General features: G+C 63.7%; 53 protein-coding genes and 2 pseudogenes (2 of these 55 cut by a window edge). 14 read left to right on the top strand and 41 right to left on the bottom strand.

Annotated features, from left to right (window positions below; translation table 11 throughout):
- Positions 1-327 (bottom strand): annotated as a pseudogene (locus ToN1_RS25035) (methyl-accepting chemotaxis protein); its annotated part reaches 225 nt to the left of the window's first position; the annotation flags it as partial.
- Between the two features lie 463 nt (positions 328-790).
- On the opposite strand from ToN1_RS25035, the gene ToN1_RS14765 reads away from it, so the two are divergent.
- Both ToN1_RS14765 and ToN1_RS14760 read left to right on the top strand, forming a co-directional pair.
- A complete protein-coding gene (locus ToN1_RS14765; RefSeq protein ID WP_169205761.1) occupies positions 791-1,393 on the top strand; it encodes a DUF1326 domain-containing protein in 603 nt (200 codons plus the stop codon).
- A 29-nt stretch (positions 1,394-1,422) separates the two neighbouring features.
- Positions 1,423-2,220, top strand: a complete 798-nt coding sequence (locus ToN1_RS14760) for a DUF2182 domain-containing protein (protein ID WP_210147825.1) — start codon at positions 1,423-1,425, stop codon at positions 2,218-2,220.
- 15 nt (positions 2,221-2,235) lie between these two features.
- Here ToN1_RS14760 and ToN1_RS14755 read toward each other — a convergent pair whose 3' ends face one another.
- The 3 genes and pseudogenes from ToN1_RS14755 to ToN1_RS24795 form a co-directional block, all read right to left on the bottom strand.
- Positions 2,236-2,532 carry a hypothetical protein gene (locus tag ToN1_RS14755; RefSeq protein ID WP_169129523.1) on the bottom strand — a complete coding sequence of 99 codons (297 nt, stop codon included), beginning with the start codon at positions 2,530-2,532 and terminating at the stop codon, positions 2,236-2,238.
- 67 nt (positions 2,533-2,599) lie between these two features.
- Positions 2,600-2,965 (bottom strand): EamA family transporter, encoded by a 366-nt coding sequence (locus ToN1_RS24800; protein WP_244860788.1) that lies wholly within the window; start codon positions 2,963-2,965, stop codon positions 2,600-2,602.
- Positions 2,966-3,119: 154 nt separating this feature from the next.
- Positions 3,120-3,356, bottom strand: a pseudogene (locus ToN1_RS24795) (EamA/RhaT family transporter); the annotation flags it as partial.
- 92 nt (positions 3,357-3,448) lie between these two features.
- Here ToN1_RS24795 and ToN1_RS14745 point away from each other — a divergent pair.
- Positions 3,449-3,793 carry a recombinase family protein gene (locus ToN1_RS14745; RefSeq protein ID WP_169205760.1) on the top strand — a complete coding sequence of 115 codons (345 nt, stop codon included), beginning with the start codon at positions 3,449-3,451 and terminating at the stop codon, positions 3,791-3,793.
- Positions 3,794-3,826: 33 nt separating this feature from the next.
- Here ToN1_RS14745 and ToN1_RS14740 read toward each other — a convergent pair whose 3' ends face one another.
- From ToN1_RS14740 to ToN1_RS14675, 15 genes are all read right to left on the bottom strand, one after another.
- Entirely contained in the window at positions 3,827-5,368 is a 1,542-nt protein-coding gene (locus tag ToN1_RS14740) for an IS3 family transposase (RefSeq protein WP_169208947.1), read from the bottom strand.
- 689 nt (positions 5,369-6,057) lie between these two features.
- Positions 6,058-7,014: a lysylphosphatidylglycerol synthase transmembrane domain-containing protein gene (locus tag ToN1_RS14735; protein WP_210147824.1), complete on the bottom strand. Its 957-nt coding sequence runs from the start codon at positions 7,012-7,014 to the stop codon at positions 6,058-6,060.
- A gap of 23 nt (positions 7,015-7,037) precedes the next feature.
- Positions 7,038-7,427 carry a GtrA family protein gene (locus ToN1_RS14730; RefSeq protein WP_169207951.1) on the bottom strand — a complete coding sequence of 130 codons (390 nt, stop codon included), beginning with the start codon at positions 7,425-7,427 and terminating at the stop codon, positions 7,038-7,040.
- Positions 7,428-7,440: 13 nt separating this feature from the next.
- Positions 7,441-8,742, bottom strand: coding sequence for an NAD(P)/FAD-dependent oxidoreductase (locus ToN1_RS14725; RefSeq protein WP_169207955.1), 1,302 nt, complete (start codon positions 8,740-8,742; stop codon positions 7,441-7,443).
- 1 nt (position 8,743) lies between these two features.
- Entirely contained in the window at positions 8,744-9,682 is a 939-nt protein-coding gene (locus ToN1_RS14720) for an NAD-dependent epimerase/dehydratase family protein (RefSeq protein WP_169207950.1), read from the bottom strand.
- Positions 9,679-11,358: a hypothetical protein gene (locus ToN1_RS14715; RefSeq protein WP_169207949.1), complete on the bottom strand. Its 1,680-nt coding sequence runs from the start codon at positions 11,356-11,358 to the stop codon at positions 9,679-9,681. Before ToN1_RS14715 ends, ToN1_RS14720 begins: the two co-directional genes overlap by 4 nt.
- Before the next feature lie 2 nt (positions 11,359-11,360).
- The gene (locus ToN1_RS14710; protein WP_244860787.1) at positions 11,361-12,107 is read right to left on the bottom strand and encodes an SDR family NAD(P)-dependent oxidoreductase; all 747 of its coding nucleotides are present in this window, start codon (positions 12,105-12,107) and stop codon (positions 11,361-11,363) included.
- A 2-nt stretch (positions 12,108-12,109) separates the two neighbouring features.
- Entirely contained in the window at positions 12,110-13,300 is a 1,191-nt protein-coding gene (locus ToN1_RS14705; protein ID WP_210147823.1) for an FAD-binding oxidoreductase, read from the bottom strand.
- A 104-nt stretch (positions 13,301-13,404) separates the two neighbouring features.
- A complete protein-coding gene (locus tag ToN1_RS14700; RefSeq protein WP_169207947.1) occupies positions 13,405-14,865 on the bottom strand; it encodes a UbiA family prenyltransferase in 1,461 nt (486 codons plus the stop codon).
- Between the two features lie 1,026 nt (positions 14,866-15,891).
- Complete coding sequence (locus ToN1_RS14695) at positions 15,892-16,320, bottom strand: DUF4124 domain-containing protein (protein WP_169207946.1); 429 nt, start codon at positions 16,318-16,320, stop codon at positions 15,892-15,894.
- Positions 16,321-16,606: 286 nt separating this feature from the next.
- Positions 16,607-16,936 (bottom strand): hypothetical protein, encoded by a 330-nt coding sequence (locus tag ToN1_RS24790; RefSeq protein ID WP_244861064.1) that lies wholly within the window; start codon positions 16,934-16,936, stop codon positions 16,607-16,609.
- 424 nt (positions 16,937-17,360) lie between these two features.
- The gene (locus tag ToN1_RS14685; RefSeq protein WP_244861063.1) at positions 17,361-18,200 is read right to left on the bottom strand and encodes a DMT family transporter; all 840 of its coding nucleotides are present in this window, start codon (positions 18,198-18,200) and stop codon (positions 17,361-17,363) included.
- Between the two features lie 61 nt (positions 18,201-18,261).
- The gene (locus ToN1_RS24915) at positions 18,262-18,396 is read right to left on the bottom strand and encodes a hypothetical protein (protein WP_280516642.1); all 135 of its coding nucleotides are present in this window, start codon (positions 18,394-18,396) and stop codon (positions 18,262-18,264) included.
- A gap of 18 nt (positions 18,397-18,414) precedes the next feature.
- Positions 18,415-19,953, bottom strand: a complete 1,539-nt coding sequence (locus ToN1_RS14680; RefSeq protein ID WP_169207944.1) for a helicase HerA-like C-terminal domain-containing protein — start codon at positions 19,951-19,953, stop codon at positions 18,415-18,417.
- 64 nt (positions 19,954-20,017) lie between these two features.
- Positions 20,018-20,653, bottom strand: coding sequence for a hypothetical protein (locus ToN1_RS14675; protein ID WP_169207943.1), 636 nt, complete (start codon positions 20,651-20,653; stop codon positions 20,018-20,020).
- Positions 20,654-20,834: 181 nt separating this feature from the next.
- On the opposite strand from ToN1_RS14675, the gene ToN1_RS14670 reads away from it, so the two are divergent.
- Positions 20,835-21,563 carry a YebC/PmpR family DNA-binding transcriptional regulator gene (locus tag ToN1_RS14670; RefSeq protein ID WP_169207942.1) on the top strand — a complete coding sequence of 243 codons (729 nt, stop codon included), beginning with the start codon at positions 20,835-20,837 and terminating at the stop codon, positions 21,561-21,563.
- A 71-nt stretch (positions 21,564-21,634) separates the two neighbouring features.
- Here the strand turns inward: ToN1_RS14670 and ToN1_RS14665 are convergent, their stop codons facing one another.
- The 6 genes from ToN1_RS14665 to frdA form a co-directional block, all read right to left on the bottom strand.
- A complete protein-coding gene (locus tag ToN1_RS14665; RefSeq protein ID WP_169207941.1) occupies positions 21,635-23,638 on the bottom strand; it encodes a cytochrome C in 2,004 nt (667 codons plus the stop codon).
- 107 nt (positions 23,639-23,745) lie between these two features.
- Positions 23,746-25,047 (bottom strand): ethylbenzene dehydrogenase-related protein, encoded by a 1,302-nt coding sequence (locus tag ToN1_RS14660; RefSeq protein ID WP_169207940.1) that lies wholly within the window; start codon positions 25,045-25,047, stop codon positions 23,746-23,748.
- A gap of 119 nt (positions 25,048-25,166) precedes the next feature.
- A complete protein-coding gene (frdD, locus tag ToN1_RS14655; RefSeq protein WP_169207939.1) occupies positions 25,167-25,535 on the bottom strand; it encodes a fumarate reductase subunit FrdD in 369 nt (122 codons plus the stop codon).
- Complete coding sequence (locus tag ToN1_RS14650) at positions 25,532-25,939, bottom strand: fumarate reductase subunit C (protein WP_169207938.1); 408 nt, start codon at positions 25,937-25,939, stop codon at positions 25,532-25,534. Before ToN1_RS14650 ends, frdD begins: the two co-directional genes overlap by 4 nt.
- On the bottom strand, positions 25,936-26,700 hold the full coding sequence (locus tag ToN1_RS14645) for a succinate dehydrogenase/fumarate reductase iron-sulfur subunit (protein WP_169207937.1): 765 nt from the start codon (positions 26,698-26,700) through the stop codon (positions 25,936-25,938). The genes ToN1_RS14650 and ToN1_RS14645 overlap by 4 nt, the downstream gene beginning before the upstream one ends.
- Positions 26,693-28,495 (bottom strand): fumarate reductase (quinol) flavoprotein subunit, encoded by a 1,803-nt coding sequence (frdA, locus tag ToN1_RS14640; protein WP_169207936.1) that lies wholly within the window; start codon positions 28,493-28,495, stop codon positions 26,693-26,695. Before frdA ends, ToN1_RS14645 begins: the two co-directional genes overlap by 8 nt.
- Positions 28,496-28,826: 331 nt before the next feature.
- On the opposite strand from frdA, the gene ToN1_RS14635 reads away from it, so the two are divergent.
- Together ToN1_RS14635 and ToN1_RS14630 are read left to right on the top strand one after the other, a co-directional pair.
- Entirely contained in the window at positions 28,827-29,708 is an 882-nt protein-coding gene (locus ToN1_RS14635) for a DMT family transporter (protein WP_169207935.1), read from the top strand.
- 169 nt (positions 29,709-29,877) lie between these two features.
- Complete coding sequence (locus ToN1_RS14630; RefSeq protein ID WP_169207934.1) at positions 29,878-31,263, top strand: dicarboxylate/amino acid:cation symporter; 1,386 nt, start codon at positions 29,878-29,880, stop codon at positions 31,261-31,263.
- A gap of 81 nt (positions 31,264-31,344) precedes the next feature.
- Here ToN1_RS14630 and ToN1_RS14625 read toward each other — a convergent pair whose 3' ends face one another.
- Entirely contained in the window at positions 31,345-32,265 is a 921-nt protein-coding gene (locus ToN1_RS14625; protein ID WP_169207933.1) for a hypothetical protein, read from the bottom strand.
- 265 nt (positions 32,266-32,530) lie between these two features.
- Between ToN1_RS14625 and ToN1_RS14620 the strand changes: the two genes are divergently transcribed.
- Positions 32,531-33,049 carry a hypothetical protein gene (locus tag ToN1_RS14620; protein ID WP_169207932.1) on the top strand — a complete coding sequence of 173 codons (519 nt, stop codon included), beginning with the start codon at positions 32,531-32,533 and terminating at the stop codon, positions 33,047-33,049.
- Between the two features lie 24 nt (positions 33,050-33,073).
- Here ToN1_RS14620 and ToN1_RS14615 read toward each other — a convergent pair whose 3' ends face one another.
- Entirely contained in the window at positions 33,074-34,891 is a 1,818-nt protein-coding gene (locus tag ToN1_RS14615) for an autotransporter domain-containing protein (protein ID WP_169207931.1), read from the bottom strand.
- A 163-nt stretch (positions 34,892-35,054) separates the two neighbouring features.
- Between ToN1_RS14615 and ruvC the strand changes: the two genes are divergently transcribed.
- Positions 35,055-35,609, top strand: coding sequence for a crossover junction endodeoxyribonuclease RuvC (gene ruvC / locus ToN1_RS14610; protein WP_169207930.1), 555 nt, complete (start codon positions 35,055-35,057; stop codon positions 35,607-35,609).
- Here the strand turns inward: ruvC and ToN1_RS14605 are convergent, their stop codons facing one another.
- The 12 genes from ToN1_RS14605 to ToN1_RS14550 form a co-directional block, all read right to left on the bottom strand.
- Entirely contained in the window at positions 35,610-36,137 is a 528-nt protein-coding gene (locus ToN1_RS14605) for a Gx transporter family protein (RefSeq protein ID WP_210147822.1), read from the bottom strand.
- Positions 36,118-36,507, bottom strand: coding sequence for a NusG domain II-containing protein (locus ToN1_RS14600; RefSeq protein ID WP_169207929.1), 390 nt, complete (start codon positions 36,505-36,507; stop codon positions 36,118-36,120). The genes ToN1_RS14605 and ToN1_RS14600 overlap by 20 nt, the downstream gene beginning before the upstream one ends.
- Complete coding sequence (gene rapZ / locus ToN1_RS14595) at positions 36,504-37,382, bottom strand: RNase adapter RapZ (RefSeq protein ID WP_169207928.1); 879 nt, start codon at positions 37,380-37,382, stop codon at positions 36,504-36,506. The genes ToN1_RS14600 and rapZ overlap by 4 nt, the downstream gene beginning before the upstream one ends.
- Before the next feature lie 89 nt (positions 37,383-37,471).
- Positions 37,472-38,392 carry an MBL fold metallo-hydrolase gene (locus tag ToN1_RS14590; protein WP_169207927.1) on the bottom strand — a complete coding sequence of 307 codons (921 nt, stop codon included), beginning with the start codon at positions 38,390-38,392 and terminating at the stop codon, positions 37,472-37,474.
- Positions 38,389-38,571, bottom strand: coding sequence for a DUF1289 domain-containing protein (locus ToN1_RS14585; RefSeq protein ID WP_169207926.1), 183 nt, complete (start codon positions 38,569-38,571; stop codon positions 38,389-38,391). The genes ToN1_RS14590 and ToN1_RS14585 overlap by 4 nt, the downstream gene beginning before the upstream one ends.
- Entirely contained in the window at positions 38,568-38,774 is a 207-nt protein-coding gene (locus tag ToN1_RS14580) for a DUF1289 domain-containing protein (RefSeq protein ID WP_169207925.1), read from the bottom strand. The genes ToN1_RS14585 and ToN1_RS14580 overlap by 4 nt, the downstream gene beginning before the upstream one ends.
- A 91-nt stretch (positions 38,775-38,865) precedes the next feature.
- Positions 38,866-39,789 (bottom strand): hydroxymethylglutaryl-CoA lyase, encoded by a 924-nt coding sequence (locus ToN1_RS14575; RefSeq protein ID WP_169207924.1) that lies wholly within the window; start codon positions 39,787-39,789, stop codon positions 38,866-38,868.
- A gap of 16 nt (positions 39,790-39,805) precedes the next feature.
- The gene (locus ToN1_RS14570) at positions 39,806-40,597 is read right to left on the bottom strand and encodes an enoyl-CoA hydratase/isomerase family protein (RefSeq protein ID WP_169207923.1); all 792 of its coding nucleotides are present in this window, start codon (positions 40,595-40,597) and stop codon (positions 39,806-39,808) included.
- Positions 40,598-40,747: 150 nt separating this feature from the next.
- Positions 40,748-41,881 carry an acyl-CoA dehydrogenase gene (locus tag ToN1_RS14565; protein ID WP_169207922.1) on the bottom strand — a complete coding sequence of 378 codons (1,134 nt, stop codon included), beginning with the start codon at positions 41,879-41,881 and terminating at the stop codon, positions 40,748-40,750.
- Positions 41,882-43,072, bottom strand: a complete 1,191-nt coding sequence (locus ToN1_RS14560) for an acetyl-CoA C-acetyltransferase (protein WP_169207921.1) — start codon at positions 43,070-43,072, stop codon at positions 41,882-41,884.
- Positions 43,073-43,111: 39 nt separating this feature from the next.
- Positions 43,112-44,251 carry a carbonate dehydratase gene (gene can / locus ToN1_RS14555; protein ID WP_169207920.1) on the bottom strand — a complete coding sequence of 380 codons (1,140 nt, stop codon included), beginning with the start codon at positions 44,249-44,251 and terminating at the stop codon, positions 43,112-43,114.
- 250 nt (positions 44,252-44,501) lie between these two features.
- Positions 44,502-44,939, bottom strand: a complete 438-nt coding sequence (locus ToN1_RS14550; protein ID WP_169207919.1) for a MerR family transcriptional regulator — start codon at positions 44,937-44,939, stop codon at positions 44,502-44,504.
- A gap of 136 nt (positions 44,940-45,075) precedes the next feature.
- Here ToN1_RS14550 and ToN1_RS14545 point away from each other — a divergent pair, with 136 nt between their 5' ends.
- From ToN1_RS14545 to ToN1_RS14535, 3 genes are all read left to right on the top strand, one after another.
- On the top strand, positions 45,076-46,104 hold the full coding sequence (locus ToN1_RS14545) for an MBL fold metallo-hydrolase (RefSeq protein ID WP_169207918.1): 1,029 nt from the start codon (positions 45,076-45,078) through the stop codon (positions 46,102-46,104).
- 20 nt (positions 46,105-46,124) lie between these two features.
- A complete protein-coding gene (locus ToN1_RS14540) occupies positions 46,125-47,948 on the top strand; it encodes a PHA/PHB synthase family protein (protein ID WP_169207917.1) in 1,824 nt (607 codons plus the stop codon).
- A 105-nt stretch (positions 47,949-48,053) separates the two neighbouring features.
- Positions 48,054-48,539 (top strand): putative toxin-antitoxin system toxin component, PIN family, encoded by a 486-nt coding sequence (locus ToN1_RS14535; RefSeq protein ID WP_169208883.1) that lies wholly within the window; start codon positions 48,054-48,056, stop codon positions 48,537-48,539.
- A gap of 71 nt (positions 48,540-48,610) precedes the next feature.
- Here ToN1_RS14535 and ToN1_RS14530 read toward each other — a convergent pair whose 3' ends face one another.
- Complete coding sequence (locus tag ToN1_RS14530; protein ID WP_169208881.1) at positions 48,611-49,444, bottom strand: helical backbone metal receptor; 834 nt, start codon at positions 49,442-49,444, stop codon at positions 48,611-48,613.
- Positions 49,445-49,626: 182 nt separating this feature from the next.
- On the opposite strand from ToN1_RS14530, the gene ToN1_RS14525 reads away from it, so the two are divergent.
- Entirely contained in the window at positions 49,627-51,543 is a 1,917-nt protein-coding gene (locus ToN1_RS14525; RefSeq protein ID WP_169208880.1) for a potassium transporter Kup, read from the top strand.
- Positions 51,544-51,613: 70 nt separating this feature from the next.
- Positions 51,614-52,777 (top strand): glycoside hydrolase family 2 TIM barrel-domain containing protein, encoded by a 1,164-nt coding sequence (locus tag ToN1_RS14520; RefSeq protein WP_169208882.1) that lies wholly within the window; start codon positions 51,614-51,616, stop codon positions 52,775-52,777.
- Between the two features lie 10 nt (positions 52,778-52,787).
- Here ToN1_RS14520 and ToN1_RS14515 read toward each other — a convergent pair whose 3' ends face one another.
- The gene (locus ToN1_RS14515) at positions 52,788-54,695 is read right to left on the bottom strand and encodes a peptidase U32 family protein (RefSeq protein WP_169208879.1); all 1,908 of its coding nucleotides are present in this window, start codon (positions 54,693-54,695) and stop codon (positions 52,788-52,790) included.
- A 274-nt stretch (positions 54,696-54,969) separates the two neighbouring features.
- On the opposite strand from ToN1_RS14515, the gene ToN1_RS14510 reads away from it, so the two are divergent.
- A protein-coding gene (locus ToN1_RS14510) for a retention module-containing protein (protein ID WP_210147821.1) crosses the window boundary here: on the top strand, positions 54,970-57,671 show its start. It continues 4,357 nt past the right edge of the window; only the first 2,702 of its 7,059 coding nucleotides appear in the window; the start codon lies at positions 54,970-54,972; its stop codon lies beyond the right edge, outside the window.

Here is a 57,671-nt window from a genome sequence, read left to right as displayed (position 1 = left end):
CGCGAGCAGATTGGTTTGATCGGCGATCTCGCGGATCAGGCGCACGATCCCGTCGATCTGGCCGGCGCGCTGGTTGAGTTGATGCACGGAATCGACCGTACCGCGGGTCTCCTCCGCCAGGCCGTCGAGGCTTGTCGAGATGCGCTCGATGGCCGCTGCGCTGTCGCTCGCGGATTGCGTCGAGCGCAGGGCGACATCATGCTGCTGCTTCAACCCCTCGGCGAGCTGGCTGAACGTACCCTGCACCGAGACCAGCGATTCGCCGTAGCTCTTCAGATTGCCGAACAGCGCGTCGAGCGTTCCCGTGCGCTGCGCACCGGCCTCCATCTCGCCGCGTTGCCGCGCGAGCTCTTCCTCCAGCGCGGCGGATCGCCCCCGCTCGCGTTCCAGCGCCTCCTTGCTCGCAGCGAGCTCCTGCCTCAGGGACACGAGCTCCGCCCCTCTGCCAAACCATCCCATGTGCTTCCCCCTTGACTTCATCCAGCCGCAACCCGAAGCCGATCCGGCTCCGGAAAAATCCTTTCAACCAGGTTATCGGCAGAAAAACTATGCCATTTAGTCTAATCGGACCCTCTTATGCGCATTTGGCGAAGCACACGCCAAGGCGCCCAGGACAGAGGGGCTCGACGATCGTTGACGAGGCTCCGAGTACGACTATATATGTAGAGTGAGACGCAATCTCACCCACCCCGACAGGGCGGCATCCGCATCCTCCGCCGACCGCCCCCCGGTCGCTACGGCCGCCTGCACACGACCGCCCCCTGGCCAACCCGACTACAAGGAGAACATCATGGCCTACCGGATCGAAGGACGACTGCTGGAGGTGTGCACCTGCAAGGCGATCTGCCCGTGCTGGATCGGTGACGACCCCGACGGCGGCACCTGCGATGGCACGCTCGCCTGGCACATTGACAAGGGCGAGGTCGGCGGCACCGACGTGTCGGGCCTCACCTTCGGCATGCTGGCGCACATCCCCGGCAACGTCCTGAAGGGCAACTGGCGCGCCCTCGCCTTCGTCGATGAACGTGCGAGCCCGGCGCAGGAAGAGGCGCTGCTCTCGGTATTCACCGGCAAACTCGGCGGGCCGGTCGCGGATCTCGCACAACTGGTCGGCGAGGTGGTCGGGGTGGAACGCGTCGGGATCGAGTTCGACGTCAAGGAAGGCTCGGGGCGACTGCGCATCGGCAATGTCGTCGCCGCCGACCTCGAATGCGCACGCGGACCCGGCGAGCGCCCGACGGTGATGAGCGACACGATCTTCTCGACGATTCCCGGCTCGCCTGCCTATATCGGCCGCGCCCCGCTCTACCGCGCGCAGTCGGAACCGCTCGGCATCAAGGTCGAGCTGAGCGGCCACAACTCGGTGCAAGGCGCCTTCTGCTTCCAGGCCTGACCCCCGTAACCGCCCGATTTTCCGAGTCCATGGCCGCGGCGCAAGCTCCGCTGCGCGCGATCTCCCGGCGCGACACCTTCACCGTCGCGCTGGGAGCGCTTGTGCTCGCCGCGTGGGCGGCCCTGTGGCTGTGGGAGCGCTCGCCCTACGGACGCTACCTCAACCATGCCGAACTCGGCGGCCTCGCTCATGCCGCGACGGCCGATGCGGTGCTGGCACAGTCGGCCCTGTACGTCGGCGGCTGGCTGCTGATGACGATCGCGATGATGCTGCCGACGACGCTGCCGCTGCTCGACGCCTTCCGCCGGATGACCGCGTTGCGCGACGACCGCCGCCGGCTGCTCGCCCTGGTGATCGCGAGCTACCTCGGCGTATGGCTCGCGGCGGGCGCCGCGATGCATCTGTTCGATTTCGGCCTGCACGAAGCCTTCGAGCGCTTCGCCTGGCTGCAGTCCAACCCATGGCTTTTCGGCGCCGCCCCGCTGTTGCTGGCCGGCGCCTTCCAGTTCTCGGACCTCAAGCACCGCTGCCTCGAGCGTTGTCGTGCGCCGATCGGTTTCGTCATCCAGCATTGGCTCGGCGGCAGCCCCGCGCTCCAGTCGCTGGCGATCGGCGCACACCACGGCCTCTTCTGCGTCGGCTGCTGCTGGGCACTGATGCTGCTGATGTTCGCCGTCGGCACCGGCAGCATCGGCTGGATGCTCGCGCTCGGTGCCGTGATGGCGATCGAGAAGAACCTCTCCTGGGGCCGCCGCCTCAGCGCGCCGCTGGGCATCGCACTGTTGCTGTGGGGCGGCGCAATCGCGTTGCCGCCGCTTATTGCCTGACCCGCGAGCGGCCGCTCACCCCATGCCGTGACGGCGCATCCAGGCGTGGAAGTCGCGCTTCGCCACCGCACCGCGCAGGCGCCCCAGATGCAGCACGAGGTTCTCGACCATCGTGTGCGCCGCGATCGCGGCCATGACCTCCAGCCGGTCCTCGGCGCTCATGCCGTGCTCGGCGAGCCGGTGGTCGATGTCGCAGAAATGGCGCGCCATCAGGCTGCGCGCCTCCTGCTCGCCAATGGCGAGGTCGCCGAAATCGATGTGATCCTCGGCTTCGATCTCGGCGATCAGGGACTCGACGGATTCGGGCGTCATGGCGCGACCTCGCACGGATGGTGACGTTCCGTTGGACAGCCGCGGCTCGCCGCGAGTTGCGCGCCCGTCAGCGCCGCGCCATCACCAGCACGCCAACGATCACCAGCGCCGCTCCGGCGAGCTGCGACACGCCCAGCGCCTCATCGAGCAGCAGCCAGCCGAGAAGGATCGTCACGACCGGGCCCAGCGTCCCCATCAGCGACACCGGCCCGGCGCCGAGGCGGCGGATCGCCTCCGACACGAGCCACACCGGCGCCACCGTTGACATCAGCGCCATCGCCACGCCCAGCGCATACACCTGCCACGGCTGATCGAGCGCGGAGACGGGCCGCAGCACGAAGAACTGGCCGATGCACAGCACGGACGCGACGCTCGTCGCGAAAGCGGTCACGCGCATCGCACCAAGCCGGCCGACGACCTGGCCGTTGCCCATCAGGTACCGCGTAGGACAGCGCGCTCACGAACACCAGGGTTCCGCCGATCGCCACATCCCGCGCATCGCCGGCGACGTGCAGGTCGTGCCCCACCGCCAGCCCGATGCCGCAGTAGCACAGCGCCAGCGCCGCCAACGTGCGCCGGCCGACCGGCTTGGCCCGGAAGAGCGCCGACAGGACGATCACCAGCGTCGGATACAGGAACAGGATCAGGCGCTCGAGCGCAGCGGTGATGTAGCGCAGGCCGAGAAAGTCGAGATAGCTCGACAGGTAGTAGCCGGAAAAACCCAGCGCGACCATCCACAGCCAGTCGCGCCCGTCCATGCGACGCGTGGCGCGCGCGTCGGCGACCAGCCCCATCACGACGAAGAAGGGCAGCGAGAAGCCCATGCGCAGCGCGAGCAGGGTCTCCGCGTCCACGCCGTAGCGGTACGCGAGCTTGACCCAACTGTATCATATGTACACTTAACTAAGGCGACACGATGACCAAGGCCTATTCGTACATTCGCTTCTCAACCCCCAGCCAGTCAGGCGGAGATTCCTTTAGACGCCAGACCGAGATCGCCCGCGAGTATGCAGAACTCAACGGACTGGAACTCGCAGATCTGAAATTTACCGATTTGGGGCGGTCCGCTTTCCACGGGGCCAATCTCAAACGCGGCGAGCTAAAGGATTTCTTGCACGCTGTCGAATCAGGGACGGTGGCTCCCGGGTCTTTTCTGTTGGTCGAGGCGCTGGACCGGCTCTCGCGCGCACCTCCCAGCAAGTCTCAGCGCTTGCTTCTCGATCTAATTGACTCGGGCATGTCCGCGCGCGTTGAATTTTGACCCCCCGGAGGTGCGGGCGAAAACTTGGACTGTTTATGCTGCAATTCCCAGAAACTGCCGGTACTCCAAGGGGCTCAGACCACCGAGTGAGAGTTTGATTCGATGCTGGTTATACCAGCGGATGTAGGAATCCACCTGCTGCATGAACTCGCCAAGCGTCGTGTTGATCCAGTTGCGATGGTAGTACATCTCGTTTTTCAGCCGTCCGAAAAAACCCTCGCAGGCCGCGTTATCCGGTGAGCACCCTTTGCGTGACATGGAACGCGTGAGGTCGGCCTTGTGCATTCGCGAGAGCCACCCGGGCCAGCGGTAATGGGCACCGCGATCGGAGTGCACAACCGGCCGATCGGGACTCTCGGCGATTGTCTCGATAGCGGCATCCAACATGGTGTTTACAAGCTCAGCGTCCGGACGCGTGCCCACGGTCCAACTGACGACGAGTCCGTCGAAGCAGTCGATCATGGGCGACAGATATACCTTGCCTGCGGGCAATTGGAATTCTGTGATATCGGTGAGCCACTTCTTGTTTGGTGCCGCAGCCTGGAAGTCACGATTGACCAGGTTCTCCGGTGCGACGTCCAGCTCCCCCTGGTAGGAACTGTACCGGCGCCGCTTCACGGTAGCGACGATGAGCTGCTCCTGCTTCATCAGGCGGCGCACGATCTTCTCGGAGACGTGCCCGTACCCTTTGGCCAGCGCCGCGTGGATGCGGCGGTAACCGTAGCAGTGATGATTGGCTTCGAAGAGCGCCACAATGGTCTGGCGAAGCTCCGCGTACCGGTCACCAAGGCGCAGCTGCGCGCGATGATAAAAATAGGAGCTGCGGGCGAGGTCAAGCCGTGCAAGGAGTTCTGGCAGAGCGTGGATCTGTCGCAGGGCATCAATCAGCAGCGTCTTCTCCCGATTTGTCAGGAGCCGCAGGTCGATGCCCAGATCTTTTTTTAACAGTTCGTTGGCCTTCGTCAGCAGGTCGTGTTCGAGCTGCAGGCGCTGGACGTCCCTACGCAGAGCGTCGAGCTCGCGCTCCAATTCTCCGCGGCTGGCAGTTTGTGGCAAATCGCGACGGTGTGTCATGTATGCGGGAGCCTCATGACCAAGTTGCTGATCTTTCCACTTGTACAACGTCTGGCGGCTAATGCCCACCTCCTGAGCCACCTCGCGCGCACTCTCACGCCTGGAGCACAGATCGATCACCGCAGCTCGCTTCTGCTGCTCCGATCGGGGCTTGGAGGTTACGATCTTGCCAACGACGCGTCGCCTAGCTTCAGGATCATATTCATCGATCCAGGCCGAAAGCGTTATACGGCAAGGGTAACCCAGCGCCTTCATGGTCGCTGCCTGGCACCGACCATGAATCAGATAGTGCTCGACGGCAACCCGCTTCTGTTCATCTGAATACCATGGCTTGGTGCGTACATAGCCTCCTGGCAAGTCGTGACGACGTTCGTATTCTCGATACCAGTCCTTGAGTGCATTCTTCGTCGGGTAGCCCAGCTTACGGATGGTCGCACCCACGCGCTTACCAAGTTTGATGTAGAGCTGCACGGCCCTCATGCGGTCTGCGTACGAATACATGGACGCTCTCCTTAAGAGTCCAAGTTTTCGTCCGCACCTCCAGAGGGTCAATTTTCAGTCCGTAGCAACAGATCGGAGTCTGATTGTTCGCCGAGGGTCGGCCGGCAGCTTCTGGGAAAGTGGGCGAACCGGTTCTACCGGCCACAAGCGGTCAGTGGCCTATTTAATGAAAAGTGGCCGATTCTGACAAGAGATCGGCCATTGGCAATTCGACGGGTTTTACTGCCGCTTACACTATCTCGCTAGGTCCGGATCGTGCCCAAAACAGCCGTAGCGGTTTCCCGAATGCGAGCAGTCAGCCAAATTACGTGTCTTCGAACTGGGGCTCTACAAAGCGGCCGGCAATGACCTCACCCAATCGATCACAACCCGAAGGTCGGGATTTCTATCCCATGCAGTCATTCCTGGCGTAAGCTGCTCAGAAGCGGTCATTGACCTGTTTGCTGCCATTTGGGAGTACAGGCTGCCCGGCAGGAGCGTGCACCGATGCGGAATTATACCGTTCGCAGGTTTTTTGGCCGCTACCACCAACAAACCGGCCATCCTCATCAATAGCGTGGGCACGAGTCTTTAATGAAAATGGCACTCGGCAATCCGCCTCGATCAGCATGACAAAAAAACAGAACCATGAAATGGCTATGTAACTCAGTATCGCAATTCGAATGCCGCCAGTGGAAACGGAATAATGCTCATTCCTGAACTCGAAGGCCTGCACCAAGGCTGAGCAACGAAACGCCCCCCAATGACATCCCAAGCCAAAGCGTCACCAACCGAATTGAAATCGCCAACGATACCGCAAGAGCATCACCCACCCCATGTTCGATCAACTGAAACACCAGCGCCGCCTCCATCGCCCCCAAGCCACCTGGCAACATAGTTGCGGCGCCGAATAGGGTTGCCTGAACGAAGATCAATACGCAATCGGCAACTAGCAACCCTACCCCGGTAACATCACAGAACCAGGCAAATACAAGTGCCTGAGAACCATAGGCAAGCATCGCTAGGGCAGAAAAAACCAGAACTCGGGGCAACTTCCAGACGCCGGCCCAGCTTTCAAGCATCTCCTGCCCACCCTTAATCGGTAGCCATTTCAAATGAAGCATCAGCCAGTTCCACCAGGCATCGGTCAGTGGATGCAACAGCAGATATGCGAATCCCCAACTCCCCAACAACATGAAAGCAAACGCCAGCGCCCATGCCCAAGCCAGCGGTTGTCCGACGAACCACGCCGCCCCCCCCCCCAACAAGCACATCGCCAATACGTCTGAAGCACGGTCGGTCAGAAACGCAGCGAGGCTATCCGCCACTCTCACTCCTTGCTGCAACAGCAAGGCCGAGCGAAAAGTCTCTCCGATTTTACCGGGTGTCGCAGACAACGCCAGCCCGGACAGATAAATGCCCAAATGGCGTACCCTTGGCACTGCATACCCCAGGCATTGGAGCGAATACTCCCAGCGGCCAAATCGCCAGAGGTAGGCGGTCGATGCGAACACCGCACCGATCAGCAAAGCACGCCACCCCAACGCAGCTAACGCACCAATCGTCTCCCGCCAGCCAAACCAGAAGGTTGCCACCAGATAGCAAAGTAGCCCGGCGCCGACAAACCAACCGACAGCCCGAATGAGGCGCGGATCGCCGAGCTCCAATTGGATACGCTTCGCTGGCCGATTCATCGAAAGGTCAGAAACTTGTGCCCGAAATAACTGGTCACCACTGGGACCAGCACGCCAACCAGATGCGCTAGCGCCTCGGCATGCTCGACAATTCCGAATGACGGTAACAGCCAGCGCGCGAGCACCAGACTGATCACCAGCGTCTGCAACACTGCCACCACGTTCACGCCAACAAACTTGGCAACCTGCGACGCCAGAGGCCCGCTCTTCGCGTCGAACACATGCCCGCGCATCAGCAAAAAGGCGACCTGCATCCCGACCAGATAAGCAACGAAAACTGCAAAGCCATAGTCCAGAAACATGCTGAACACAAAACGTGAGCCAAAGTTAGCCCCGGCAGCGATTCCGCCAGCAATCATGAAACGCAGGAATTCCTGCGTTAGCATCTTACTATCGCGCTCATGTCGGGTGGTAACCATAGGCAGCCATTTTCGCCATCTCCCGCCCAAACCCAATACTCTCCGAAATGCCCCGATCCTCGGGGTAGTAATACGAGGTATCTGCGACCCACAAACCCCGTACCGGCAACGCAACTGGCGGCAATTTGTCCAAATAGCCCGGATCGCAGACGGGCTGGGCGTAGCGGTAACGGCTGGCACGGATATCGATGAAATCTTCATCGGTTAGCGCCGAATTAATCATTTTCAGATAGCGCCGCACCTTGCACAGGAAGGCCTCATCCGGTTCGGCAAACATTGGGTGTTCGCTAGGTACATAGAACGGGACATAAACCACGTGTTGATTCAGAGGACGCAGGTTCGTATATTCCACCACCCCAGGGATATCCATCTCCGGATCGTTGGTATTCAACCAGAAATTTTCGGTAACTGGTTTCTTGAGTTTGGCGATCACGCAAACAACAGCAATATTCTTGATCGCCTTGAATTTGGAAAGCACTTCATTGGGCAGGTCCGGCATGATCCGTGGCACATACGGCAAGGGAATCGTACTGACGACCTTGTCGAAAGGCTCAAACTGTCCGGTAGTTTGCACCCCGACCACTCTACCGCCCTCGATGACCACTTTCTCGACACACGACTTAAGGCGAACCTCCCCTCCTCGTACCTCGATTGCAGTCTTCAATGCCTGCATCAGCGTACTGGAGCCACCTTCGAGATAACCCAGCTTCTCCCGGAACAGACTGTACCGCGATCGCCCTATGCGCCGGATGCGACTCCAGATCCATGCGGCCGACAAACCCTTGGCGTAATCGTAGAACTTGTAATCAAACAGGCGCCGCCAAAGAACCTCCCAGGCTTCGTCACCGACCCACCGCCGAATCCAACCCGTTGCCTCGACATTGTCCAGCGCCCGCCAATTGTTGCGCTTGGTTGACACAAAAGCATGTAAGCCGTAACGAATTTTGGCGACAAAGCCCAATCCACGAAACCTCAGTAGCGCCATCGGGTTACCCCAGGGCTGCAAGCGCCTCTGGAACCAGTAGCCCATCCTGGTTTCCACCCAGCGCATCCGGTCGGCAATACCCAGCTCCTCAAGCATCTTCAAGAAAGCATGGTCCGAAATGCAATGGAAGTGGTAGTAACGCTCGATTTCAAGTCCGCCAAAGTCGAAAGTCGCCGTCATGCCACCTATACGGTCCTCCGCCTCGAACAGCACCGGCTGATGCCCATCCAGAGCCAATTGGTAGGCAACGGCCAAGCCCATCGGTCCGGCTCCGAGAACCGCTATCCGCTGCACCATATCAGAACTCCAATAGTACGGCGCTGTACCGCGGATCGTTAAAGGTTTCATCCACGGCCACCTTGAACGGCGTGTAGGGCACCCCGAAAATTTGTGGCCAATTGATCACCTCGAATTCATCCTTTGCACTCAAGGCTGCCAACTGCTGAGTCGTAAAAGGGGGATTTTTGTCAAACAAGCCCCATACCCACAGCAGGGCATAGAACAGCGCAAACGGGATACGCAGGATGATCGTCTCAGACCGCGTGGCGCATTTGATCTCGCGGATCATGTCGATGTAATCAACCTTCTCGTGCCCTGAGATATTGTAGATTCCACCGCGGATGCGGTTCTCAATGCAACTAATAATGATGTTGGTAAAATCCCCGACATAAAGCGGCTGGCGCACGTAACGTCCGTGCCCAGGAATCGGGAAAATCGGCACTTTCTTCATGAAGCGCGACAACCACCCCAAGTGCTTTCGGTCGAACCAACCGAACATCAAGGTCGGGCGCAACACCGAGCAGGGAATTCCGCTCTCCAACACCATTTTTTCCTGATCCTTCTTAGTGTTGGTGTAGAAATCATCCGCCACCGACTCGACGACCGAGGAACTGATGTGCACCAGATACGGCACATTGTTGGTCTTGATGGCATCAAGTACGTGTCGGGTTGAATCGATGTTGTTACGAACAAATTCCTGATATTTGTAACCACCGATTTGTGCCTGGAGCATTACGACGACATCGGCGCCGACGAAATGGCGCTGCCAGTCACCTGGCTCAGCTAGGTCAGCATATTCAACCGTGACGTCCGGTTGCACCTGCTTAAGAACCGCCACGTTCGCACGATGCTTATCGAGAACGACTATGTTTGAGTAACCCCTGGCCTTGAGGCGAGCGACAAGATTTTGACCAACAAGGCCTGCTCCGCCTGGCAAAAGAATTTTCTGTTCCTTCATAGTGCTGACCTCTTCCACTTCGCGATAGACGTTCTGGCGAATTGAAAGGCGTTAGAAATCCCAAGCGACGATATAAGGAAATACACCGGAACAATAGCAACGGCCTCTTTGAAGCGTATCCCGATAATCATGTAGGATGCCAACACATAACATAATAACCCGCCCGTCAAAATCACTCCATTCAACTTTGTCCTTAAGTTGACGGCCGTTAATAATCCGATAACAGCAATTAAGTTAAAGATAAAATATATAAGTGATGATGATTTAATTGCATTAAACATATCCATGAACTTTACCCCCCAGAAGGATAAAATCTCGGTTGGATTATAGTAAGGTGCGTAATATGGGCTTCCCAAATCTTTGGGCGGAAACAGTTTAATGGTTCCCGCAACGAAATCTGGTGCGCCAAATGAAGCCCCCAGCGGTTCGGAATATATTGGGAAAGTCACTCCGTACGGAATTTCCCTGAAAGTCTTCCACAGACCAGATGTGACTCGCTTTAGATAGTAATCTGGGTGATCCCGAAGCGCCTCAAAATATACTAAGATACCCAGCCTATCCGCCCTTGCCTTGCCATAATAATTGTAAAGCGGGAGGGATGAGTTGTTAGCAGTAACCCCAGGGGGTAACGGGGTTTGTTTTGCTATACTTATTAAATCATTCCTATCGAGGACCATTAAATTATCGTATTTGTCCTTGTACCCCTCCAAAAAATCGCCCGGATTTCCCCAGTCTAATTTACTCCAATCTGTTGGAGTTATTCTAACAAGGGATACGTAACGCAATGTGTTTATCCCCATGGTTTCAGGGTTTTTAGTCAGATAATTTGCAGGCAGAGAATCCGTTAAAATCCATGCATGGTCAAAAGTGAGCTGTTTTGTTCCGGCAGTCTTATAGTGATACTCTGACGCATAAATATGCACAACAACGGAGAATATCAGGGTGGATGCTATAATTTGCGAAACTTTAAAGAACCAGCCTTTTCGTTCGAAAAGAATAAAGCCTAATAGCGCCGGAGCTAACAATAACGAGTTGTACTTTACTAAATATGCTCCTGCGAATACTGCGGCTGAAAATGTGTAAGCAAGCGCTTTACGATACCCATCGAGAGTACCGGCATAAGCACTAAGCAATAATGAAAGAATTATGCCGTGCCCTTGCAGCCATTCAGGGCCGGCGGTATTAACCGCATTTGCAAATACGATACACGTCCCCCAGCCAAACGAGAACAATAGCGTAACAAGCGATCCGTAAGATTTGTAGCAAAGCCACAGGGCTACAAGATAAAGAATTAAATGTATGCCGAGCTGGAATTTCTGAATGGTGAGCAACCAATCCGTATCTGTAAGGTATTGCCCCCCTGTCGGTGTTATTGACAATAAGTCAAACAACAGATGTAAGGCAGCAGGATAACCAGATGCGTGAACCAAAAAAGACGACCCCTCCATTATCATTTTAAGATAATTAGAATAGTCATATAAGCCAACATTTATGGGGTATGTGGAAAATACGGCAAGATTAAAAGCCAGTACGACAATCAGGATTTTAATCATCCACTTACCGAAATATCCGGCTTTATTTGTTCCGCTTTGAGTGCTGGAATGACTTCTGTTGCATAACCGGCTATCTAAATGCAATCGCAGATCCGTAGCGGGGCACTGTTGTTCATCGATCATTCCTAGATATCCATCCGATTAAAGATAAAGCGTGGCAAATGGCGAACGATCATCATGATCAATATCCATTTTCGAGGTGTATAAATAAGCGGCGTGCCGCGTGCGACGCCTACAACAATAGTTTTTGCGACGTCTGAAACTTCGGCAAAATTGACCCCGTCAGCTTTGAGCCGTTCTGTCATCGGCGTATCCGTCGGCCCTGGTTTAATCAGGACAACCTTGACGTTCGTTCGGGCTAGGCGATGCTGCAAACCCTGCGCATATCGCGTTACCAGGCCCTTGGCGGCACCATAGACATAATTAGACTTGCGACCGCGATCTCCCGCGACCGAACCGATAATGGCCAAGGTTCCACGGTTCGCCCTCTGCATTGGATTGGCGAAGGCTTCTGCAAAAAGTGCCGGTGAAACGCCATTCACCGTAAGAACCTCTTCGCATAGACCCAATTCTTGCTGGCAATCCATTTGGTCAGGCAATGAACCATGTGCGATTAGCACGATGTCCGGCACCCCATCAGCTGTCACGCCTTCGACCCACTCGTGAATGCAATCTGGGTCAAGAAAATTTAGAACTTGAACGGTAATTTCCGATTGCGGGCTCCGCACCCGCAAATCCTGCGCCACCCGTTCGGTCTTTGTCTGATCACGCCCCGCGAGAACCAAAACTTTAGGTGATTCCTGGACCCACAATCGCGCACAATGTTCGGCCATGGCCGATGTTGCACCGACGATTACTATTTTTTTCAGCACGATTAACTTCCCATCAAGCGACGGGACATCGCAGAACTGATCCCTCGGTCGCGGTATTGCAAAAAATCACTGAGGCGCGGATACCCGGACTCGAACAGGTCGCGCGGCATGCGCGCATCCTTGGCCGCGTAAATTCGCCCTCCCGCATCGCGGACGATCGCATCTAGGCGGGCAAATAGAACATGCGTCCGCTCGCCATGATTGGGGAAGTCCAGCGCTAGCGTGACGCCCGGCTGCGTGAAGCTCATCATCCCGATTGGCTTGCGACTGCCGAAGGTCTTGAGTACACCCAGAAACGAGCCCTCTCCCGAGCGTGCAATTTCTTGGAGCATTGCTCGGACTGCATCCTGCCCGACGGGACGCGGCACGACACTCTGATACTGGTAAAAACCGCGCGGGCCGTAGATGCGGTTCCACTCGAGAAGGTTATCCAGCGGATAAAAGAACGGTTCGTAGTGAATCCGTGACTTGCCACTCTTAAGTGCTTGAAAATGGTAATAGGCAAAGTTGAACGGTTTCAAGGTCGCACGGTTGACCAATGAAATCGGCGGCACCATCGGTACCGTTTTTTTGCCCTGCTTAAGTTGTGGCCCCTCCTGAGCAGCAACATGGTTGCCGCGCATGAATATGCCGCGACCCTCACCGCGGGACATGCAGTCTATCCACGAGACTGTGTGCTCCCACGCCGCTTCGGATCCGTCGGCCAGCTTGAAGAAGGCATCAAGATTCGTATACGGGATATTCTCGGTTTCCAGCCACGGCCCGGCGATTTTCCGTAGTTGAATTCTGGCTTGCGCGATCAAACCGGTCAGCCCCATACCGCCCACTGTTGCGGCAAACCAGTCGGCCTTTTCAGTCGGGCCGCATTCGATCACTTCACCATTTGTCCGCAGCAGTCGCAGGGCAAGCACGTGGTCACCAAAAGAGCCCATGACATGATGGTTTTTACCATGGACATCGTTGGCGATCGCACCGCCGATCGTAATTAATTGCGTGCCCGGTGTAACCGGCAACATCCAGCCGCGGGGGACGAGTGTTTGCTGAATATCTCGCAACAGCAAGCCGGCCTCGCATTCAAGAACGCCGGTTTCATCATCGAATGCGATGAAGTGATCAAGCCCCTTTGTTGTCCACAATACTCCGTCCGGATTGAGGCAGACATCGCCATAGCTGCGGCCATTACCGTAGGCCAAGCCTAACTCTTCAGAGAAAACCGGCAGCCGCATTCTGTCAGAAAGCGGCACGACGGAGTGCTTGAAAGTGCCAAGGCGCCCCCAGGAAGAAACTGCTACCATGACTAGCCGACTGTTCCGATGGTAAGGAACAACGCGAACGCCGCCCCCGCAGACAAACTGGCCTTATCCCTGACTGCAAAAATCAGGGGGTCGTCATGCATTTCCCCACGATGCGCACGTAGCCAGACCCAACTGATCCAGAACAGCATGACCGGCACAGTGCCCCAGACCCAATGCGGGCTCTGGTACATGCGCAACACGTCTTCGCTGTTCAGATACAACGCCAATACCAGCACCGAAGAGAAGCCAGCGGTGACTCCTAACATCTGCACTAGCGGCGCATCGTCTGTCAAATAGCCCCGCCCGTGCGCCTTGTGCTTGCCGTGCAGCAACTGCACCTGCAACTCCGCAAAGCGCTTGACGAAGGCCAGCGACAAAAAAAGGAAGACCGAAAAGGCCAGCAGCCAGAACGACAGCACCATGCCCACGGCGGCCGCACCAGCGACGATGCGCAAGGTGTACAACATGGCAAGGGTTAGGCTGTCGATCAGGACAAGTTGTTTCAACTGGATGGAATACAGGCAAGTCACCCCGAAATAGGCGACCAGCCAGGCTAGAAAAGGGGAACTAACTTGGGCAGCAACAAGGAGACTGACGGCCAGCAAAACCGGCGCCAGTAATACGCCCTGCCAAACTGGCACCGCACCGGCTGCGAACGGGCGCTTACATTTTCGCGGATGCTGACGGTCACTCTCTAGGTCGAGCAGGTCATTGGCAATATAAACTGAGGAAGCGCAGAGGCTAAATGCGACGAAAGCTAGAAGCAGCGCCATCCAGGCTTCGCCATCTGCAACGCGGTGCGAGGCAAACAGGGGGACGAACAATAAGGCATTTTTCAACCACTGATGTACGCGTAGCACCTTTCGCCAGACCGCGAAGCCAGAGTTCCGCCCCTCAAATACCGCCTCTACTTCGGCACAGGCTTCAGCATCACTTTGTACTTGGCCAGATGCATTGACGATAATGGCCCGCCGTGCGTGCTCCCATACTGCAAGATCGGCACTAGAATTACCGGCGTAGTCAAAACCTCTTTCGCCAAAGCGGTCGACTAAGGCTTTGGCCTTGTTTGCGCCCCCAAGATTTACCATGCCATCGCTGGATATTACTTCATCGAAAACACCAAGATGCCGCGCAATAGGATCGGCGATAGAATGATCTGATGCAGTGCAAAGAATCAGTCGGCGGCCTAATGTGTGTTGTTGGCGTAGCCAGTCGACAAGATCAAGGTTGTAGGGCAAAGTGGCTGGATCGAACTCCGCCCGCATGGCAACATTTTGCTTGAGGTTAGCCTTGCCTCGAAGCAGCCAAAATGGAAGGCATAAGGAAGCAAGGGGGGCAACTCTGAGGATGCCAAGAACTGTCTCATGTAGCATGTCAGAGTAGATCAGGGTGCCGTCCAGATCAACGCAAAGCGGCCGGTGATGATCACTCCCTGCAATGCTGCTTAGGCTCAATGACGCCATAAATGACTCTCCGATGAAGGGAACAAACCTAGGCCTCCTTTTGCTTTGACTTCGACGAGGCTGAAGTCGCCAGTATCAGCCTTTCCCGAAGCTTTACAGGTGGTAGAACGCTCGAGATTGCCGCCTCTGCGAGCACGACGAAGTTGATGAGGAGTTTATTTAACTTTGTCCGGCAGCGACGAAAACTTTGCCGTCAAGAACCCCGTCCACGACCGAAACTACAATCATTCACCCGACAGAAAACCGCGTTATTGTACCGCATAGCACCACAGCCATGACAGACGAAACCTTCTGGTTCTCAGAGCGAAGCAGGTACAAGAAGGCAGTGATGGTGGTGATCTGACTTGGATTGTCGACGGAGGCCACGTTAAGGGTGAGTATATTTTGACTTGCTAGGAGGCGGGGATCCGGGCCATCGCCCCGAAATCCAGCATCTAGGCGGCCAAGGCAAAGGCCCGCTTCGACGAGACGATTTAATCAATGACCTCGCGCCCTACAAATACCACCGGGCGCCGGGCCTGCGCCTCGTCTGGCGCTTCGCCAGCCTCGAAGGCGGTCCGATGATCAAGCATTACTGGAGTTCAGACCGTTCGCAATGTGTCATCAATGTGCAATGTACGCCGAGTGACTATCGGCGCGTGAGCCGCTGGGAACACCGAGCGGTGCTCGATGCCGGGGAACGCGCTAGCTGGATTGGGTGCCCGACAGCATGCGCATTCGCCGAGTTCAGGAACGCGAGCCGCAGCTTTTGATGTTCGCATATTCTCGGCGATCGACAGCTTCCGATTCCTGTCATTGACATATCAGCGCACTGTTCGCACTTTGCGACAAGGGCAAACCTGCCTTTCGGCCAAATTCGTAGATCGCCGACAGGACACCGACTTGTTGGCCGGTGACTGAGTAGCCACCCACCGGTTGAATCCGCACCGACAAGCAGCTTCCCGGCTTCCGACTCCACCTCTTAGCGAAGTGTACGGCTGCAGGCCACACATCGTGGTTTTCTGTGGTTTACCTCTACGGTCTCCGCTACCGGCTCCCCAAGCACTCCCGAAAATACTTGTCTCGGAGCGCGCGAGCCTGATTGCGGAGTTGCTCCCGGTAGTGGAACGGGTACCACCAGTTCCGCGCCTGCTTCTCGATCCGGTCAGCCTTCGCGGTGTAGTCGTTGCACTGCTCATCGTTGCGAACGGCGACCTTCGTCCTTGAGCTTTCCTCGACGCGCGCCAGCGCCTTGTTCCGATCGCGTTCGGCCTCGACACCCTGAACGAACTCCCGTTCGGCCGCTGCGCGCTCGTAGGCCGTCACGCGGTCGCGGTAAGTCGGTTGGTCAGGTAGCAGGTCCATCGGCGCGCTGTTGGGATTTCCCTTGCACGGATAGTCCTGATAGACGACCTTGCCGTCGCCTTGCTTGCACTTGAAGACTTCCGCGTAAGCGGGCGGCGACGCCGCGCACACGAAGAACGCGAGGACGTAAGCGCAACGGTCGTTTCATGGAACTGTCCCAGCGAAGCTTTCAGGACACAGCATTATGGGGGCCACTGTCTTTGCAGGAAATTGCCTAAGGGACATAGACGTAACTGCCTCAAATCGTCATCGGCCGCCCTTCCACGGGCGGGCCTGTCCTGGCGAATCCGATTATACTGGTGATTCATACAGCATTCATTGCCATGTTCGTTCGCGTTCGCCGTCTTCGTCTTGCCGGCCGCCGGATTCCAGGAGAACGGGCCGGTGCGCCGGAGCATCAGGTCCTCGGAGATCTTGAATCGGTCGGAAGACAGTTCGTGCTCCGTCCATATCTGTCGAACGGCGACGCCTGCACTCTCTTCGACGGGCGGGTCGTCGCCATCCTTCCCGTGATCCGGTCCATGATGGCCGCGAGCAGCACGACCGCCAGTCCGGACTCAAAGCCGAGGCCGATGTCGAGGCGCGAGATGCTCGTGAGCACGTCGTTGCCCAGACCACCCGCGCCGACCATGGACGCGATGATTACCATCGAAAGTGCCATCATGATGGTCGGGTTGATGCCGGCCATGATGGACGGCAATTCCCCGGGAATCCGCACCTTGAACAACAACTGCCAAGGCGTGCAGCCAAAGGTGATGCCCGCCTCGACCTGCTCGCTGTTGACCTAGCGGATTCCGCGGCTCGTCAGTCGCACCACCGGCAGCATCGCAAAGATCACCGTCGCCAACACGCCCAGCACCTTGCCCAGACCGATCAACATCGCGGCGGGAATCAGGTACGCGAAGCCGGCATCATCTGCATGAAGTCGAGGCCCAGACGCACGACAGATGCCGCGCGATTGCACTTGGCGGTCCAGATGCCGAGCGACTCGTGGGAGATGGCCCCGAAGCCTTGCTGTCCCAGGTGTTGTTGGAGTACGAGCGGCTCGAATAAGCGTGGGCGGAGTTATTTTGCCCTATCCCTATTGGAGTGCGCTTAATTTGACACAGTCCTTACCCGACTTTACCCCGTTCCACTGTGTCAGGACCCGATTATCTCTTACTGATTAACGCAACGCCGACGATAACGATAGCTGCCCCCGCAAGTTGCCAAAATGACAGCGGCTCGTCGAGAAGCCACGAGCTAAGGGCAATCGTTGCAACGGGGCCGAGCATTCCGATCATCGATGCTCGCCCTGCTCCGATGTGCTTGATGGCAGCAGACTGCATAAATACCGGAACCACCGTAGAGAAGACCGCCATGCCAAGGGCCAAGACATAAATTTGCCACGGCTGATTGAAGATCTCTGCCCATGGCCTAGAGAGCAGGTAATGCGTGAGGGTAGCTACCGTCGCAATAGCCATGGCCAAGGCGGTGAAACGGCCACCACCCAGTCTGCCGATGAGCTCGCCTCCTCCCGCCAAGTAAATTGCGTAGGCCAAACTTGAAAGGAAGACCAGCGCCGTGCCTGTCCAAATCGCTGTGCTATCTGCGGCCAGATGCAGATCATGCGCGAAGGCAACCGCGATTCCAACGTATGTCAACAGCAAGGCCAACCAGTCGCGGCGACTCAAGCGCTTTCGCAAGAAGATGACGCCGATCAACAAGGTAAGGCTGGGGTAGGTGAACAGGATCAGGCGTTCCAGTCCTGCCGATATATAGGCGAGCCCCCAGAAGTCCAGAATGCTCGCGCCGTAATATCCGGCCAGTCCGACCCCAACCAAAGCAAGCCAGTGTTTCAAGCCGAGAGTATTCGCGCCTCGGGTATGGAGCGCCGCAATTCCGAAAGCCGGTGCGGCGAATAGCATGCGGAGCGCCAATAGCGTAACCGCGTCGACCGCGGTCCCTTGAAGGGCGGGGTTGGGCACTGCGTAGGCTAGCTTTACGAGCACGGCTTTTGCCGAGAAGCCGGCCGCGGCCCCGACGGCAAGCCAGAATCCAAGCCTGTAGTTTTTAGGATCCGACACTGACCGGCCCCGGATTTTTCGTGTACTTGACGAAGTTCTTGACGAAGATCGCCTTGAACGAGAATCCGATCGCACCGAGCGTCGCGAACAGCAACCCGGCGCGATTCGAGGCGAGGCTCATCCGCTCAGTTTGGGCGCCTCATCGGCGGCGCCCCCCCAGCAGCGAACCGAGCAGCCCGCGAACGATCTCGCGGCCGACGGAGCTGCCGATCGTGCGCACGACGGTCTTCGCGGCGATCTCGACCAACCCCTCGCGCTTGCCGCCGCGCGGCCCGGTGGAGCCGAACAGGATGTCGCCCATGCCGCCCAGCGCGCCGCCCCCCGTCATGCCGCCACCTTCCTGCGCACCGGCAGGCGCTTGACCCGCGGGCGCTCCGGCGGACGCTCCCCCCGCGCCGGCGCCCGCCTGCGCGCGCAGCATCTCGTAGGCCGATTCGCGGTCGAGCAGCTTCTCGTAATGCCCGTACAGCACCGATCCCTCGATCACGGCACGGCGCTCGTCCGTCGTCATCGGACCGAGACGCGACGCCGGCGCGATCACGAAGGCGCGTTCGACCACCTCGGGGCGTCCCTTGTCGTCGAGGAAGGACACCAGCGCCTCGCCGACACCCAGTTCGGTGATCGCGGTCGCCGCGTCGAAGGCCGGATTCGCGCGCATCGTCTCGGCGGCGGTCTTCACCGCCTTCTGGTCACGCGGCGTGAAGGCGCGGAGCGCATGCTGCACGCGGTTGCCGAGCTGGCCAAGCACCGTCTCGGGCACGTCGAGCGGGTTCTGCGTCACGAAATACACGCCGACGCCCTTCGAGCGAATCAGCCGCACGACCTGCTCCACTTTCTCGACCAGCGCCTTGGGCGCCTCGTTGAACAGCAGGTGCGCCTCGTCGAAGAAGAACACCAGCTTGGGTTTGTCCAGGTCGCCGACTTCGGGCAGCTGCTCGAACAGCTCCGCCAGCATCCACAGCAGGAAGGTCGAGTACAGCTTGGGCGAGTGATAGAGCCTTTCCGCGGCGAGGATGTTGATCACCCCGCGGCCCTCGCCGTCGGTCTGGATCAGGTCGGCCAGATCCAGCATCGGCTCGCCGAAAAACTGGTCGCCGCCTTCCTGCTCGAGCGCCAGCAGGCCGCGCTGGATCGCGCCGATCGAGGCAGCCGAGACGTTGCCGTACTCCGTCGTGAAGGACTTCGCGTTGTCGCCCACGTACTGGATCATCGCGCGTAGGTCCTTGAGGTCCAGCAGCAGCATGCCGTTGTCGTCGGCGATCTTGAACACCAGCTGCAGCACGCCGGCCTGCGTCTCGTTGAGGTTCAACAGGCGCGCGATCAGCAACGGCCCCATGTCCGAGATCGTCGCCCGCACGGGGTGGCCGAGATCGCCGAAGACGTCCCAGAACACCACGGGGTTCGCACGCGGCGCGTATTCGGTGATGCCCAGGGCGGCGAGGCGCTGCATGAGCTTATCGGACGCGACGCCGGCCGCCCCGGCCCCCGACAGATCGCCCTTCACGTCGGCCATGAACACCGGCACGCCGATGGACGAGAAGGCCTCGGCCATCTTCTGCAGCGTCACGGTCTTGCCCGTGCCGGTCGCACCCGTGATCAGGCCATGGCGATTGGCGAGGCGGGGCAGCAGGGTGATGTCCTTCTGGGCGTTCTTTGCGATGAGCAGCGGGTCGGCCATTTCGAAATGCCTCTCTTGTTCGTTTGTGGCGGATTCAGTGTACCAGTGGCCAAGCGGACGTCCGTCACGGCGGGGAACGGAAATCACACAGGCTCACGCAGCGGTCGTAGGCGTCCTCGCACGCGACGTTGTGCGGAGCACAGGACCATAGCCGCTCCCCGCACCCGCGTACGCAGGCATTCCATTCGGGCTTGGCCCGCGTCGGCCGCGTGAGCAGGTGCTCAACTGCATTCAGCGTCGCGCAGGTGCGCAGCGTGACCGTCCGTGGCGGCCCCGGTACGCGCTCCCACTCCTCGGCAGAGAACTGTAGCTCGCGTTCGAGCGCGTCAATGCGCCCCGCGTCAAGCAGCCCCGAGCGCAGCAGCGACTCGAGACCATGACAGTCTGCGCGCCGCGCGTCGCCCTCGGTCCGGTTGCCGTCGAGCGGCAGGCCGAGGTTGTGGCGGGCACACTCGTGTGCAAACAGGAACAATCGCGACTCGGGCGTCAGGCGCGGCAGGACTGCCTCGTTGTAGCGGATCGCGGGCGCGGCGCCGGAAAGACTCGCGACCACCTGATCGAGCGCCGGATCGCTCACCGCGGCCACTGCGCGGCCGGCGGAATCGGTGCAACCGTGGTAGCTCGTCTGTTCCTCGGCAAACGCCCCTCCCGCCACGCACAGCTGCGCGATTACCGCGCCCAGCATGAGCTTCCGCCGCATCGTGCCTCCCATTCCCACCAAGCCGGCCTTCCGGCAAGGGATGTCGAAAAATGATGACAGGAATCTACCAGAGCCGACCGGCTTCGGCACGGATCACGCCCGTGAAGACGTGTGCGGTGCGCGGGTATAATGCGCGCGGTTCTGTTCATTCAACGCCACCCGGCAGGATTCGAGGTTTTTTATGGCTGGTCATTCCAAATGGGCCAACATCCAGCACCGCAAGGGCCGTCAGGACGCGAAGCGGGGCAAGGTCTTCACCAAGCTGATCAAGGAAATCACCGTCGCCGCGCGCATGGGCGGGGGCGACCCGAACTTCAACCCGCGCCTGCGCCTCGCCGTCGATAACGCGAAGACGCAGAACATGCCGGGCGAGAACATCGACCGCGCGATCAAGCGCGGCACCGGCGAACTCGAGGGCGTGAGCTACGAGGAAGTGCGCTATGAAGGCTACGGCATCGCCGGCGCCGCGGTGATGGTCGACTGCCTCACCGACAACAAGACCCGCACGGTCGCCGACGTACGCCATGCCTTCTCGAAGTACGGCGGCAACATGGGCACCGACGGCTGCGTCGCGTTCCAGTTCAAGCACTGCGGCCAGCTGATGTTCGCCCCGGGCACGAGCGAGGATGCACTGATGGAGGCCGCCCTGGAGGCCGGCGCCGAGGACGTCATTCCCAACGACGACGGCTCGATCGAAGTCGTCACCGCCCCGTACGAATTCTCCACCGTGAAGGAAGCTCTCGAGAAGGCAGGCTTCAAGGCCGAGTTCGGCGAAGTGACGATGAAGCCGCTGAACGAGACCGAACTCGAAGGTGACGATGCGGTGCGCATGCAGAAGCTGCTCGACGCGCTCGATTCGCTCGACGACGTGCAGAACGTGTACACGTCGGCGGTGATCGACGAGGAATAAGCCCCTCCCGTGGCGCCGCGGCGCACCAAGGAAACAGGGCCGGACATCCGGCCCTGTTTGCTTTCTGGCTGTCAGTGCGAACTGAAGAAGCCGATCGCGACCAGCGTCAGCAGCGTCAGCCCGGCCACGATCAGCGTGAAGCCGAGGATCCTCGACCCCAGCGCCATCGGCTGCGACGGCGCATCGACGATGTACTTCTCCAGCTCCCCGCTCTTCATCAGGCGCTCGTACTCGAGCGCGTGCTCGCGGCGATATTCCGCGATCGGCATCGAGCCCGTGAACATCACGACCTCCAGCGGAAACTTGTCGGGGCGGAAGTGGTTGTTGAAGAAATGCACGGTGAACAGGAACACCACCGCCAGGAAGGCTTCCTCGCTGTGGAAGATCGCCGCGACGTTGAACACCCAGCCGGGCAGGAAGGTGGCCGTGAGCGTCGAGGCCCACATCAGCAAGCCGCTCACGCCGATGATGGTCACCCCCCAGAACGGCGCCCAGTAGTCGAACTTCTCCCAGTAGGTCCAGCGGTCGAACACGGGACGCTCGCCCTTGCCGAAGAACCACCTCAGCATCGCGATGAAGTCCTTGCCGTCCTGCAACCCCGGCACCAGCGAGGTGGGGCCGAAGATGCGGAAGTCCTTCCAGTTGCGCGCGAGTTTCACCGCCACGTACGCGAGGTGCCAGAAGAACACGCTCGCGAAGATCACCGCATTGACGCGGTGGACCGTCCCGGCGACCTGCGGACCACCCAGTGCCTTCATCAGCGGCGCCGCCCAGGGCGCGTCAGGATAGAACAGCGGGATGCCAGTAAGCGTCAGGATCATCAGGCTCAGCGCGAAGCTGAGGTGGGCGATGCGCCAGGTCGCGGAGAAGCGGCGGAAGTGCTTGCCCGCGAGCCTGTCGCCGGCGAGGCCCGGCGCGTCGGCGCGGACGTGCGGGCGCACCTTGCCCTGCTGGCGGTCACGCAGTTCGCGCCAGAACCACAGCAGCGTGTGCAGCCAGAAGAAGCCGAAGGTCCCGATCAACAGCTGCACCATCAGCTGGTTGGCAAGCCACATCTGCGGATAGCGATCGAAATCGCCCGTATGGCCATGAGGCTGGAAGCTGGCGAAACCGGGTGGCGCCTCGGGCAGATCCTTCTTGCCGTTGTGACACTCCTTGCAGGTCTTCATCCGGTTGTCCGGATGCACCTTGGAGTCCGGGTTTTTCACCGCCAGCACGTCGTGACTGCCGTGGCAGTCGAAACACTTGGCGGTGTAAGCGTAGCCCAGCGTGTTGATCTGACCGTGGTAGGTGGCCTTGTAGGACTTGAAGTTCTCCTCGTGGCAGTTGCCGCACTCGGCTGTCACCGCCAGCTTGAACGGAGCGAGCGAGGTATTGCCGACCGCATGTGCGCTGTGGCAGTCGCTGCACACGGCAGCCTTCGCGTCCTTCTTCTGGAAAATCGCCTCACCGTGGATCGACTCCGTGAAGGTTTCGAGCGATTCCTCGTGGCAACTCTTGCCACAGGTCTCGGGCACCCCCAGGCGCCACTCGGCGTGCTGCGGCGAGTCCTTGGGCGGGACATTGAAACCATGGCTGCTGTGACATTCGTCACAGCTGGCGTTCGGACGTGTGGGATCGTCGGCGTTCTTGCGCGCGTGGAAGGACTCTTTGTACGCAGCGATGTTGTCGGCAACCACACCGAGGCGCGACCTGTCCTTCGCCGTCCCGTCCTGCTTGGCGCGCTCCCACATCTCCTCGTGGCAGGCCGCGCAGTCCTTGGCCTTCCGCGCCGGATCCCGGCGATGGGCATGATCCGTCTCGGCATTGTCGGTAATGTCCACGTGACACGCGACGCAGTCCATCTTCGCGTGCACACCTTGCGCAAATGCATCGGGCGGCACCGTGTGCAGTTCACGCGACTCGCCGTCGGCACCGGGAACCGCGATCGCCATCTTGCCGGCAGCATGGCAGCTCAGGCATTTCTGGTTGTCGAGCTCAGGCGGTGCAGCCTGCGATGTTCCGACGACGCCGGCGAGTAGTGAAACCAGGACGGCGGCCACAGCCGCGCGTAGATCGAAACGGTTCAGTCGCATGGTCGAGCGTCCGCAAGGGTCCGTGAAAACGCCGCGACAGGCGCGGCGTTGTACATCGCAAGCGATCGCGGAACCCGGACTTGCCGGATCCCGCTCCCCGTGCCGCCTTACGGCAGCTTCACGGCTTTGATGTCGGCCTTCGCCCCGAAACCGATCGTCTTGACAAAGGACACCTGATGGCCGCGCGTGGTGATGTTGTCATCATGCACGGCAAACCCGACGTTGTATACACCGCCGGCTTTAAGGGCTTTGTCATCGTCATTGGCAAGGCCGAGCGGACGAATCATGACGACCGTCCACACGCCGTCCTTCCAGCTCGCGATGGCGTTGTTGTCGGCGGCCGAACCCTTGGCGTCGGCGCGGCTCACGACGTAGTCGGGAATCATGTCGCCTTCCTTCCAGCCAGCGTTCGGATCGAAGGGCACGGCGTTCTGTTCCCGAATCAGGAAGTGGTTGCCATTGCGTAGCTGGTCTACGGTGATCGACTTGTAGCCGACCTTGCTCGCGTCCCACATGAACTTCGGTTGATGCGTCTTCGCATCCGCATTGCCGCCGAACATGTCCTTGCCGGAATCGCTGAGGCGGAATTCCAGCACATAGCCGTCGTCGGTCATGCCGACCGGATTGCTGCGGTGCGCACGCCACTGGATCAGGTCGACGAAGCCGCCTGCCGCCTTTATTTTGGCGATGTCCTCGACACTCTTGCCGGTCTTCCAGTCGGACGGATCGGTGCGCGTGTCGGGCAGGTACTTGCGCACGTCGCGCTTCTTGATCGCCTGCAACAACGCGTTGTTGGCGGCCTCATCCTTGGTGAACTGCTTCGGCATGTCGCGCTGGCCGTTGTGGCAGGTGAGCCAGCAGCCCTGGTTGGCGAAGCCCGGCACCTTGCCATCGTCGATCATGACCGACATGCGGTCCTCATACAGGGGCATCTCCACCCCGTCCTGCACCGGCTTGTCGAGCTTCGGGTAGCCGAACACCTTCCACTCCTTGCCGTCGAAGCGCAGGTACTGATGCTCGGTGCCCGGATAGGCGTTGTCGGTGTGCCACTGGAAGCGCAGATAAGCGTTCTTCGCGTCGTACGCGGCCTGCACCTTGAGGGCCTTGTAGCCGGACTTGCCTTTGACCGGATGCGGCTCGAGGCGACCGCCCTTGACCAGTTTCTCGCCGATGTCCTTCTCGGCATCCTCCTCATCGTGACAGGAGGTGCAGGAATCGCCGCGCTTGACCTCCTTGACTGCCCCCTTGTGCTCCTCGCTGCGCAGCCATTCGTAGGACGACTGGCCGGGGAAGAACAGTGGCACCGTCACCGCCGGAATCTTGCCCCAGTTGATCTTTGCTGGATCGGCGGCCTGCGCCGCACCAATGCCCAGAAGCGCCAAACTCACGAACAATGCCGTTTTCTTCATTTGTGTTCCCCTTTTTCGCTATGACATGAAGGCCCGACGAATCGGGTCCAACGCGATTGCGGGCCAAGGCCCGCGCAGTGCGAAGACATGCTCCAGTCCCCTCCCTTCGGAGGGTCCGCTCAGAATCCTGACGCCATCAATAGCCATGCAGTTACCATGGTTGCGAGCAAGGCAAGGCCATAGCAGGCAACCTTCAGGGCGAATCCGGCATGCACGCCAAGGTCGTGCAGGCTGTGGAGGATGCGATGCATGGCGTGCCACATGAACAGCGCGATCACGATGAACAGCACGCCCTTGCCCGCCCAGTGCTGTGCGAAAGCCTGCATGCGCGGCCAGCTCATCGCGTCCGCGGGCACGATGAATCCCAGCGGAACGGCGATTCCGGTGATGAACACGAGCACCGGACCGAAGAGCGCCGCCAGCATGCCGCCCGCGCCGAACAGCCCCCAGAAGATCGGCGCATGGGAACGCCTGGAGATCGGCTTCATCGCGTCGCCCCCCAGACGAGGATCAGCACCGCGAGGCTGCAGACTACCGCCGCCGCAAGGCCGCAGGCGGTGATGAGCGCCGGGGCGACGCGCTTGCCGCCCACAAACAGCGGCGGCATGGTCCTGGGCATGATGCGGAACCACGTCCAGCAGTGGTACGAGATGGCCGCCAGCAGCGCGGCGTGGAAAGCGACCGACGCGGGACTGCGCAGCGCCTCGAGCCACCCGTTCCACGCCGCCTCCCCCTGCGCGAGGCGCATCACGCCGACCAGCAGCACGAGGGCGTAGGCGGCGACGAAGAGTGCGGTCGCTTCGTGGATCATGTATTCGACGAAGAAGGGGTTGCGGCGCCACCACCCGGCCATCGGACGTACGTAGGGACGGCGCGAATCGGACGTGTTCATCGGGCGCCTCCCTTGGGGGTGACAAGTCTGAGGAAGTAATCCCCAGCCGCACGCGTCTTGTTCTGGTTCACGGCGTTGGCCGGATCGACGTGCTTCGGGCACACCTCCGAGCAGTAACCGACCGCGGTACAGTTGAAGACACCCGCCTCCGAGCCCGCGACCTCCATGCGCTCTGGGGCCGCGCCGTCACGCGAGTCGGCGTTGTAGCGGTGCAGCAGCGCCATGATGCCCGGCCCGACGAAGTCGGGATTGAGCCCGTACTGGGGACACGCGGCATAGCACAGCAGGCAGTTGATGCAGGAGCTGAACTGCTCGTAGACATCGAGTTGGGCGGGGGTCTGCAGGTACTCGCCCTGTGCGAGGGACCGTTCTTCCTTGGGGATGATCCAGGGCTTGATGCTTTCGAGCTTGGCGAGGAAGTCGTCCATCCGGATCACGAGATCACGCTCAATCGGGAAGTGCGCCAATGCCTCGACGCGCACGCTGCCGGCGGGGAAATCGCGCAGGAAGGTCTTGCACGCGAGGCGCGGCTCGCCGTCTATCATCATCCCGCAGCTGCCGCAGATCGCCATGCGGCACGACCAGCGGAAGCTCAGCGTGCCGTCGAGCCAGTCCTTGATGTACTGCAGGCCCTGCAGCACCGACATGTCGTCGGTGAAGGGTACCTCGTAGCCCTGCAGGAAGGGCTCCTCGTCCTGCTCGGGGCGGTAGCGCAGGACCTCGATGCGGATAAGCTTCCCGTTGCCGCGCGATTCAGACACGATTCGCCCCTCCCTGCAGCGCCGCCCGCTCCTGCTCCGCCTTCTCGCCGGCGGCGCCGTAGGCGCGGGTGCCCGGCGGCAGGCGGGTGATTTTCACGTCGCCGTAGCCGATCCGCGGTGCGTCGGCGCCGGCGTGGTACGCCAGCGAGTGTTTGAGGAAGTTCGCGTCGTCGCGCTCGCCGAAACCGTCGAGACGCTGGTGTGCACCGCGCGACTCGCGCCGCTCGAGCGCAGACCACGCCATCGCCTGCGCGACCTCGAGCTGGTAGCCGAGCTCGATGGCGAGCAACCAGTCGGTGTTCCACACGCTCGACCTGTCCTCGACCCGCACCCGACGATAGCGTTCGCGCAATTCGGCAAGCTTGTCACAGGTCGCCTGCATGTTGCCCGCGTCGCGGTAGATGCCGCAACCGTCCTCCATGCTCTGCGCCATTTCCTTGCGCAGGGTGGCGATGCGCTCGGTGCCCGAAGTGTTGGTGACGAGAGCGAGCGCGCGTTGTTGCGACGCCTCGGCCTGCTTCCGCAGCACATCGGTCGGACCGGCTGCGACCGATTTCGCGAAGACAGCGGCCTCAACCCCAGCGGTCTTGCCGAACACGCACAGTTCGGCCAGCGAGTTCGAGCCCAAGCGGTTGGCGCCGTGGATGCCGACGCTGGAACATTCGCCGGCCGCGTACAGCCCCGGCAGCGGCGCGGCACAACGGCCGTCGACGAGGATGCCGCCCATCGTGTAATGCACGGCGGGGCGCACCGGGATCGGCGTCAGCGCCGGATCCACGCCGAGGAACTCCTCGGCGAGCTCGTAGATCTGCGGCAGCCGCTCGCGCAGCTTGGCTTCACCGAGGTGACGCAAGTCCAGATGCACGACCGGTCCGTGCGGGCCGTCTATCGTGCGCCCCTTCTGCTGTTCGTACCAGAAGGCCTGGCTGAGGCGGTCGCGCGGGCCGAGCTCCATCGCCTTGTTCCGCGGAGTGGGCTCCGCCGGCCCGAGCCCGTAGTCCTGCAGGTAGCGGTAGCCGTCCCGGTTCAGTAGGAAGCCGCCCTCGCCGCGGCACGCCTCGGTGAACAGCAGGCCCGTGCCCGGCATGCAGGTGGGGTGGTACTGGACGAATTCCATGTCGCGCAGCGGCACGCCGTGGCGATACGCGAGCGCCATGCCGTCGCCGGTGACGATTCCGCCGTTGGTGTTCTCGCGGAACGCCCGCCCGGCGCCGCCGGTGGCGAGGATCACCGCATTGGCCTGGATGAGGGTGAAGCGGCGCGAGGCGATGTCGACGACGACGACCCCCTGCACGCGCCCGTCGTCGACGATCAAGTCGAGGCAGAAATGCTCGTCGAAGCGCCGGATCGACGGGTACTTGAGCGAAGTCTGGAACAGCGTGTGCAGCATGTGGAAGCCGGTCTTGTCGGCAGCGAACCACGTGCGCTCGATCTTCATGCCGCCGAAGGCGCGCACGTTGATGTGACCGTCGGCCTTGCGGCTCCACGGGCAGCCCCAGTGCTCGAGCTGCACCATCTCCTCGGTGCAGCGGGCGACGAAATCCTCGACGACGTCCTGCTCGCACAGCCAGTCGCCGCCGGCGACGGTGTCGTGAAAATGGTGTTCGAGGCTGTCGTGGGCCTGCACGACGCCGGCCGATCCGCCCTCGGCCGCCACGGTGTGGCTGCGCATCGGGAAGACCTTGGACACCAGCGCGACCTTCAGCGACGGGGCGGCCTCGGCTGCCGCAATCGCGGCACGTAGGCCCGCTCCGCCCGCACCGACGATGGCGACGTCTGCCTTCCAGGCATCCATGGCGCTTTCCCCTTATTGGGTGGGCCCGGCAATGGCGCGGGCGCCAAAAGTTCGCTGCTGCACCCAGAAGGGATTCGACACGCCTTCAGGGGTGCGAAAACGACCGTATTCTTCTTATATATACCAACGTCACGGAACACACTATGACGTTGTTGCAATCCAGTGTAACTCCCGCGCTACGCGCCCACAATGTCCGCATGGTTGAAATATGCCGGATATGCGACAAAATTCATCGAATTGCCGTTCTGTGAAGAGGCGCACGCATCAACGTGCATGTAAGATCGGCTACTTCCGCCCTGCCGGGCCCGCACACGCACGTTCCCGACACGCCATGGCCACCCTCCATCCCCGCCTGACCGCCGCTGCCCCGCTCCTCTTCGTCCTGCTGTGGAGCACCGGCTTCATCGGCGCCAAGTTCGGCCTGCCCTACGCGGAGCCGCTGACCTTCCTGAGCACCCGCTACGTACTGGTGATCACGCTGATGGGCGCGCTGGCATTTACCATGCGCGCCCCCTGGCCGCGCGACTGGCGCCAGGTCATGCACATCGGCGTGGCCGGACTGCTGGTGCAGGCGACCTACCTGGGCGGGGTGTTCATGTCGATCGACCGCGGCCTGCCCGCGGGCGTCTCGTCCCTGGTGGTCGGCATGCAGCCGCTGCTGACCGCACTCGGCGCCGGTTGGCTGCTGGGCGAGCGGGTCACGCCGCGCCAATGGACGGGATTGGTGCTGGGCTTCGTCGGTGTCACGCTGGTGGTGAGCAACAAGGTCGCGGTCGGCATGTCGGCGGCGGAGCTGGGGTGGATGCTGACACCGGCGCTGACGGCGCTGGGCGGCATCACCATCGGCACGCTTTACCAGAAGCGCTTCTGCCCGCGCTTCGACCTGCGCACCGGCTCGGTCGTGCAGTTCATCCCCAGCCTGGTCGTCACCAGCCTCCTCGCAACGGGCACCGAGACGATGCACATCGACTGGAGCGGCCAGTTCGTGTTCGCGCTGCTGTGGCTCGTGCTCGTGCTCTCGCTCGGCGCGATCAGCCTGCTCAACCTGCTGATCCGCAGCGGCAGCGCCGTCAATGTGGCGAGCCTGTTCTACCTGACTCCGCCCACCACAGCGCTGATGGCCTGGCTGCTGTTCGGCGAAACCCTAACCGGGTTCGCGCTCGCCGGCATGGCCGTCGCCGTGCTGGGGGTATGGCTCGCCCGCAAGGTTTGACGCCCCGCTGCACGAGCGGGCGCACCCTACGCCCCCGTCCGCCCCCGCTTCCGCGGGCATACCCCTGCTCCGCATAAGTGATATCCACAATGCGGAAGTACACACTGCCCATGATCGCCCTCGGTCGAAATAATCGCGGCCACGCAGTCAATAACCGAGGAGAGAGGGTTTGGCAAAGAAACCGTTTTACACATCGCTGTACTTCCAGGTCATCGTCGCGATCGTGATCGGCGTGCTGCTGGGGCACTTCTACCCCCAGACCGGCGCCGCGATGAAGCCGCTGGGTGACGGCTTCATCAAGCTGATCAAGATGATCATCGCCCCGATCATCTTCTGTACCGTCGTCGTCGGCATCGCCGGCATGGAGGACATGAAGAAGGTCGGCAAGACCGGCGGCTTCGCGCTGCTGTACTTCGAGGTCGTGAGCACGATCGCGCTGATCGTCGGCCTCGTGATCGTGAACGTCATCAAGCCGGGCGCGGGGATGAACATCGACGTGTCGACGCTGGACACGAAGGCGATCGCCGCCTATACGGATCCGTCGAAGATGCAGAGCACGACGGAGTTCCTGCTCCACGTGATCCCGACGACCGTCGTCGATGCCTTCGCGAAGGGAGAGATCCTGCAGGTGCTGCTGTTCTCGGTGCTGTTCGGCTTCGCGCTGCACAAGTTCGGCGGCCGCGGCACGCTGGTGTTCGACTTCATCGAGAAGTTCTCGCACGTGCTCTTCGGCATCGTCGGCTACATCATGAAGGTCGCCCCGATCGGCGCCTTCGGCGCAATGGCCTTCACCATCGGAAAGCACGGCGTGGGCGCACTGGCTCAGCTGGGCATGCTGATGGCGACCTTCTACCTGACCTGCATCGTCTTCATCTTCGGCGTGCTGGGCACGATTGCCAAGGCGCACGGCTTCTCGGTGGTGAAGCTGATCCGCTACATCAAGGAAGAGCTGCTGATCGTGCTGGGCACCTCGTCGTCGGAATCCGCGCTGCCGCGCCTGATGGCGAAGATGGAAAACCTCGGCTGCAAGAAGTCGACGGTCGGCCTGGTGGTCCCGACGGGCTACTCGTTCAACCTCGACGGCACCTCGATCTACCTGACGATGGCAGCCGTGTTCATCGCCCAGGCGACCAACACCCCGCTCGACATCACGCAGCAGGTGACCCTGCTTGCGGTGCTGCTGCTGACCTCGAAGGGCGCGGCCGGCATCACCGGCAGCGGCTTCATCGTGCTGGCGGCAACGCTGTCGGCCGTCGGCGGCGTACCCGTCGCGGGCCTCGCGCTGATCCTCGGCATCGACCGCTTCATGTCGGAAGCGCGTGCGCTGACCAACCTGATCGGCAACAGCGTGGCGACCGTGGTCGTCGCGAAGTGGTGCAAGGATGTCGACATGAAGGTGCTGAACCGCCACCTTAACAACGAGACGGTCGAGGAGGCCGACGATCCGGAGGCCGTGCTCGATCTGCAGGACGCGCACATGGACGTCCGCCCGGCGGTGGCCAGGGTGGAAGAAGCCACCGAAATGCCGCAGCTCGCCGTGCCCGCCCGCGCGTAAGCACGCCGCTTTCGGCAGCGGGATGCAAATCGGCCCGCCAGCACATGCTGGCTGGCCGATTTCCTTGTTGCGGCGGCGGGATCAGCCGGGCAGCAGCACGCCGGCGTTGCGGATCGCCTTCTGGTACTCGGCCGTCGATTCGTCGATCGTCTTGAGGGCGGCGTCGAAGTCGCTGCGCTTGGCCTGCGCCTCGGCGTCGGCGCGCAATTTGGCGGCACGGTCGAGCGTGCCCTTGATCTGCGCCTCGCGCGCACTGCCGTTCGGAACCAGCATGGGAATCAGCAGGCGGTAGGTCTCGTTGCGATCCTGCTCGTAACGGTATTCGTCACCCTTGCTGTCGAACTGCAGCGTGCGCACCAGCGTTTCGCCGCCGCGCAGACGCTCGATCTGGACCTTGGTGCGCAGGTAGGCGTGATCGAGGATGGCGCGACCGCGCTTGGCGTTCTCGGCGAGCGTCGCATCGGCATCGGCCATCAGCTTGTCAACGACCTTCACCTCGGCCCGACCCTTGTCGTCGTTCTTCTCTTCGGCGATGCGCGCCAGCGCGTCGCGCAGCGCCTTGGTGGAGTCCTTGCGCGCGGCATACTCCTTCTGCTCGCGCGGGTCCGTGACCGCTGCCGGTGCAGCGGGTCTGGCCGCGCCAGTCGCAGGCTTCACGAGTTCGGCGATGGCGAGCTTGGCGCCGAGGTAGGCGTCTTCGAGCATCAGGCGTGCGTCGAGCGTCTTGCCCTCGGCCGCCGCGGCTTCGGCCTGCTTGATCCTCGCCTCGTTGTCCTGCACGACCCGCGAATTGTCCACCTTGCGCTCCTCGCCGACGCGCTTGAGTGCCTTGTTGAGCTCCCTGGTGCTTTCGAGCATGCGCGCAAAGTCGCTTTTCATCCGCGCTTCCTCGGCGGCCACGACACGGGCCGACTGCACGTCAGCGAACACATCGGGCGATCCGAGAAAGCCCGCGCCCGCGACCAGCGCGGCCCCGATGGCGAGTTTCGATCCGTTCTTCATGCTTTTCCCCTTGTTTTGCGTATTCCGATGCTTAACCTTCCCCGCTTCCAGCCTCCCGTGGCTTCATCCGAAAACGGGACGGGACGGCGCGCCGCCCATGACAGAAGTCTAGCTCATTAGCCATACAGTGCTCATGGGTTTTGTCAAATCGGGAGCAGTTTCCCCCCGACGCTCGCGCCTGCGGAATATTGCGCAGGGCAGTCGCGTTCACCAATGGCCCGCAGACGAAATTCGCCTGACGCGGCCACCCGACAAGGAGACAAAAATGAAACGACTCGCACTGACAGGCATCTGCATGCTGGCCGCAAGCGGACTGCTGAGTTCTGCGGCCGTGGCTGCGGGCCGACAGGACAAGATCCTCGAGTTCGACACGATGGTGGGGGTATCGCGCCCCTATACCGGATCGGCCAACCCGATCCGCGGAGTGAACGGCGGCGGGCTTCCGTGGGCGATCGGTCCCGTCAAGGGAGAACTCACCACCCAAGGAAAGCTTGAAATTCGCGTTACAGGCTTGGTGTTCGCCGACGATCCGGCTGTACCCGCTCAAAACCGGGGCAAGAACACGGTCCCCAACTTCCGCGCCATCGTGAGTTGCCAGACCGTGAATATGCAGACCGATCCGCCCAGCGCGCAGGTGCTGAACCTCACGACCGGACTCTTCCCGGCCACCGAGGAGGGTAACGCCTACATCGAGGCTCAACTGGACCTGCCACAGCCCTGCCTTGCGCCGGTCATCTTCGTGACGAATCCGAACGGCGCCTGGTTTGCGGCAACGGGCATGTGAGCATGCCCCGCCGCCCGTAACTGGTCAGAAACCGAGGCTGAGCCCCGCCTGCAGCGCCCAGACGCGCACGTCGTCCTGCGCGACGCGCGTCGATAGCGCAACGTTGCCGCTCAGCGTCGGAGAGAACTTCGCGCCGACGCCTACGACGGCCGAGCCCCAGGTGCGCTCGGGGGCGAAGGCGGGCAGCGCGAAGCCGTTGGCCGGCAGGCTGGCGAGGTTGGCGCGTACCGTGCGGTCGTCGTCCTCGAAGTCGTGGTTGAGGGCCACGCGCGCGTACGGCAAGTAGCGGCCAAGATTCCAGCTCGCCCGATAACCGACGCTGCCGAGCAGAGAGTTGCGGTCCTGGCTACGGAAGGACATCGTCGTCGATGACTGCCCCTTCTCGGTGAAACCGTCGACCTCGACCTGTTGCAGATGCACACCCAGCGTCGGGCCGTGACGCAGCGCGCCGGCAGTGAAGTCATAGCCGGCGAACATGCCCAGCGAGAGGTTGGTGCCCGAGGTGGAGCCCTTCATGGCGCGCTGCGCGGCGCCGAGGGTGAGATCGCGGCGAATATCGTAGTCGATGCTGCCGAAAGCGCCGACCGCCATCGCGTGCAGGGCCCCGCTGCGATAGCCGGCATACAGCGCGACGGTCTGCTCACGCTGTGCATAGTCGCCTCCATCCGCGGAGAAGTCGGCATCCAGCGTCGCCAGGCCGACGGCAGCACCGACGCTGAGCGAGGGCGTGAGCCAGGTATCGACGCCCACGGCGAGGTCGTAGGGGTTGCCGCTGGCGCCGGGCACCGCCTCGCTCGACGAGTATTTGACGCGTCCGCCGCCCAGACTCGCCCACAGGTTGTGCCCGCTCTGCCCGCGCGCCCAGGCACTGAGCGCGAGCTGGTCCTGCACCGTGGAGTAGAGCGCCTCGCGGGTGTACAGCGGCGACTCCGCCAGCAGCGAGACCGCGCCCGGCGCGCGCAGCACGCTCAGCGCATAGTCCGCGATCACGCGATGGCCGGCGGTGCTCGGATGGACGCTGTCGGCGAACAGGAAGCTCTGGTCGGCGTCGGGGGCGACGAAGTCGGCCGACGTGCATACCAGCGAGGGCGTCGCCCCGCAGGCCGGGGTCGTGACGTTCGCAAAGCCGTAGCGTGCGGGATCGGCGCCTACTTCGCGCAGCAGGGAAAAGGTGTCGAGCGGGATCACCTGGATCCGCGCTGCGGCCAGACCGCCGTACAGCACCTGGCTGTAGGCGCTGGACAGCGCCGTGATCCCCGCAGCATTGACCGGACCGACCGAGACGCCGAAGGGCGTGGCACCGATGTCGGGCATCGTGGCGACGAGAATGTAGCGTGCGCCGGCGGCCTTCAGCGCGCCGACCGCCGCGACCTGATCGGTGGCGGCCGTGACGATGTCGCCGAGCGGGTTTCCGGATGTCTCCAGAGCGAGGAACAGGTCGTTCGCGCCGCCCCATACGGAATACAGGGCGCCCGGATCCGCCCGGCCGCCGGTGGAGGCGAGATAGGCGTCGATCTGGCTGCGGATCGGCGTGGCGAAACGGGTCGGATCGGCGTCCGGATAGCCCGGCAGGGACGTCACGCGCGCGCCGCCCATCGCGTAGTTGGTACCGCCGGCCAAGGCCGGCACGGCATCCGTCCCGAGCGCGGCGGCGAGATTCTCGCTCCAAACCGGCCCCGGGTTGGTCGTGAAGCGGCCAGTCCCGGGCGGGACGAGGGCCGAGAAACTGCCGGCATCGCTCAGGCTGTCGCCGAAGAAATACATGTTGCTGAAATCCGCGGCAGTCGCGCTCGCGCTGAATGCGGCCGCAACGGCGATGCCGAGCAGGATCGGTCTGGTCATCGGGGATCTCCTGTTGGTTCCGGTCGCGAAGCGACGCGCGGCAAGGTGCGAAGGGGGCGGGTATTGTAGCGGCATTATGCGACCTTAACCCCGACGTCATGCAAGGCACGATGTGTAACGGCAGACGCGGTGAGGATAGGCGGCCTTCCTTTAGAATGCACGGATGAAGGTCACATCCGCATCACGCATCGTCGCTACCCGCATCCTGGGACTCGACCCGGGGCTGCGCATCACGGGCTTCGGCGTCATCGACAAGCTCGGCAGCCAGTTGCGCTACGTCGCCAGCGGCTGCATCCGGACGCGCGACGGGGAGCTGCCGGGGCGGCTGAAGACGTTGCTTGATGGCGTGCGCGAGGTCATCACGACCTACACGCCGGACCAGGCTGCGGTGGAGAAGGTGTTCGTTAACGTGAACCCCCAATCCACGCTGCTGCTCGGGCAGGCGCGCGGCGCGGTGATCTGCGGCGCCGTGTCCTGCGACCTGCCGGTGCATGAGTACACGGCGCTGCAGGTCAAACAGGCGGTGGTCGGCTACGGCAAGGCGAACAAGGAACAGGTGCAGCACATGGTGCAGCGGCTGCTGTCGCTCGACGGCAGCCCCAGCCCGGACGCGGCCGACGCCCTCGCGTGCGCGATCTGCCACGCGCATGGCGGCGAAGGGCTTGCGGGCGGGATTGGCGGGCGCCGGCGCGCCGGACGCATCCTCGTCATGCCGTGATCAGTTCTTCCCTCGGTCCCCGCCCTGCATCAGCTTCGCGGCCACCAATCCGTTAACCAGGCCGAACACCGTCGCGGCAAGGGCGAACACCGGCACGAGGTAGAACACGCCATCGTGGGGCACGAGCCACAGCCGCGCGAGCAGGAGCTGGCCACCGATGTGCGCGAAGGCGGCGAAAACGCTGAGGCTCACGGGGCCAAACCAGCGGCGCGGCAAGTGCATCGCAAGGCCGAGCGTGGCGAGGCTGGCGAGCGAACCCGAGAGGCTGAGGAAAAAACCGGGCGCGAAAAGCTGGCCGAGCAGCAGGCCGCCGGCGAACACGCGCAGCAGCGCCACCCATACGGCATCGCGCCAGCCCCAGCGTGCGAGCACGACCAGGGTCACGATGTTCGCCAGGCCCGGTTTCACCCCCGGCAACGGCAGGGGGATCGCGGCCTCGGCGACGGTGAGCACGATCGCGGCGGCGGCCAGGCGCGCGATGCGCCGGTCGTCCGCGGTCGGAACGATCTCAATAGTTGAGGGAGTCATAGTCGGCCGCACCGCCGGCGAGGCTCAGCGACACCTGGTTGGGGGCGCAGATCGCCACTGCCCCCGAACGCGTCAGCCAGCCCTGGCGCACGCAGTACTGGCGCGGCCCGGGGTCGGACGCGACGCGCGCGCGGCCGGGCTCGATCTCGATGCGGGTGATGCCCAGCGGGCCGGGCACCTCGACCACCTGCGCGCGCGCGAGCCCGGCTTCGGCGAAAACCTTGCCGCCTGCGCGCACGACCGCCTTGTCCGGCGCCCCGCCACGCCACAACGCCAGCGCCGACAGCACGCACACCGACAACGCGCCGGCGAGCACGAGCCAGTCGCCCGGCCGCAGCAGGACGATCCACTCGGACAGACGCGCCTTCACTGGTCCGCCGGCCGCTGCGCGTGGTCCAGCGCACGCCGCACGGCCGAGCGATGGCGCACCAGCACGCGCACGGACGCGGCAAAGTGCTGCCCCAGTTTCTCGGCTAGGTACACGGAGCGGTGCTGCCCCCCGGTGCAGCCGATCGCGACGGTGAGATAGCTGCGGTTGTCGCGCGCGTAGCTGGGCAGCCAGTTGGCGACGAAGCTGCGGATGTCCTCGTACATGCGCGCGACTTCGGGCATGTTCTCGAGGAAATCGATCACCGGCTTGTCCTTGCCGGTAAAGGGCCGCAGCAGCGGGTCGTAATGCGGATTGGGCAGGCAGCGCACGTCGAACACGTTGTCGGCGTCGAGCGGAATGCCGTACTTGAAGCCGAAGGACTGGAACATCAGCGTGAGCCCCGCGGTCGCCTCGATCTGCATGAAATCCTTGATCCACGCACGCAGCGTGTTCGCCTGCAGGTCGCTGGTGTCGATGCGATGGCCGAGGGCGGCGACCGATTCGAGCGCGTCGCGCTCCTTCTGGATCGCCTCCTCGAGCGAGACGCCTTCGCTCGCGAGGGGGTGGCGCCGGCGCGTTTCGGAGAAGCGCGCGATCAACGCATCGTCACGCGCCTCGAGGAAGATCACGCGCAGGTCACCGACCGTCCGGCGCAAGTCTTCGACCTTCTGCGGCAGGGCCGCGATGTTGGCGCCGGAGCGCACGTCGACCGCGACGGCGACACGCCCGTGGCCGAGCCGCCGCAATTCCGCCACGAGCTTGGGCAGCAGGCTCGCCGGCAGATTGTCTACCGCGTAATAGCCCGCGTCTTCGAGCACCTTGAGTGCGACGCTCTTCCCGGAACCCGACAAGCCGCTGATAAGGACGATCTGCATGACCCGATACTCCGCGTGGAGCGTCGATTATCGCCAAAGCGAGGCCCCACGGCCAGCGCCGGGCGGCAAAACCTATGACTAAAGTCTAATCAGACAGCGACGAGCAGCCCCCCCTCGCGCCGCGCCACCCCGGCCCGCGTGAGTTCCGCAAGCAGCCAGTCTGCCAGTGCATCCGGGGCCAAGCCAAGAAAGCGCGCATTGGCCTCACGGTACAACGGCACGCTGGCGAGATGTTCCGCGAGCATGTCGATCGGCATGCTGCGCGCATCGAGCAGCGAAAAGGTCACGCAGGCACGGATCGCGTTGCGCGCCATGCGCGCGCCATCCTCCTCGAACGCACGCAGACGGGCGAAGGCGCGCGCGAGGGCGTCGTCGAACTCGACGAAGGGCGCACCGTGCCCGGGGATCACGACATCCACCGCCAGGCGCGCGATGGCCTCCAGCGTGCGCCGCGTTGCGCCGATACCGTCGCCGGTCCCCAGCACCTCGGCGAACAGGATGCCGAAGCCGTCGCGCCACAGCGCGTCACCCGAAATCAGGATGCGACGATCCGGGTTGTGGAACACCAGCGCGTCCATGTCGTGACCGGGTGCGGCAATCGCCTGCCACGCGAGGCCGCCCATCTGCAGCATGTCGCCCGGATGGACTGCATGGTCGGCATGAAAACGCTCGCCCGACTGCGCGGCAGTCGTCAGGAGCAACGCGTCCTCGTCCCACGCCGCGACCGTCGGCAGCATGCCGGCAGGAACGCTGATCGTGCAGCCGAAGGTGCGCTGCAGCAGGGCATTGCCGCCGATGTGGTCGGAATGCGAGTGCGTATTGACGAGCTCGGTGAGCCGCCGCCCTTGCAGCACCTCGCGCAACAGCGCGACAGTCTGCTCGCCGTGGCTGACGTAGCCGCTGTCCACCACGGTCGCCCGGTCGCCGTCGAAGAGGACGATGTTGTTGGCCGACAGCCAGCCGCGTTCGAGCACGCGGATGGTGTCGGGCAAAGCCGCGGCGACGCTCATTCGGTGCCTTCGCCGACTTGCACGGCGACGTTGTCGGGCAGCGGCGCGGGCTTAGGCGGTTCCGACGGGACGGACGGAACGGGCACGCCTTCGATCTCCTCCGGCGTGCGGCCGCAGCCGAGACACACACCGGAGTCCCAGTCGATCATGCACACGCCGACGCACAGCGACTCGCTCATGCGCCCTCCGTCGAAGCGAGGGTCGGCGCCGCGGCACCCAAACTTGCGCGGCGCTGGGCGATGAGTTCGAGGATGTGCCGCTTGTCGGCGTCCGCGCTACGGCTCCAGCGCGCGATCTCGTCGAGGCTGCGGAAACAGCCTTCGCACAGGCCGGTGGCCGCGCTCATGCGGCAGATGTTGATGCAGGGCGATGCGATGCTCATGTCGGGGTCGGGGGTGTGTGGTTATCGGCCGCGGCTCGTTGTCTTGTTTGGTCCGCCGCGGTCCGTTCGAGTTCAATGTTGCAGAAAGCCGTCAGCCGGAACAGCCCGTCTTCGCCCGCTTCGCGAGCACGGCGCGGGCCACGCGCGAGGCCGGCTCGCGACCGAGGACGCCGCTGATCCACGCGGCGATGTCGACCAGACGCTCGACATTGATGCCGGTGTCGATGCCCAGCCCGTTCAGCAGCCACACGACATCCTCGGTGGCGACGTTGCCGGACGCGCCCGCCGCATAGGGGCAGCCGCCCAGGCCGCCGACGGAGGCATCGAACACCGAAACCCCCATCTCGAGCGAGGCGTAGACGTTCGCGGCAGCCATGCCGTAGGTGTCGTGATAGTGGCCGGCGAGGCGCTCGACCGGCACACGCTTGATCACCGCGTCGAGCATGCGCGAGATGTTCGCCGGGTTGCCGCTACCGATGGTGTCGCCCAGCGACACCTCGTAGCAGCCCATTTCCATCAGCGTCGCGGCGACCTCGGCGACCTTCTCCGGTGCAACCGGTCCCTCATAGGGACAGCCTGCAACGCAGGAGACGTAGCCGCGCACTTTCACCCCCGCCGCACGCGCGGCCTCGGTGACCGGGCGGAAGCGCTCCAGCGATTCGGCGATCGAGCAGTTGATGTTCTTCTGGCTGAAGGACTCCGACGCCGCGCCGAACACCGCGACCTCGGCCGCACCGGCCGCGAGCGCGGCCTCGAAGCCTTTCAGGTTGGGCGTCAGCACCGGGTAGGCGACACCGGGACGGCGCGCGATGCGCGCCATCACCTCGGCGTTGTCGCCCATCTGCGGCACCCACTTGGGCGACACGAAGGAAGTCGCCTCGATCGCCTTGAGGCCGGCATCGGCCAGCCGCGCGATGAGCTCGACCTTCGTTTCGGTCGACACAATCTGCTTCTCGTTCTGCAGCCCGTCGCGCGGGCCGACGTCGACGATGCGTACACTTTTCGGCAGTTGCATGATCTCCCCCTCGCCCCTACTGCACCGGAACCCATGCCGCCGGACGCTTCGACAGGAAGGCGTCGAGCCCCTCCTTCGCTTCCGGCGTCGCACGCAGGCTGGAAATGCGGCGCGCAGTGTCTTCGACGAGCTCGTCCGACACCGGCCGGTTCGCGACCGCGCGGATCAGGTCCTTCGCCGCAGCCTGAGATTTCGGGCCGCCCTGCAGGAGGGCCGTCACGATCTCGCTCACCTTGGCATCGAGCGCCTCGGCCGTGACGACCTCGTGCGCGAGGCCGATCTCGCCGGCGCGCTGTGCGGAGATGCGCTCCGCGGTCTGGAAGTAGCGATACGACTGCCGCTCGCCGATCGCGCGGATCACGTAGGGGCTGATCGCCGACGGGATGATGCCGAACTTGACCTCGGAGGTCGCGAACACGGCCTTGTCGGAGGCGACGCAGATGTCGCACGCCGACGCGAGCCCCATGCCGCCACCCAGCGCCGCGCCCTGCACGCGCGCGATCGTCGGCTTGTTCATCTCCGACAAGGTGCGCAACATGCCGGCGAGCTTGCGCGCGTCGGCGAGGTTCTCCTCGACGCTCGCCTCGCCGGCGGCCTTCATCCAGTTGAGGTCGGCGCCGGCCGAAAAGCTCTTGCCACGGCCGGCGAGCACGACGACACGCACTGCATCGTCGGCGTCGAGCTGGCGGCAGGCCGCGGTGATGTCCGCGATGAGTTGCGCGTTGAACGCGTTGTGCACGTCCGGACGGTTCATCCAGACGGTCGCGACGCCCTGTTCGACGACGATTTCGAGGGTTTCGTAGTTCAATTTCGTCTCCTGCCTTCTATCGCCGGGGCTCTGGGCGGCCCCGGTCGGTCGTGAATAAAAGGATCCCGCGGAACACCGGAGGCATCTAGAGGGAGGCTGCAGGGAGAACACCCCCGGCGCCTGCACCCGCAGGATCGGGAAACTGCTGCGTCAGACGGCCAGCGAGCGACCGATCACGAGGCGCTGGATGTCGCTCGCGCCTTCGTAGATCTGGCACACGCGCACGTCGCGGTAGATGCGCTCGACCGGGAAGTCGCTGACATAACCGTAGCCGCCGTGGATCTGGATCGCGTCCGAGCACACCTTCTCGGCCATCTCCGAGGCGAAGAGCTTCGCCATCGAGGCTTCCTTGAGGCACGGACGGCCGGCGTCCTTCAGGCTCGCGGCGTGCCACACGAGCTGGCGCGCGGCTTCGAGCTGGGTCGCCATGTCGGCGAGGCGGAAGTTCACCGCCTGGTGCTCGAAGATCGGCTTGCCGAAAGTCTCGCGCTCGTGCGCGTACTTCACCGCCGCTTCCAGCGCCGCGCGCGCCATGCCGAGGCACTGCGCGGCGATGCCGATGCGGCCCGCCTCGAGGTTGGACAGCGCAATCTTGTAGCCCTCGCCTTCCGCACCCAGCAGCGCACCGGCCGGCACGCGGCAGTTCTCGAACAGGATCTGCGCGGTGTCGGACGCCTTCTGGCCCATCTTCTCCTCGATGCGCGCGACGATGTAACCCGGCGTGTTGGTCGGCACGAGGAAGCAGGAGATGCCCTTCTTGCCGGCGGTCTTGTCGGTGACGGCGAACACGATCGCCACATCCGCCTCGCGGCCGGTGGTGATGAACTGCTTGACGCCGTTGATGACCCACGAATCTCCGTCACGCACTGCGGTGGTCTTCAGCGCCGACGCGTCCGAGCCGACATGCGGCTCGGTCAGGCAGAAGCAGCCGAGCTTCTCGCCACGCGCGAGCGGCTTCAGCCACTCTTCCTTCTGCGCGTCGTTGCCGTACCGGTTCGGAATGCCGCAGGCGAGCGAGTTCTGCACGCTGACGATGGTCGAGGTCGCGCCATCGCCGGCCGCGATCTCCTCCAGCGCGAGCACCAGGCTCACGTAGTCCATGCCCGCGCCGCCCCACTGCTCGGGCACGACCATCCCCAGTGCGCCGAGTTCGGCGAGCTCCTTCAAGGCCTCGCGCGGAAAGGTGTGGTTGCGGTCCCATTCGGCGGCGAAGGGGGCCAGGCGCTCCTGCGCGAAGGCGCGCAGGGAGTCGCGGATCATTTCCTGTTCTTGCGTGAGGATCATTTATGCGAGCTCCACCGCAACCGCCGTCGCTTCGCCGCCGCCGATGCACAGGCTCGCGACGCCGCGCTTCTTGCCGTACTTCTGCAGGGCGCCGAGCAGCGTGACGAGGATGCGCGCGCCCGAGGCACCGATCGGATGGCCCAGCGCGCAGGCGCCGCCATGCACGTTGACCTTGTCGTGCGGCAGGTCGAGTTCCTTCATCGCCGCCATCGTGACGACCGCGAAGGCCTCGTTGATCTCCCACAGGTCGACCTGATCCTTGGTCCAGCCGGCCTTCGCCAGCACCTTCTGCATCGCGCCGACCGGGGCGGTCGTGAACCAGGCCGGCTCCTGCGCGTGCGTCGCATGGCCGACGATGGTCGCCAGCGGCTTGAGGCCGAGCTTCTCGGCGGTCGAACGGCGCATCAGCACCAGCGCCGCTGCACCGTCGGAGATCGACGAGGAGTTGGCGGCGGTGACCGTGCCGTCCTTCGCGAACGCGGGCTTCAGCCCGGCGATCTTGTCGATCTGCGCTTTCGGCGGCTGCTCGTCCTTGTCGATGACGACATCGCCCTTGCGGCCCGACACGGTCACCGGCGCGACTTCCCACGCGAAGGAACCGTCCTTGATCGCGTTCTGCGCGCGCGTCGTCGAGGCGATCGCGAACTCGTCCTGCGCCGCGCGGGTGAAGCTGAAGTGACCTGCGCAGTCTTCCGCAAAGGTGCCCATCAGGCGGCCCTTGTTCTCCTTCGAGTAGCTGTCTTCGAGGCCATCGAGGAACATGTGGTCGAGCACCTGGCCGTGGCCGAGGCGGTAGCCGGCGCGCGCCTTCGGCAGCATGTAGGGCGCGTTCGACATCGACTCCATGCCGCCCGCAACCATCACGTCGTTGGTGCCTGCGACAAGCAGATCGTGCGCGAGCATCGTCGCCTTCATGCCCGAGCCGCACACCTTGCTGACGGTGGTGCAACCAGCCGACAACGGCAGGCCCGCGCCGAGCGCGGCCTGGCGGGCCGGCGCCTGGCCGACGCCGGCGGGCAGCACGCAGCCCATCAGCACTTCCTGCACCTGCTCGGGAGAGATCCCGGCGCGCTCGACGGCGGCCTTGATCGCGACGGCGCCGAGCTGCGGGCCGGTCAGCCCGGACAGCTCGCCCTGGAACCCGCCCATGGGGGTACGCGCGGCGGAAACGATAACGACGGGATCACTCATGCTTCTCTCCTTGATAAAGCGTCTTGGTTTTTCCGGCTCTCAGGCCAGTGCTTCAAGCGCCGCGACGTAACGCGGCATCAAATCCTCGGAACGGCGCACGTTCAAACCGAGATCGCGCATCAGTCCGTCCTTCAGTCCATAGATCCACGCATGCACGGTCAGCGGCTGGCCGCGGCGCCATGCGTCCTGCACCACCACCGTCTGGCACACGTTCACCACCTGTTCGAGCGCATTGAGTTCGCACAAGCGGTCGTGCGCGAGCTCGGACGGCAGTGCGTCGACGGCCTTGCGGTGCTTCACATGGACGTCCTGCACGTGACGCAGCCACAGGTCCACGAGACCGACCCGCTCGCACATCAGCGCAGACTTCACACCGCCACAACCGTAATGGCCGACGACCATGATGTGCTTGACCTTGAGCACATCGACCGCGAACTGGATCACCGACAGGCAGTTGAGGTCGGTGTGCACGACCACGTTCGCCACGTTGCGATGCACGAACACCTCGCCCGGCAGCAGGCCGATGATCTGGTTGGCCGGCACGCGCGAATCCGAGCAACCGATCCACAGGTACTCGGGCGACTGCAGCTTGGACAGCTTCTCGAAGAAGCCGGGGTCCACCTGCTGCATCCGCTGCGCCCAGGCGCGGTTGAAATCGAACAGGTGGAACAGGTTTTCGTTCGCGACCTCCTCCTCGGACCAGTTCTCGAGGTCGAGCGCCAGGAACAGCGTGCCTTCGACCGGCGTCGGGTAATACGCCGGCGCCTCGGTGAAGCCCATCTCGCGATACAGCTTCACCGCGATGCGCATGGCCGGCAGGGTGTCGAGCATTATGCGGCGGTAGCCGAGCGACTTCGCCGTGCGGATCGCCGCCAGTACCAGTTCGCGACCGATGCCCAGCCCGCGGAACGTCGGCTCGACGTAAAGGCGCTTCATCTCGCAGATGCCTTCGGAGAACGGCCGCAGACCGACGCAGCCGGCCGGCTTGCCATCCTGCTCGGCGTAGAACAGGCGGCCCTCGGGGGCCGAGTACGCGCCCGGCAGCGACGCCATTTCCTCGCCGAAGCCCTGGAAACCCAGGTCCACGCACAGCCATGCCGCGTAATTGCGGAAGAACTGGCGCACGTGCTCCAGTTCGACCTTGTCATCAACCGTCAGTATGCGAAGCTTCGCTGCCATCCTCACTCCCGGGAACAGTCGCAGGCGGAAGCCCCTGCCGGCCTCCGCGGGTTATCGTCGCACGACGGAGCCAGGCCCCGTCACCAACCCGCCATGCTGCCACAGTCCGAGCCGGGTCCGCGCCACGCGGGCGGCGCTTTTCTTCATCGCGCCAAGCTCATGCTCGGCCGAACCTCAAGCGTCCTTTCACCCGCCCTGCCGTTTCTGCTACTGTTACGTTTACGTCAACGTAAACTAACCGCCAAAAAAATCAAGCCCCGGCGCGCATGCGGCGAACGACTTCGGCGCGCTCCTCGGCCGCACGGGACGTGTCGTGGCCGAGCAGTTCGGAGCACTGCTGCTCCAGCGAATCGATCTCGCCCAGCACCGCCTCGATATCCTCGCGCTGCTGTTCGAGTGCCGCCCGCCGGTCGGCGAGCACGACGAGGAAGCGCAGCAGTTGGGGGGCCGCGTTGCGCACGCCGCCGTGCATCTCGATCAGCTCCTTGATCTCGGCGAGCGACAGGCCCAGGCGCTTGCCGCGCAGCGTGAGCTTGAGGCGGGTGCGGTCGGACTTCGAGTAAACCCGGGTGCGCCCGACGCGCGAAGGCTTCAGCAGCCCCTGGTCCTCGTAGAAGCGGATCGCGCGCGGAGTCACGTCGAATTCCCGCGCGAGTTCCGTGATGGTGTAGGTTTGTTCGCTTGCCATTGGCCGACCGATCGAAGTAAAACCGGTCCGGAGCGGGCGCGTTGCGTGCCCACCTGCCCGGACAGGGCGAAAAAGTTAATCAGAATTCAGGGGTTTGGGCAATGCTCGATTGCCCCCCTCCAACGGAGACGGTCAGATGACGACAAGCGGAGAACTGCAGTACCCCTTCGACGAAACCCCGGGGGCGGGCGAAGTGAAGCAGATCGCACCCGGCGTGGGCTGGGTGCGCATGCCACTGCCCTTCGCACTCAACCACATCAACCTGTGGACGCTGGACGACGGCGATGCGCTCGCCGTCGTCGACACCGGCTTCGGCCTCGACGCGGTGCGCGACAACTGGAACGCCATCCTCGACCGCGACCGGCGCCCGCTGTCGCGCGTCCTCGTCACCCACAGCCATCCCGACCACCTAGGCCTCGCCGCCTGGCTCGCCGAGCGCGACGGCGCGCCGGTGCAGATGACGCAGGGCGAGTTCTTCAACGGCCACGCGATCTGGAACGAAATCGCGGGCACAGCCGTGGAGGAGATGGTCGCGCACTTCGCCACGCACGGCCTCGACGCCGGGCGCCAGGGGGCCCTGCGCGAGCGCGGCAATTCGTACCGCAAGGGGGTCCCGGCCCTGCCGAAGTCCTACCAGCGCATCTTCGACGGCGACGTGTTGCGCATCGGCGCCCACGACTGGCGGGTGATCGTCGGCTTCGGCCATTCCCCCGAACACGCGAGCCTGTATTGCGAGTCGCTCGGAGTGCTCATTTCGGGCGATATGCTGCTACCGCGCATCTCGACAAACATCAGCGTTTACGCCCTCACGCCGGAAGACGACCTGCTCGGCTGGTTTCTCGAATCATTAAACCGCTTCAAGGACTTGCCCGACGATACGCTCGTGCTACCATCACACGGGCATCCGTTCCGCGGTATCCGTGCGCGCATCGAACAACTCAATGTGCACCACCGTGAACGCTGCGATGCACTATTGGACGAAATCAAGACCCCCCGCAGCGCAGGGGAACTGCTATCGACGCTGTTCCCCCGTGAGTTGGACACCCATCAGGTCATGTTCGCCATGGGAGAGGCGATTGCACACCTCAACTACCTCGTCGCGCGCGGCGAGGTGCGCAAGGTGGGCGACCGGACAGGCATCATCCGATTCGAAAAAACAGCTTGAAAACAGGAGCAAGACAAGAAATGGCCGCACCAACACCCGAGACCGTGTTCGCCGACCTGCCCGACCCCAAGGAAGTCGCGAAAACCTATGCCGAGGTCGCCCAGCGCGCCTCGCACCTCATCAGCGAACACGTCCAGCGCCAGCTCAAGCGGGGCGTCTCGACCCCCAGCGACGAGCTCGGCATCGCGCAGGCCTTCATGGACATGATGGCCAAGCTGCTGGCCAACCCGTACAAGCTGGCGCAGTCGCAGATGAACCTGGTGTGGGACTACTTCTCGCTGTGGCAGCACTCGATGCTGCGCGTGATGGGCATGCACGGCGCGCCGATCGCCGAGCCGGACAAGGCCGACAAGCGCTTCAAGGACGAGCAGTGGGAAGAGCACTTCCTGTTCGACTTCATCAAGCAGTCCTACCTGATCGCCGCGCGCCACGTGCATGACACCGTGTGCTGCGTGGACGGCCTCGACGAGCTGACGCAGAAGAAGGTCAATTTCTACACGCGCCAGTACATCGATGCGCTGTCGCCGTCGAACTTCGCGCTGACCAACCCGGAAGTGTTCCGCGAGACGGTCAAGAACAACGGCCAGAACCTGATCAAGGGCCTCAACAACCTGCTGCGCGACATGGAAGACGGTGGCGGCCAGTTGCGCGTGCGCATGACCGATACCAGCGCCTTCGAACTGGGCAAGAACGTCGGCACCACGCCGGGCAAGGTCGTGTTCCAGACGGACATGATGCAGCTTATCCAGTACACGCCGACGACCCAGAAGGCGTACAAGCGCCCGCTGCTGATCGTGCCGCCGTGGATCAACAAGTTCTACATCCTCGACCTGCGCGAGAAGAACTCGTACGTGAAGTGGTGCGTGGACCAGGGCCACACGGTGTTCGTGATCTCGTGGGTGAACCCGGACGAGCGCCTGGCGGACAAGACCTTCGAGTCCTATGTGCTCGAAGGCGTGATCGCCGCCCTCGACGCGATCGAGAAGCAGACCGGCGAAAAGGAAGTGAACGCCTGCGGCTACTGCCTGGGCGGCACACTGCTGGCAACGACGCTCGCCTACCTCGCGGGCAAGAAGCAGAAGCGCATCGCCGCAGCGACGTTCTTCACGACCATGACCGACTTCTCCGAGCCGGGCGAACTGGGCGTGTTCATCGACGAGCAGCAGGTGTCCAGCCTCGAGAAGAAGATGTTCGAGCGCGGCTACCTCGAAGGCGCCGAGATGGCAGGCACCTTCAACATGATGCGCGCCAACGACCTGATCTGGTCCTTCGTCGTCAATAACTACCTGATGGGCAAGGATCCCTTCCCCTTCGACCTGCTGTACTGGAACTCCGACTCGACGCGCATGCCGGCGAAGATGCACAGCTTCTACCTGCGCGCGATGTACATGGAAAACCGCCTCGTGCAGCCGGGCGGTATCGAGATCGACGGCGTGCCCATCGACCTCGGCAAGATCAAGGTTCCCTGCTACTTCATCTCGACGCTGGAAGATCACATCGCTCCGTGGAAGAGCACCTACACCGGCGCGACCAACTTCGGCGGCCCGGTGCGCTTTGTCCTGGGCGGCTCCGGCCACATCGCGGGCATCGTCAATCCGCCCGTCGCGAACAAGTACGGCTACTGGCTGAACCCGGCCGCAAAGCTGGCCGATACCGCCGACAAGTGGTTCGAGGGCGCCGAGCACCAGCAGGGTTCGTGGTGGACCGACTGGCAGGCGTGGGTCACCGCGCACGACTCGGAGCAGGTCGATGTGCGCGATCCGGCCAAGGGCAAGCTGAAGGCGCTGGAAGACGCCCCGGGTTCCTACGTCAAGATCCGTCTCGACGCCAAGGAAGCGGCCTGATTCCCGCCTGATTCGCATCGTTCCGCAATGAACGCGAGGGGGCCCGGCCCCCTCGTGGTCGTTTACCGGCGCCCCCTCATCCCAGCCCGCCCTTCCCTTTCCGCGATGCCAGCCGCCCCGCTTTCACCCTCGCCGGCCCCGTCCGCCCTGCGCCTCGTGCTCGACACGAACACCGTGATGGCGCTGTGGGCGTTCGAGGACCCGCGGCTCGCATCCCTTCGTGCGCTGATCGAGGGCGGCGCGCCGCGGCTGCTCGTCAATCCGCTGACGCTGGAAGAACTGCGCAGGGTACTGGCCTACCGTCAGTTCGCAATCGCCCCCGAGCGCCAGGCTGCGATCCTCGCCGCCTATGCCGATCGAAGCACGGTGCATCCTCCCCGCGAGGAGGATGCGGACGCCCACGCCCTGCCCGCATGCCGCGACGCGGACGACCAGAAATTTCTCGAACTCGCACGCGACAGCGGCGCGACGCATCTCGTCAGCCGCGACAAGCTGCTGCTCAAACTCAACCGTCACCGACTGGTGCGTCCGCTGTTCGCGATCCTGACTCCCGAAGCGCTGCAGGATGCGCTGCGGTTCGCCGTGTTGTAGGGCGAGAGGAGCCGAACGCGCCTACGGCCCTGCGGTGGCCCGCTGTCCGCCGGAGCGACGGATTCCGTGCGTTACGCGCCGCCTGCGAGCTCGCGCCGAAGCGCCGTGAGGTAGCGCAAGCCGGCCGCCGCACGGCTGCCGTACCAGGACGTCATCTCGCCGTCGATCATCACTGCAGGCCGCCCCGACAGCGCGGCGACTTCGGCGAGGTGCCGCTCGCGGAAGCGATAAGGCTCGCTCGACAGGAACACGCGCGCGACGCCCGCCATCCACGGCGCCTGCCAGTCGATCTCCGGATAGCGCCGGCCGGCAGCGGCAGGCAGCGTGTCCCAGCCCACCGCGGCCAGGGTGGCGGAGATGTAGGTGTCGCGCGCAACGCTCATCCACGGCTCGCGCCAGATGAGATACAGGACGTCCTCGCTTGGCAGCCCCTGCGCCACTGCCTGCGCCTCGGCCAGCGCCGCCCCGAGGTCGGCCGCGAGCCGCGCGGCGCGGTCCGCGCAATCGAAGACTCCGCCGAACAGGCGATACAGGTCGAGATTGTCCGCCGGCGCGCAGGGATGGGTCACGATCACGTAAGGCACGAAGGCGGCCAGTTCCTCCACCGTCTCGCGCCGGTTCTCGTCGATATTGACGATCAGGTGGGTCGGCGCGAGTGCGCGCACGGCGTCCATCCTCACGTCCTTGGTGCCGCCCACCTTGGGAATGGTCTTCAGCACTGGGCGCGGATGCACGCAGAAACCGGTGCGCCCGACGAGGCTATCGGCGAGCCCGAGATCGCACACGAGCTCGGTCAGCGAGGGCACGAGCGACACAATGCGTACCTCGCCGGAGGCCCGCAGGTGTTCGGTACCGAGAGCATCGCGCAGGGGCGTGGCGGCGTCCGCCGAGAGGGAGATTTTCATCGACACGGTGACTGAACGGGAATCGCTCGCAATTGTAGGACAGGTGCGGCGAACACGGGCGGAGCGGACGATGCCCACGTCCTAGCAGGGATTTGCCGCGAGGAATGCGACGCATTTTTCCCTGTTTCGGGATGTTGCATTGCAGTATGCTTTGCCCCCCAACAGAACATCCAGGGGTTGTCGTGCACACTTCAGACCGTGCGGAACACCCGACCGATGCACCCGTCGCCAACGCCCAGCAGCACGCCGGATTGGCCGGGGTCGCCGTTGCAGCGATCGGTGTCGTCTATGGCGACATCGGCACCAGCCCGCTGTACACGCTGAAGGAAGTGTTCAACGGCCCGCATGCCGTGCCGGTAACCCCGGCGAACGTGTACGGCATCCTCTCGCTGGTGTTCTGGGCGCTGATGCTGGTGGTGTCCGCCAAGTACGTGGTCTTCATCACGCGCGCCGACAACCGCGGCGAAGGCGGCATCATGGCCCTGACCTCGCTGGCGCTGCGCGTCGTCCCCGAAGGTCGCAAGGCCTGGGTACTGTCCTCCCTGGGCGTGTTCGGTGCGGCGCTGTTCTACGGTGACGGCATGATCACGCCGGCGATCTCGGTGCTGTCGGCGGTCGAAGGCCTCGAGGTCGCGACACCGGCCTTCGCCCCCTACGTGCTGCCGATCGCCCTCGTGGTGCTGGTCGGCCTTTTCATGATGCAGCGACACGGCACCCACAAGGTGGGGGCGATCTTCGGGCCGGTGATGGTGTGCTGGTTCCTCCTGCTCGCGGTACTGGGCATCTCCGGCATCCGCCTGCACCCGGAAATTCTCGGCGCGCTGAACCCCGCGTGGGCGCTGGGCTTCCTCGCCGAAAACCCGCTGCTGGGCTGGCTCGGGCTGGGCGCGGTGGTGCTGGCCATCACCGGCGGCGAGGCGCTGTACGCGGACATGGGCCACTTCGGCCGCCGTCCGATCAAGCTCGCGTGGTTCACGGTTGTGTTCCCCTCGCTGTACCTGAACTACCTCGGCCAGGGCGCGCTGATCCTCGATCACCCGGACAACGTGCGCAACCCCTTCTACCTGCTGGTGCCCGACGAGCTGGTGTACCCCATGGTCGGCATGGCGACGCTGGCGACCATCATCGCCAGCCAGGCGGTGATCTCGGGCGCCTACTCGCTGACCCGCCAGGCGATGCAGCTCGGCTACGCGCCGCGGATGCGCACGATCTTCACGTCGGCACGCGAGATGGGCCAGATCTACGTGCCGGGCATCAACTGGATGCTGCTCGGCGCGGTGATCGCGCTGGTCGTCGGCTTCCGCTCGTCGAGCGCGCTGGCCTCGGCCTACGGCATCGCCGTGACGATGACGATGATGATCGACACGGTGCTCGCCTTCGTCGTCGTGCGTGCCCTGTGGGGCTGGGGTCCGCTCAAGGCCGGACTCTTCCTCGTCGTGTTCCTCGCCGTGGACTTCGCCTTCTTTTCCGCGACCACCGTGAAGATCCTCGCCGGCGGCTGGTTCCCGCTGCTGATCGGGGCGCTGATCTTCACCTTCCTGACGACCTGGAAGCGCGGGCGCGCAATGCTCAACAACCGCATCCGCACGGACACGATCCCGCTCGACCTGTTCATCCAGTCGATGTTCACCAGCCCGCCGCCTCGCGTCGAAGGCACCGCGGTATTCCTGACCACGTGGCTGGACACCGTGCCACGCGCGCTGCTGCACAACATCCTGCACAACAAGGTGCTGCACGAACGCATCGTGCTGCTGAAGGTGCACACCGCAGACGTGTCCCACGTGCCGGAAAAGGACCGCATCGAGCTCGAGGAGGTCGACTACGGCTTCTATCGCCTGCGCCTGACCTTCGGCTTCATGGACGACCCCGACATCCCCGCCGAACTCGCGCGCTGCGCCACGCACGGACTCGCCTTCGCGACCATGGAGACCTCGTTCTTCCTCGGCCGCGAAACCATCGTCCGACGCGTCGGCTCGGGCATGGCGCGCTGGCGCGAGCGCCTCTTCATCGTCATGTTCCGAAATGCCGGCAGCGCGGCCGACTACTTCCACCTGCCGCCGAACCGGGTGGTGGAACTGGGCACGCAGGTCGAGTTGTAAACCCGCGGCATCGGTCAAGGCGATGTCACGCCGACTCGCGACCCTGACGCGGCGACTCGCCGCACTCGCAATGGTCGCATGGACCCAAGGCGCGAGCGCGGTCGGCGAGCCATGGCAAGGTGCCGCCTTCGAGGGCGACCGCGCCGCGCTGGAGAAACTCGCCGCGGCCGGTGCGCGCGTCGTGCGCGTGTATCGCGAATCGGACGCGTGGGTGCTGGATGCCGCCGAGGCGCTCGGGCTCAAGGTGGTGATGGGGCTGTGGGTCGGGCACCCGCGCCACGGCTTCGACCTCCGCGACCCGGGCGCCGTGCAGGCGCAGGAACAGGCGATTGGCTCCTTCGTCACGCGCCACCGCGGCCACCCCGCACTGCTCGCATGGGGCGTCGGCAACGAGGTCGAGACCGGCGAGACAGACCCCTTGCCGTCCTGGCGCGAAGTGGACCGGCTCGCTGGCGTCGTCAGGGCGCTCGACCCCGCCCACCCGACGCTGATGGTCGTCGCCGACACCGGCATGGCGCAGTTGCGCACGCTCGCCGGCTGCTGCCCGAACGTCGACCTGCTGGGCATCAACGTCTACGCCGGTGCGGTGTTCGACCTGCCGCAGCGCCTTCGCGACGCGGGCATTGCGAAGCCGGTCGTGGTCAGCGAACTGGGACCGCTCGGCCAGTGGCAGGCCGGCAGGAAACCGTGGGGAGCGCCGGTCGAGCCGACGAGCAGCGAGAAGGCCGCCTTCTTCCGCGACGCGCTCGCCTTCCTGCGCAATCAGCCGCAGATCGCGGGCGTGTTTCCCTTCCTGTGGGGCACGAAGCAGGAGCAGACTGCGACGTGGCACGGTCTGCTGCTCGCCGACGGCAGCCTCACCGCAATGACGGATGCGCTGGCGCAGGCCTGGGGCAAACCGGTCGCCGAACCGGCGCCGGCGATCCGCGGCATCGGCATCGCGGCCGACGTGTTCGCGCCGGGCGCGGAGATTTCCGCGGGCGTCGACGTCGCCTCCTTCGACGGCTCGCCGCTACGGGTCACGTGGAACGTGTTCGCCGAGGCGACCGACCTGCGCAAGGGCGGCGACACGGAAGCCGCGCCGCCGCGCATCGAGGTGCGCATACTGCACGCCGACGCGACGAGCGTGCGCTTCCTCGCCCCACAGCAGCCGGGCGCCTACCGGCTCTTCATCACGATTCGCGACCGCAGGGGCAAGGCAGCGACCGCGAACCTGCCCTTCCTCGTGCGCTGAGCGCGCAACTTCAGTCCGCGAGCTGCGGGCGGACGCCCTTGCCGCCGACGCGCCGGCCGACCACGTGCATCTCGCACGCCTTGCAGTCGAAGCGCAGCGTCAGCGGTTCGCGCACGACGCGTTCGCCGTCCGCGCGCTCCTGCCACAAGGTCATCGGATCGGGGCGGATGCCCTTCACCTGCTTCGGGCACAGGTTGAAGCTGTAGCGCAGGCAGTGTTTCGTGATCATCAGCGACACGAGCCCATCCTCGTGGTTCGCCTCGAACGCGTCGGCGATCAGCTCGACGCCGTGCTTGCGGTAGAACTCGCGCGCACGGACGTTGAAGACGTTGCCGAGGTAGTTGAGCGAAGTGTCCGGGTAGCGTGCCGGCGGATCGACCGGAAGGGCACGCGGCGGGCGTTGCCACGCCACCGCACGGGCCTCGGCGAGCGCGTCGGCTGCGGCGCGGCGCAGCGCGTTGAGCTGGCCGACCGGCACGAACCAGGGCTGCGCGGTGTCGATCGCCACCTCATCCGCAGCGGCGACGAACATCGTGCCGCCCAGCTTCCCGAGGCTGTCGCGCAAGGTCGCCCGGGCGCGCTCCGGGTCGCGCGCCTCGACCTTGTCGCAGGCGAGCGTGGCCGTTGCCGACACCCCCGTCTCGTCGGTGATCGTCAGCGCCAGTCCGTCGGCGGCATCGGCCAGGCGCAACGCGACCCGCACGCGACGCTCGGCCGATTTGCCGCCGAGTTGCTTCTCGAACGCATGATCAACGTTGCGGTACAAGGTCGCACCTGTCACGAGTCCCTGCGGCAGGTCGACGAGCTGGATCCGGTCGCCATCGACGCGGTTGACGCGCGCCCCCTGCAGCTCGCCGGCAGCGTCGAACCATGCCAGCCCGTCGCCGTTGGCGAGCGGCTCGGCGGCATCGACGGTGACGAAGCGCCCGCTCACGCCCCGCACGTGACCGACCGGGGCGCCGACGAACTTGGGTGACTCGAAGGACTCGATGTCGCCGTGCCGGCCATTGACGAAATAGTCCGTGCTGCCGCGATTGAAGGTCTTGTCCGGCCGCGGCGTGAAGGTGAAGGTCGAGCGGCCCGCCGAACTGCGCGCGAATTCCGGCCGGGTCTCTAGGATGCCGTCGAGCTGCTGGCGGTAATGCGCGGTCACGTTCTTTACGTAGGCCAAGTCCTTCAGCCGGCCCTCGATCTTGAACGAACGGATGCCCGCGTCGATCAGCGCCTCCAGGTTCGCCGTCTGGTCATTGTCCCTGAGCGAGAGCAGGTGCCGGCGCTCGGCCACCGGCGAGCCGTCGGCGTCCTTCAGCGACCACGGCAGGCGGCACATCTGCGCGCACTCGCCGCGGTTCGCGCTGCGCCCGGTGAAGGCATGGCTGATCGTGCACTGGCCCGAATAGCTGACGCACAGCGCACCGTGGATGAAGAACTCCAGCGCGCAACGCTCGCGGTCCGTGGCGTCGGCGATCGCACGGATCTGCCGCAGGTCGAGTTCGCGCGCCAGCACGATCTGCGAGAACCCCACGTCCTGCAGGAAGCGCGCCTTCGCGGGTGTGCGGATGTCGCACTGCGTGCTCGCGTGCAGCTGGATCGGCGGCAGATCCAGCTCCAGCAAGCCCATGTCCTGCACGATCAGCGCGTCCACGCCGGCCTCGTACGCCTGGACGACCACCCTGCGCGCCTCATCCAGCTCGTCATCGCGCAGGATCGTGTTGAGCGCCAGCAGCACGCGCGCCGAATAGCGGTGCGCATGTGCGGCGAGCGCGGCGATGTCCGACATGCTGTTGCCGGCCGAGGCGCGCGCGCCGAAGGACGGCCCGCCGATATACACGGCGTCGGCTCCATGCTCGACGGCGGCAACGCCGGCTTCGAGATTGCGGGCGGGAGCGAGGAGTTCGAGGGCGAAGGCGTGCGACATCGGGAAACCGGGCAAATGGAAGGAGCGTACCGCCTGGTGCGGGGGCCCCGGAATGATAGGACTTTTTCCCCTCGCACCGTCACCGATCGCACGTCCCGCGAGCTCGCAACAGATCGTTACAAGTCGTGAATTCCTTCACACGAACGGCCAGCCCCCTGTACCTCCGGCCAATACCGTCCGGACCTCGGCGGCCCTATTCTGTTACCGAGTGTAAAAGAATTCCCGCGCAGCTGCCGCTCGGCGGCTTCGCCAGACGATCAGAGGAGCAGGAAAAATGGCACAAGCGATTGCAGTAGTCGTGGCGGTCACCGGCAGGGCGTTCGCGCGCGACGTAAAAGGCAACCTGCGTCCGCTCAAGGCGGGTGACACGCTGCAGGAAGGCGAAGTGGTCATCACGATGGCTGGAGGCCAAGTCGAACTGGCGATGGCCGACGGGGCCCCGATGACAGTCGCCGCGGATCAGGTCGTGACGCTCACCGCCGAGGTCTCGGCGACGAGCCGACCGGGCCGCGAGGACGCCCAAGTCTCGCAGGATACCGTCGACCAGGTGATCCAGGCGCTTGAACAGGGCGGGAACCTCGACGATCTCGAAGCCCCTGCGGCCGGTCTGGCCGGCGGCGGCGGTGGCGAAGGCAACAACTTCGTGCGCCTGCTGCGGATTTCCGAAGGGGTCAGCCCGCTCGACTTCCAGTACGCACAGGAAACGACGGCACTCCTCCAGCCTGAAGAGCCGGCACCGATTGCCGAAGAGCCGCAAGCGCCCGCAGCGGGCGCGACGGTCACCCTCGGCGACGTCACGGTGTTCGAAGGCTCGGGCACGGCGACGATCACCGCGACCGTCAGCAGCCCGGTCACCGGCAACGACTTGGTGATCACGCTGAGCAACGGCGCGATCATCGTCATCCCGGTCGGCTCCACCACAGGAACCTCCACTCCGTTCCCGATTCAGGGTGACGACCCCTATATCGACGGCGAAACATTCCCCGTGTCGGTTGTCGACACCAGCGGCAGCGGCTTTGGCACGGTCACGCCGACCGGTCCGGCCACCGTGGTGGTGAACGACACCATCGACGAGACCAACTCGTCGCTCGCCGTAAAGCTCGAGGCAGCTCCGTCGCTCACCGAGGACGGCGCCACCCTCACGTACGTCGTCACGCTCAACGCCGCCGTGCGTCCGGGCGACGATCCGGTGACGATCACCTTCACCGACCTCGCTGGCAATACGCAGTCGATCATCATCACCGAGGGCACCAGCGGCTCGATCGATGTATCCATTCCTGAATCCCTGTTCGAGGATGTCTACAAGGAAGCGCCTATCGACCCGCTCGTCGCGACCAATGTCACCCTTTCGGGTGGCTCGGACTTCGAGGCACTTGGTGTCCCAACGGTAGGTACGGTGCAGTTGGTTGACAGCATCGACACCACCACCGTCACGCTGAGCTCGGCCACCAACGGCGAGGCCATCACCGAGGGCGGCAGCATCGTCTACACCGTCACCGCCAGCAATCCGGTCACCGTCGCCCCGCTCGTGGTCACGCTCTCCAACGGCGTCGTCATCACCATCCCGGTCGGCGAGACCTCCGCCAGCTCCGATCCGGTCGCCGTACGTGCCGACGAAGCCTATGTGCAAGGCAGCGAGTCTCTGGCCGACGTCACCATCAGCGGCACCCCCACCGGCGGCAACTTCGAGGCCGTCACCACCGCCGGCACCGTCTCCAACACCGTCGTCGATGACAGCGACCCGACCACCGTCACGCTGAGCTCGGCCACCAACGGCGAGGCCATCACCGAGGGCAGCAGCATCATCTACACCGTCACCGCCAGCAATCCGGTCACCGTCGCCCCGCTCGTGGTCACGCTCTCCAACGGCGTCGTCATCACCATCCCGGTCGGCGAGACCTCCGCCAGCTCCGATCCGGTCGCCGTGCGCGCCGACGAGGCCTATGTGCAAGGCAGCGAGTCTCTGGCCGACGTCACCATCAGCGGCACCCCCACCGGCGGCAACTTCGAGGCCGTCACCACCGCCGGCACCGTCTCCAACACCGTCGTCGATGACAGCGACCCGACCACCGTCACGCTGAGCTCGGCCACCAACGGCGAGGCCATCACCGAGGGCGGCAGCATCATCTACACCGTCACCGCCAGCAATCCGGTCACCGTCGCCCCGCTCGTGGTCACGCTCTCCAACGGCGTCGTCATCACCATCCCGGTCGGCGAGACCTCCGCGAATTCCGAGCCGGTCGCCGTACGCGCCGACGAGGCCTATGTCCAGGGCACCCAGACCCTCGCCCCGGTCACCATCGACGGCACCCCCACCGGCGGCAACTTCGAGGCCGTCACCACCGCCGGCACCGTCTCCAACACCGTCGTCGATGACAGCGACCCGACCACCGTCACGCTGAGCTCGGCCACCAACGGCGAGGCCATCACCGAGGGCGGCAGCATCGTCTACACCGTCACCGCCAGCAATCCGGTCACCGTCGCCCCGCTCGTGGTCACGCTCTCCAACGGCGTCGTCATCACCATCCCGGTCGGCGAGACCTCCGCCAGCTCCGATCCGGTCGCCGTGCGCGCCGACGAGGCCTATGTGCAAGGCAGCGAGTCTCTGGCCGACGTCACCATCAGCGGCACCCCCACCGGCGGCAACTTCGAGGCCGTCACCACCGCCGGCACCGTCTCCAACACCGTCGTCGATGACAGCGACCCGACCACCGTCACGCTGAGCTCGGCCACCAACGGCGAGGCCATCACCGAGGGCGGCAGCATCGTCTACACCGTCACCGCCAGCAATCCGGTCACCGTCGCCCCGCTCGTGGTCACGCTCTCCAACGGCGTCGTCATCACCATCCCGGTCGGCGAGACCTCCGCCAGCTCCGAGCCGGTCGCCGTACGTGCCGACGAAGCCTATGTGCAAGGCAGCGAGTCTCTGGCCGACGTCACCATCAGCGGCACCCCCACCGGCGGCAACTTCGAGGC

Source organism: Aromatoleum petrolei (genome assembly GCF_017894385.1).
Lineage (GTDB): Bacteria > Pseudomonadota > Gammaproteobacteria > Burkholderiales > Rhodocyclaceae > Aromatoleum > Aromatoleum petrolei.
Note: the sequence above shows the minus strand (reverse complement) of the source record. Positions and strands in the feature narration are given on the sequence as shown.

Bases quoted from the DNA above. Each gene is read 5' to 3' on its own strand.
- ToN1_RS14755 (WP_169129523.1), bottom strand. From the start codon at position 2,532: ATGACGCCCGAATCCGTCGAGTCCCTGATCGCCGAGATCGAAGCCGAG.
- ToN1_RS14545 (WP_169207918.1), top strand. From the start codon at position 45,076: ATGACGACAAGCGGAGAACTGCAGTACCCCTTCGACGAAACCCCGGGG.
- ToN1_RS14560 (WP_169207921.1), bottom strand. From the start codon at position 43,072: ATGAGTGATCCCGTCGTTATCGTTTCCGCCGCGCGTACCCCCATGGGC.
- ToN1_RS24800 (WP_244860788.1), bottom strand. From the start codon at position 2,965: ATGGGCAACGGCCAGGTCGTCGGCCGGCTTGGTGCGATGCGCGTGACC.
- can (WP_169207920.1), bottom strand. From the start codon at position 44,251: ATGGCAGCGAAGCTTCGCATACTGACGGTTGATGACAAGGTCGAACTG.
- ToN1_RS14620 (WP_169207932.1), top strand. From the start codon at position 32,531: ATGAAACGACTCGCACTGACAGGCATCTGCATGCTGGCCGCAAGCGGA.
- ToN1_RS14670 (WP_169207942.1), top strand. From the start codon at position 20,835: ATGGCTGGTCATTCCAAATGGGCCAACATCCAGCACCGCAAGGGCCGT.
- ToN1_RS14725 (WP_169207955.1), bottom strand. From the start codon at position 8,742: ATGGTGCAGCGGATAGCGGTTCTCGGAGCCGGACCGATGGGCTTGGCC.
- ToN1_RS14700 (WP_169207947.1), bottom strand. From the start codon at position 14,865: ATGGCGTCATTGAGCCTAAGCAGCATTGCAGGGAGTGATCATCACCGG.
- ruvC (WP_169207930.1), top strand. From the start codon at position 35,055: ATGAAGGTCACATCCGCATCACGCATCGTCGCTACCCGCATCCTGGGA.
- ToN1_RS14660 (WP_169207940.1), bottom strand. From the start codon at position 25,047: ATGAAGAAAACGGCATTGTTCGTGAGTTTGGCGCTTCTGGGCATTGGT.
- ToN1_RS14540 (WP_169207917.1), top strand. From the start codon at position 46,125: ATGGCCGCACCAACACCCGAGACCGTGTTCGCCGACCTGCCCGACCCC.
- ToN1_RS14650 (WP_169207938.1), bottom strand. From the start codon at position 25,939: ATGAACACGTCCGATTCGCGCCGTCCCTACGTACGTCCGATGGCCGGG.
- ToN1_RS14665 (WP_169207941.1), bottom strand. From the start codon at position 23,638: ATGCGACTGAACCGTTTCGATCTACGCGCGGCTGTGGCCGCCGTCCTG.
- ToN1_RS14585 (WP_169207926.1), bottom strand. From the start codon at position 38,571: ATGAGCGAGTCGCTGTGCGTCGGCGTGTGCATGATCGACTGGGACTCC.
- ToN1_RS14605 (WP_210147822.1), bottom strand. From the start codon at position 36,137: ATGACTCCCTCAACTATTGAGATCGTTCCGACCGCGGACGACCGGCGC.
- frdA (WP_169207936.1), bottom strand. From the start codon at position 28,495: ATGGATGCCTGGAAGGCAGACGTCGCCATCGTCGGTGCGGGCGGAGCG.
- ToN1_RS14635 (WP_169207935.1), top strand. From the start codon at position 28,827: ATGGCCACCCTCCATCCCCGCCTGACCGCCGCTGCCCCGCTCCTCTTC.
- ToN1_RS14550 (WP_169207919.1), bottom strand. From the start codon at position 44,939: ATGGCAAGCGAACAAACCTACACCATCACGGAACTCGCGCGGGAATTC.
- ToN1_RS14625 (WP_169207933.1), bottom strand. From the start codon at position 32,265: ATGAAGAACGGATCGAAACTCGCCATCGGGGCCGCGCTGGTCGCGGGC.
- ToN1_RS14760 (WP_210147825.1), top strand. From the start codon at position 1,423: ATGGCCGCGGCGCAAGCTCCGCTGCGCGCGATCTCCCGGCGCGACACC.
- frdD (WP_169207939.1), bottom strand. From the start codon at position 25,535: ATGAAGCCGATCTCCAGGCGTTCCCATGCGCCGATCTTCTGGGGGCTG.
- ToN1_RS14680 (WP_169207944.1), bottom strand. From the start codon at position 19,953: ATGGCCGACCCGCTGCTCATCGCAAAGAACGCCCAGAAGGACATCACC.
- ToN1_RS14675 (WP_169207943.1), bottom strand. From the start codon at position 20,653: ATGCGGCGGAAGCTCATGCTGGGCGCGGTAATCGCGCAGCTGTGCGTG.
- ToN1_RS14730 (WP_169207951.1), bottom strand. From the start codon at position 7,427: ATGCTAACGCAGGAATTCCTGCGTTTCATGATTGCTGGCGGAATCGCT.
- ToN1_RS14615 (WP_169207931.1), bottom strand. From the start codon at position 34,891: ATGACCAGACCGATCCTGCTCGGCATCGCCGTTGCGGCCGCATTCAGC.
- rapZ (WP_169207928.1), bottom strand. From the start codon at position 37,382: ATGCAGATCGTCCTTATCAGCGGCTTGTCGGGTTCCGGGAAGAGCGTC.
- ToN1_RS14720 (WP_169207950.1), bottom strand. From the start codon at position 9,682: ATGAAGGAACAGAAAATTCTTTTGCCAGGCGGAGCAGGCCTTGTTGGT.
- ToN1_RS14715 (WP_169207949.1), bottom strand. From the start codon at position 11,358: ATGATCGATGAACAACAGTGCCCCGCTACGGATCTGCGATTGCATTTA.
- ToN1_RS14765 (WP_169205761.1), top strand. From the start codon at position 791: ATGGCCTACCGGATCGAAGGACGACTGCTGGAGGTGTGCACCTGCAAG.
- ToN1_RS14575 (WP_169207924.1), bottom strand. From the start codon at position 39,789: ATGCAACTGCCGAAAAGTGTACGCATCGTCGACGTCGGCCCGCGCGAC.
- ToN1_RS14535 (WP_169208883.1), top strand. From the start codon at position 48,054: ATGCCAGCCGCCCCGCTTTCACCCTCGCCGGCCCCGTCCGCCCTGCGC.
- ToN1_RS14590 (WP_169207927.1), bottom strand. From the start codon at position 38,392: ATGAGCGTCGCCGCGGCTTTGCCCGACACCATCCGCGTGCTCGAACGC.
- ToN1_RS14515 (WP_169208879.1), bottom strand. From the start codon at position 54,695: ATGTCGCACGCCTTCGCCCTCGAACTCCTCGCTCCCGCCCGCAATCTC.
- ToN1_RS14580 (WP_169207925.1), bottom strand. From the start codon at position 38,774: ATGAGCATCGCATCGCCCTGCATCAACATCTGCCGCATGAGCGCGGCC.
- ToN1_RS14745 (WP_169205760.1), top strand. From the start codon at position 3,449: ATGACCAAGGCCTATTCGTACATTCGCTTCTCAACCCCCAGCCAGTCA.
- ToN1_RS14740 (WP_169208947.1), bottom strand. From the start codon at position 5,368: ATGTATTCGTACGCAGACCGCATGAGGGCCGTGCAGCTCTACATCAAA.
- ToN1_RS14565 (WP_169207922.1), bottom strand. From the start codon at position 41,881: ATGATCCTCACGCAAGAACAGGAAATGATCCGCGACTCCCTGCGCGCC.
- ToN1_RS14530 (WP_169208881.1), bottom strand. From the start codon at position 49,444: ATGAAAATCTCCCTCTCGGCGGACGCCGCCACGCCCCTGCGCGATGCT.
- ToN1_RS24915 (WP_280516642.1), bottom strand. From the start codon at position 18,396: ATGAGCCTCGCCTCGAATCGCGCCGGGTTGCTGTTCGCGACGCTCGGT.
- ToN1_RS14520 (WP_169208882.1), top strand. From the start codon at position 51,614: ATGGTCGCATGGACCCAAGGCGCGAGCGCGGTCGGCGAGCCATGGCAA.